Origin of the sequence: Streptomyces sp. NPDC044571 (assembly GCF_040647115.1) — a bacterium.
GTDB lineage: Bacteria > Actinomycetota > Actinomycetes > Streptomycetales > Streptomycetaceae > Streptomyces.
In genome coordinates, this window is the sequence record NZ_JBEZBN010000015.1 from 1 (window position 1) to 57,471 (window position 57,471).

47 protein-coding genes and 2 pseudogenes are annotated in these 57,471 nt (G+C 72.5%); 24 read left to right on the top strand and 25 right to left on the bottom strand.

The features are described from left to right. Positions 1–246: 246 nt before the first annotated feature. Together AB0B01_RS10425 and AB0B01_RS10430 are read left to right on the top strand one after the other, a co-directional pair. Entirely contained in the window at positions 247–1,386 is a 1,140-nt protein-coding gene (locus tag AB0B01_RS10425; protein ID WP_361715377.1) for an amidase domain-containing protein, read from the top strand. 42 nt (positions 1,387–1,428) lie between these two features. Then, a complete protein-coding gene (locus AB0B01_RS10430; protein WP_361715380.1) occupies positions 1,429–1,878 on the top strand; it encodes a hypothetical protein in 450 nt (149 codons plus the stop codon). 538 nt (positions 1,879–2,416) lie between these two features. Here AB0B01_RS10430 and AB0B01_RS10435 read toward each other — a convergent pair. From AB0B01_RS10435 to AB0B01_RS10445, 3 genes are read right to left on the bottom strand one after another with little or no spacing between them, the layout of a single operon-like run. Next, positions 2,417–3,577: an IS701 family transposase gene (locus AB0B01_RS10435; protein ID WP_361715383.1), complete on the bottom strand. Its 1,161-nt coding sequence runs from the start codon at positions 3,575–3,577 to the stop codon at positions 2,417–2,419. After that, positions 3,558–3,926 carry a hypothetical protein gene (locus tag AB0B01_RS10440; protein ID WP_361715386.1) on the bottom strand — a complete coding sequence of 123 codons (369 nt, stop codon included), beginning with the start codon at positions 3,924–3,926 and terminating at the stop codon, positions 3,558–3,560. The genes AB0B01_RS10435 and AB0B01_RS10440 overlap by 20 nt, the downstream gene beginning before the upstream one ends. Before the next feature lie 59 nt (positions 3,927–3,985). Then, on the bottom strand, positions 3,986–4,378 hold the full coding sequence (locus AB0B01_RS10445) for a nuclear transport factor 2 family protein (protein ID WP_361715389.1): 393 nt from the start codon (positions 4,376–4,378) through the stop codon (positions 3,986–3,988). 132 nt (positions 4,379–4,510) lie between these two features. On the opposite strand from AB0B01_RS10445, the gene AB0B01_RS10450 reads away from it, so the two are divergent. The 3 genes from AB0B01_RS10450 to AB0B01_RS10460 all read left to right on the top strand — a co-directional run bounded on the left by AB0B01_RS10450 (position 4,511) and on the right by AB0B01_RS10460 (position 6,451). Continuing rightward, the gene (locus AB0B01_RS10450; RefSeq protein ID WP_361715392.1) at positions 4,511–4,954 is read left to right on the top strand and encodes a MarR family transcriptional regulator; all 444 of its coding nucleotides are present in this window, start codon (positions 4,511–4,513) and stop codon (positions 4,952–4,954) included. Between the two features lie 220 nt (positions 4,955–5,174). After that, positions 5,175–5,609 carry a hypothetical protein gene (locus AB0B01_RS10455; protein ID WP_361715395.1) on the top strand — a complete coding sequence of 145 codons (435 nt, stop codon included), beginning with the start codon at positions 5,175–5,177 and terminating at the stop codon, positions 5,607–5,609. A 500-nt stretch (positions 5,610–6,109) separates the two neighbouring features. Continuing rightward, positions 6,110–6,451: a hypothetical protein gene (locus AB0B01_RS10460; RefSeq protein WP_361715398.1), complete on the top strand. Its 342-nt coding sequence runs from the start codon at positions 6,110–6,112 to the stop codon at positions 6,449–6,451. A 159-nt stretch (positions 6,452–6,610) separates the two neighbouring features. Here the strand turns inward: AB0B01_RS10460 and AB0B01_RS10465 are convergent, their stop codons facing one another. Continuing rightward, entirely contained in the window at positions 6,611–7,084 is a 474-nt protein-coding gene (locus AB0B01_RS10465) for a MarR family transcriptional regulator (RefSeq protein WP_361715401.1), read from the bottom strand. A 125-nt stretch (positions 7,085–7,209) separates the two neighbouring features. On the opposite strand from AB0B01_RS10465, the gene AB0B01_RS10470 reads away from it, so the two are divergent. From AB0B01_RS10470 to AB0B01_RS10485, 4 genes are all read left to right on the top strand, one after another. Further along, a complete protein-coding gene (locus AB0B01_RS10470; protein ID WP_361715404.1) occupies positions 7,210–7,809 on the top strand; it encodes an SgcJ/EcaC family oxidoreductase in 600 nt (199 codons plus the stop codon). A gap of 281 nt (positions 7,810–8,090) precedes the next feature. Beyond that, positions 8,091–8,864: a class II aldolase/adducin family protein gene (locus AB0B01_RS10475; protein ID WP_361715670.1), complete on the top strand. Its 774-nt coding sequence runs from the start codon at positions 8,091–8,093 to the stop codon at positions 8,862–8,864. 12 nt (positions 8,865–8,876) lie between these two features. Further along, positions 8,877–9,614, top strand: coding sequence for a TetR/AcrR family transcriptional regulator (locus tag AB0B01_RS10480; RefSeq protein WP_361715407.1), 738 nt, complete (start codon positions 8,877–8,879; stop codon positions 9,612–9,614). Continuing rightward, positions 9,611–10,486, top strand: coding sequence for an alpha/beta hydrolase (locus tag AB0B01_RS10485; RefSeq protein WP_361715410.1), 876 nt, complete (start codon positions 9,611–9,613; stop codon positions 10,484–10,486). Before AB0B01_RS10480 ends, AB0B01_RS10485 begins: the two co-directional genes overlap by 4 nt. Here AB0B01_RS10485 and AB0B01_RS10490 read toward each other — a convergent pair. Both AB0B01_RS10490 and AB0B01_RS10495 read right to left on the bottom strand, forming a co-directional pair. Next, positions 10,423–10,924, bottom strand: a pseudogene (locus AB0B01_RS10490) (AraC family transcriptional regulator). The gene AB0B01_RS10485 and the pseudogene AB0B01_RS10490 overlap by 64 nt on opposite strands. Positions 10,925–10,978: 54 nt before the next feature. Continuing rightward, positions 10,979–11,389, bottom strand: a complete 411-nt coding sequence (locus tag AB0B01_RS10495; protein WP_361715413.1) for a VOC family protein — start codon at positions 11,387–11,389, stop codon at positions 10,979–10,981. 110 nt (positions 11,390–11,499) lie between these two features. Between AB0B01_RS10495 and thpR the strand changes: the two genes are divergently transcribed. Further along, on the top strand, positions 11,500–12,084 hold the full coding sequence (gene thpR, locus AB0B01_RS10500) for an RNA 2',3'-cyclic phosphodiesterase (protein WP_361715416.1): 585 nt from the start codon (positions 11,500–11,502) through the stop codon (positions 12,082–12,084). Between the two features lie 13 nt (positions 12,085–12,097). On the opposite strand, the gene AB0B01_RS10505 is transcribed toward thpR, so the two are convergent. The 6 genes from AB0B01_RS10505 to AB0B01_RS10530 form a co-directional block, all read right to left on the bottom strand. Continuing rightward, entirely contained in the window at positions 12,098–12,553 is a 456-nt protein-coding gene (locus AB0B01_RS10505) for a YbhB/YbcL family Raf kinase inhibitor-like protein (RefSeq protein WP_361715419.1), read from the bottom strand. Between the two features lie 78 nt (positions 12,554–12,631). Continuing rightward, positions 12,632–13,570 carry a carbohydrate ABC transporter permease gene (locus AB0B01_RS10510; protein WP_361715422.1) on the bottom strand — a complete coding sequence of 313 codons (939 nt, stop codon included), beginning with the start codon at positions 13,568–13,570 and terminating at the stop codon, positions 12,632–12,634. Next, on the bottom strand, positions 13,567–14,898 hold the full coding sequence (locus tag AB0B01_RS10515; RefSeq protein WP_361715425.1) for an ABC transporter permease subunit: 1,332 nt from the start codon (positions 14,896–14,898) through the stop codon (positions 13,567–13,569). Before AB0B01_RS10515 ends, AB0B01_RS10510 begins: the two co-directional genes overlap by 4 nt. Before the next feature lie 9 nt (positions 14,899–14,907). Then, on the bottom strand, positions 14,908–16,242 hold the full coding sequence (locus AB0B01_RS10520; protein WP_361715428.1) for an ABC transporter substrate-binding protein: 1,335 nt from the start codon (positions 16,240–16,242) through the stop codon (positions 14,908–14,910). 67 nt (positions 16,243–16,309) lie between these two features. Continuing rightward, a complete protein-coding gene (locus tag AB0B01_RS10525) occupies positions 16,310–17,992 on the bottom strand; it encodes a glycoside hydrolase family 13 protein (RefSeq protein WP_361715431.1) in 1,683 nt (560 codons plus the stop codon). Between the two features lie 213 nt (positions 17,993–18,205). Then, entirely contained in the window at positions 18,206–19,480 is a 1,275-nt protein-coding gene (locus tag AB0B01_RS10530; protein WP_361715434.1) for an ABC transporter substrate-binding protein, read from the bottom strand. Positions 19,481–19,648: 168 nt separating this feature from the next. Here AB0B01_RS10530 and AB0B01_RS10535 point away from each other — a divergent pair, with 168 nt between their 5' ends. The 3 genes from AB0B01_RS10535 to AB0B01_RS10545 are packed head-to-tail and all read left to right on the top strand — an operon-like array spanning position 19,649 to position 23,246. Further along, positions 19,649–20,155, top strand: coding sequence for a PadR family transcriptional regulator (locus AB0B01_RS10535; RefSeq protein WP_356849982.1), 507 nt, complete (start codon positions 19,649–19,651; stop codon positions 20,153–20,155). Continuing rightward, positions 20,152–20,919 carry an ABC transporter ATP-binding protein gene (locus AB0B01_RS10540; RefSeq protein WP_361715437.1) on the top strand — a complete coding sequence of 256 codons (768 nt, stop codon included), beginning with the start codon at positions 20,152–20,154 and terminating at the stop codon, positions 20,917–20,919. The genes AB0B01_RS10535 and AB0B01_RS10540 overlap by 4 nt, the downstream gene beginning before the upstream one ends. A 2-nt stretch (positions 20,920–20,921) precedes the next feature. Then, a complete protein-coding gene (locus AB0B01_RS10545) occupies positions 20,922–23,246 on the top strand; it encodes an FtsX-like permease family protein (RefSeq protein WP_361715440.1) in 2,325 nt (774 codons plus the stop codon). 132 nt (positions 23,247–23,378) lie between these two features. Here AB0B01_RS10545 and AB0B01_RS10550 read toward each other — a convergent pair whose 3' ends face one another. Further along, positions 23,379–25,322 carry a S41 family peptidase gene (locus tag AB0B01_RS10550; protein WP_361715443.1) on the bottom strand — a complete coding sequence of 648 codons (1,944 nt, stop codon included), beginning with the start codon at positions 25,320–25,322 and terminating at the stop codon, positions 23,379–23,381. Positions 25,323–25,546: 224 nt separating this feature from the next. On the opposite strand from AB0B01_RS10550, the gene AB0B01_RS10555 reads away from it, so the two are divergent. After that, positions 25,547–27,862: an immune inhibitor A domain-containing protein gene (locus tag AB0B01_RS10555; RefSeq protein WP_361715446.1), complete on the top strand. Its 2,316-nt coding sequence runs from the start codon at positions 25,547–25,549 to the stop codon at positions 27,860–27,862. Between the two features lie 133 nt (positions 27,863–27,995). Here the strand turns inward: AB0B01_RS10555 and AB0B01_RS10560 are convergent, their stop codons facing one another. Next, positions 27,996–28,577, bottom strand: coding sequence for a TetR/AcrR family transcriptional regulator (locus AB0B01_RS10560; protein ID WP_361715448.1), 582 nt, complete (start codon positions 28,575–28,577; stop codon positions 27,996–27,998). Between the two features lie 284 nt (positions 28,578–28,861). On the opposite strand from AB0B01_RS10560, the gene AB0B01_RS10565 reads away from it, so the two are divergent. Genes AB0B01_RS10565 through AB0B01_RS10575 form a run of 3 tightly spaced genes read left to right on the top strand, consistent with a single transcriptional unit; the run spans position 28,862 to position 32,639 of the window. Next, positions 28,862–29,461: a 2Fe-2S iron-sulfur cluster-binding protein gene (locus AB0B01_RS10565; protein ID WP_361715451.1), complete on the top strand. Its 600-nt coding sequence runs from the start codon at positions 28,862–28,864 to the stop codon at positions 29,459–29,461. After that, positions 29,458–30,450 (top strand): xanthine dehydrogenase family protein subunit M, encoded by a 993-nt coding sequence (locus AB0B01_RS10570; RefSeq protein ID WP_361715454.1) that lies wholly within the window; start codon positions 29,458–29,460, stop codon positions 30,448–30,450. Before AB0B01_RS10565 ends, AB0B01_RS10570 begins: the two co-directional genes overlap by 4 nt. Continuing rightward, positions 30,447–32,639 carry a xanthine dehydrogenase family protein molybdopterin-binding subunit gene (locus tag AB0B01_RS10575; RefSeq protein ID WP_361715457.1) on the top strand — a complete coding sequence of 731 codons (2,193 nt, stop codon included), beginning with the start codon at positions 30,447–30,449 and terminating at the stop codon, positions 32,637–32,639. The genes AB0B01_RS10570 and AB0B01_RS10575 overlap by 4 nt, the downstream gene beginning before the upstream one ends. On the opposite strand, the gene narI is transcribed toward AB0B01_RS10575, so the two are convergent. The 8 genes and pseudogenes from narI to AB0B01_RS10615 form a co-directional block, all read right to left on the bottom strand. Beyond that, complete coding sequence (gene narI, locus AB0B01_RS10580) at positions 32,561–33,298, bottom strand: respiratory nitrate reductase subunit gamma (RefSeq protein WP_361715460.1); 738 nt, start codon at positions 33,296–33,298, stop codon at positions 32,561–32,563. The genes AB0B01_RS10575 and narI overlap by 79 nt on opposite strands. Beyond that, positions 33,295–33,924, bottom strand: coding sequence for a nitrate reductase molybdenum cofactor assembly chaperone (gene narJ / locus AB0B01_RS10585; RefSeq protein WP_361715463.1), 630 nt, complete (start codon positions 33,922–33,924; stop codon positions 33,295–33,297). Before narJ ends, narI begins: the two co-directional genes overlap by 4 nt. Further along, a complete protein-coding gene (gene narH, locus AB0B01_RS10590) occupies positions 33,921–35,564 on the bottom strand; it encodes a nitrate reductase subunit beta (RefSeq protein ID WP_361715466.1) in 1,644 nt (547 codons plus the stop codon). The genes narJ and narH overlap by 4 nt, the downstream gene beginning before the upstream one ends. After that, a complete protein-coding gene (locus AB0B01_RS10595; RefSeq protein WP_361715469.1) occupies positions 35,564–39,238 on the bottom strand; it encodes a nitrate reductase subunit alpha in 3,675 nt (1,224 codons plus the stop codon). Before AB0B01_RS10595 ends, narH begins: the two co-directional genes overlap by 1 nt. 188 nt (positions 39,239–39,426) lie before the next feature. Continuing rightward, positions 39,427–39,705: a hypothetical protein gene (locus tag AB0B01_RS10600; protein WP_361715471.1), complete on the bottom strand. Its 279-nt coding sequence runs from the start codon at positions 39,703–39,705 to the stop codon at positions 39,427–39,429. A 38-nt stretch (positions 39,706–39,743) separates the two neighbouring features. Beyond that, positions 39,744–41,048, bottom strand: coding sequence for a ferredoxin reductase family protein (locus AB0B01_RS10605; RefSeq protein WP_361715474.1), 1,305 nt, complete (start codon positions 41,046–41,048; stop codon positions 39,744–39,746). A 380-nt stretch (positions 41,049–41,428) separates the two neighbouring features. Continuing rightward, on the bottom strand, positions 41,429–41,653 hold the full coding sequence (locus AB0B01_RS10610) for a hypothetical protein (protein ID WP_361715675.1): 225 nt from the start codon (positions 41,651–41,653) through the stop codon (positions 41,429–41,431). Between the two features lie 82 nt (positions 41,654–41,735). Beyond that, positions 41,736–41,960 (bottom strand): annotated as a pseudogene (locus AB0B01_RS10615) (carotenoid oxygenase family protein); the annotation flags it as partial. 379 nt (positions 41,961–42,339) lie between these two features. Between AB0B01_RS10615 and AB0B01_RS10620 the strand changes: the two are divergent. From AB0B01_RS10620 to AB0B01_RS10640, 5 genes are all read left to right on the top strand, one after another. Beyond that, positions 42,340–42,939 (top strand): hypothetical protein, encoded by a 600-nt coding sequence (locus tag AB0B01_RS10620; protein WP_361715477.1) that lies wholly within the window; start codon positions 42,340–42,342, stop codon positions 42,937–42,939. A 67-nt stretch (positions 42,940–43,006) separates the two neighbouring features. Then, positions 43,007–43,504 (top strand): GNAT family N-acetyltransferase, encoded by a 498-nt coding sequence (locus AB0B01_RS10625; protein ID WP_361715480.1) that lies wholly within the window; start codon positions 43,007–43,009, stop codon positions 43,502–43,504. Positions 43,505–43,633: 129 nt separating this feature from the next. Then, on the top strand, positions 43,634–44,575 hold the full coding sequence (locus AB0B01_RS10630; protein WP_361715483.1) for an NAD-dependent epimerase/dehydratase family protein: 942 nt from the start codon (positions 43,634–43,636) through the stop codon (positions 44,573–44,575). Positions 44,576–44,719: 144 nt separating this feature from the next. After that, positions 44,720–49,480, top strand: a complete 4,761-nt coding sequence (locus tag AB0B01_RS10635) for a hypothetical protein (protein WP_361715486.1) — start codon at positions 44,720–44,722, stop codon at positions 49,478–49,480. 138 nt (positions 49,481–49,618) lie between these two features. Next, positions 49,619–50,068: a PRC-barrel domain-containing protein gene (locus tag AB0B01_RS10640; protein WP_361715489.1), complete on the top strand. Its 450-nt coding sequence runs from the start codon at positions 49,619–49,621 to the stop codon at positions 50,066–50,068. Between the two features lie 127 nt (positions 50,069–50,195). Here the strand turns inward: AB0B01_RS10640 and AB0B01_RS10645 are convergent, their stop codons facing one another. After that, on the bottom strand, positions 50,196–51,167 hold the full coding sequence (locus tag AB0B01_RS10645) for a zinc-binding dehydrogenase (protein WP_361715492.1): 972 nt from the start codon (positions 51,165–51,167) through the stop codon (positions 50,196–50,198). A gap of 174 nt (positions 51,168–51,341) precedes the next feature. On the opposite strand from AB0B01_RS10645, the gene AB0B01_RS10650 reads away from it, so the two are divergent. Next, entirely contained in the window at positions 51,342–51,962 is a 621-nt protein-coding gene (locus AB0B01_RS10650) for an alpha/beta fold hydrolase (protein WP_361715495.1), read from the top strand. Here AB0B01_RS10650 and AB0B01_RS10655 read toward each other — a convergent pair. Beyond that, positions 51,955–53,592, bottom strand: a complete 1,638-nt coding sequence (locus AB0B01_RS10655) for an ATP-binding cassette domain-containing protein (protein WP_361715672.1) — start codon at positions 53,590–53,592, stop codon at positions 51,955–51,957. The genes AB0B01_RS10650 and AB0B01_RS10655 overlap by 8 nt on opposite strands. A 286-nt stretch (positions 53,593–53,878) precedes the next feature. Here AB0B01_RS10655 and AB0B01_RS10660 point away from each other — a divergent pair, with 286 nt between their 5' ends. Beyond that, positions 53,879–56,431: a discoidin domain-containing protein gene (locus tag AB0B01_RS10660; RefSeq protein WP_361715498.1), complete on the top strand. Its 2,553-nt coding sequence runs from the start codon at positions 53,879–53,881 to the stop codon at positions 56,429–56,431. 59 nt (positions 56,432–56,490) lie between these two features. Here the strand turns inward: AB0B01_RS10660 and AB0B01_RS10665 are convergent, their stop codons facing one another. After that, complete coding sequence (locus AB0B01_RS10665; RefSeq protein WP_361715501.1) at positions 56,491–57,453, bottom strand: helix-turn-helix domain-containing protein; 963 nt, start codon at positions 57,451–57,453, stop codon at positions 56,491–56,493. Positions 57,454–57,471: the final 18 nt, after the last annotated feature.

Here is a 57,471-nt window from a genome sequence, read left to right on the forward strand (position 1 = left end):
CGAGATACGCGCCGACCTCCACCTCGGACTGCTCCAACTCGCCTGCAGCATCATCTGCTTGCGCCGACTCCGAACCTCATTCTGAAATGATCAGTAAGTCGCTCTCGCGCCAATCAGCGTCGACATTCGGACATCAGGGCTCGGCTACTGCCTCATGCGCCCTCTTCAAGAGCAGCCTGATACAGGCATTCAGCCATCACAACAGGGGGAAGCATGAGCAAGATCGCTCGCCGATTACCGTACGCGTTGATCACAGCGACAGTCGTGGCGCTCACCGCGGCCGTACCGGCATCCGCCGCCGGGAGCGGGGCGTCCGCGGAAACGGCGGAGCCCCGCCCGCTCGCCGGCAGCGAGGTCCGGGACCTGACCCGGGTCGCCCGCGCGTACCTGCAGCAGCGGGCCGACTCGGTCACCACGGCCGGAGCCCACCGCCTGGCCCCGGTCGTGCCCGACCGTGCCACACCAGAACTTCGGAAGGGCCTCACGACGGAGTTCGCCCAGCTCGCCGGGATGGGCCGCGTCTACGAGAAGGCCAGCGGCGGCTACTCCGGCGCCGAGGTGACGGTCACCGCGGGCAAGGCGGAGCACAAGGGCGACAAGGCCACGCTCCGGCTGACAGAGAGCACGAGCCTCTTCTATCCGAACGTCCGCTCGGCGGACGATCCCAAGGCCGAGGAGTACGTCCTCGACCACACGCTCACCTTCACGCACGACGCGGCCGGCAAGTGGGTGCTCGCCGAGGACCGCCCGGACCTCGGCGCGGGGGACGTCACCACGTACACCACCCCGCCGAAGACCGAGCAACCCGCGGAAGGCGCGAAAAACGAGGACCGACGCACGGCCTCTTCCGCCACCGGCCACGTGGCCGGACAGCGCACCGCGAACGACAAGACCGCCTTGGCCGCCGGGTACAACTACACGGCGATGGTCAACTATGCGAACCGCTACTGGAAGAACCCCAACGGAAGCTACCGCACCTACGGGAACGACTGCACCAACTTCATCTCGCAGGCCATGAAGGCCGGTGGCTGGAAGCAGAAGGGCAGCGGGTACTTCGACCGCAAGGACAAGGACAAGTGGTACTACGGCGGCCACACCTGGACCACCAGCTACACCTGGGCGGGTGCGGAGAACTGGTACTGGTTCGCCACGAAGCACTCGCAGCGCACCCGGATCCTGTCCAATGTCTGGCAGATGGGCCTGGGCGACGTGCTGCAGGCGGACTGGGACCGTGACAACACCATCGACCACACGATGATCGTGACGGGCTTCTCGGGCGCCGACGAGATCTACCTGACGTACCACACGAACAACACACACAACCGCAAGCTCACCAACCTCCTCGCCGCGCGCCCGCACACGACGTGGTACGCGCACCGCACCTGATCGTTCACCGGCGTTGACCGGCTCGCCTTCCTCTGGAGCGACATGAAGACACCACTTCGCATCGTGTGCGTTACGGCGGTCGCGGTCCTGTCCGTGGCCGCGTGCGACGGGGGCGGGGGCGGCGACCAGGGGAAGGCGAGAAACGAGCGCGACACCGCAGTCGCGTACGTGAAGGCGCTCAACGACCGGGATGCGCAGGCCCTGGCGAAACTCGGCCCGCCCGGGAACGCGGGGACGGAGGAGGAGGCGCAGAAGCTGGTCGCCGCGCAGGGCGGACGCAAGCTGCACGTGAACGACGTCCGGGTCAGTCACGAGTTCGGCCCGGACACGGCAGACGCCCAGGTCCGCGCGACGGACGACAAGGGCCGGCCCGTCAACGAGACGCTGACGCTAACCCGTAAGGGGAAGTCGTGGTACGTCGTCCTGGGCACGAACCCGGGCGGCACACCGAAGACACCGGCACAGACGTCACGGCCGTCGCCGACGGAGTAGGCGGAGCACAGATATGCGCACTCTTCGCGCTCGAATCGCCGCCCTTGCGGCGTCGGCGCCCTCGCCACCGGCGGACTGACACTGACCGCTGCGCCCGCAGCCCACGCAAGCGAAGCGTCGTGCGTGACGCATCTGAAGGCTCTCGGCTTGAAGAAGGCGGTTGCCGAGGCTGCCTATGAGGCCGCCGTCGCCGGCAGCATCGCCTGGTGTGTCGCCAAACCCAGAGCGAACTCGAAGGAGTCCCCAGGCAAGCGATACAGGTGGCCTGCCAAGAGGTACTCCTCCCCTAGCCGCGAATCGCGCAGGTTGCGGCAGCCGCAGGCGGAATCGCCTGCGGCTGCTCGACCGGCTAGTACTGCAACGGTCTTTGCTCTGATGGTTTGTCGGCGTCTGGTGGGTGTGTGGCCGCGTCGTTTGTAGTGGCTGGTGCGGGCCTGGAGCTGGCGTCTGCGGCGCCAGAGTGACCAGTGCAGGACGTGGTCGATGCTCGGGCGGGGCCGGGTGAGTCGGCTGATCAGGCGTCGGAGTTCGGGGAGGGTCAGGGGTATGAGCTGGGAGGATCCGTTTCTGCTTTCCCGGTGTCGAGCTCGCGGGCCCGCAGGACGGTCAGGCAGGCGTGTGCGGCCATGGCCAGGGTCATGTGGCGGTGCCAGCCGTCGTAGCGGCGGACCTGGTAGTCGTCCAGGCCGCACTCCTGCTTTGCGGTCTGGAAGCATTCCTCCACTGCCCACCGGCTTCCCGCGATACGGATCAGCTCGTCGAGTGTGGTCCCGTCCGGGCAGTAGGCGATGTAGTAGGAGATCTCCTCGGGCCGGCGGACACTTCGGCGGGCGATCACCCAGTGACGACGGTCCTCGCGGTGCCAGGGACGGACCTCGACCCGGGCCCAGTCATAGACCCTCGGGCCGTGGGCGCCGTCGCCGCAGGAACGGCGCTTCCACTTCTGCCGGGGCAGCCCGGGAAACAGGTCGTGGACGGGGTGGTCGATGGCCCAGCGGGTGACGACGGTGTCATGCCGGGTGGTGGCCATGACGTGGAAGACATCCGCCCGCTCCAGCTCGGAACGCCAGCCCTTGGAGAAGCCGTAGGCGGCATCCGCAGTCACCCACCGGAACGGGATCCGGTCCGCGACCGCCCGGCGGACCATGGCCTTGGCCATCACCACTTTCGTCTCGAAGGCGACCGTGTCGTCGATGCCGGCGGCCCGGCAGCGTTCCCGGTCGTCCGTCCACGACGTAGGCAGATACAGGCGGCGGTCGATCAGCGTGCGGCCCCCGCCACCGGCATAGGCGAGGAACACCCCGATCTGGGAGTTCTCAGTCCGGCCGGCGGTTCCGGAGTACTGCCGCTGGACCCCGGCCGAGCGGACACCCTTCTTCAGGAACCCGGTGTCGTCCACGATCAGCACCGCTTCCGGATCGCCGAGGTGCTCGATGACGTAGTCCCGCACGTCGTCCAGGACCTCGTCCGCGTTCCAGTCGATCCGGTTCAGCAGCCGGTGGATCCGGTCCGGACCCGCATGCCCGGCCTCCTCGGCCAACGTCCAGCCATTCTTCCGCTCCAGCGGAGCTATCAGCCCCCGCATATAGGCAAGAGCCGACTCCCGCGGCTCCGACCTGGCGAAACGGTGCACGAACCGCTCATGCAAGGACTTCAGTTCACCGGCCCACGACCGGGCATCAGCAAGTTCCCCGCCCATGAACTGACCAACGACCGACCTGCCCAACCGTCACGGCAAACACCGTTGCAGTACGAGGACTTGTCCGGGCGATCATGTGCGGAGCCAGATGGCCAGAGCTGCTGCGGTAGCCGTGCCGAGGAAAACGTAGTCGCTCATCCCGGCCGGCAGCGCCGGTATCCGTCGGACATGACGGACGCGGAATGGGCGGCGGTGCGGCCCTTGCGAACCGCCCCAGGTCCTCGGCGCCAAAAGCCCGCTCCAGGTAGTCGATGAGCGCTGCGGTGTCGTTTCCGATGATCCAGGGCGTGACGGTGGTGTAGCCGTCCGGGACGGCCTTGACCGTTTCGTGTTCGTGGTGGTCGCTCACGAGGCGAGGCTAGGCCGCCTATAGGTCTGCCGACCGCACCGTACGGCGTGCAGGGCCGGCTAGCGGGCGCTGCCGATATGGCGATCGGCGTCGGAGCCCTGGAGCAGCAGGGTGGTCTCCTCGATGCGGCTGAATCGGCCGTCGGTTCCGAGCTCGGCGAACACGTAGACCTCCATGGACACGGTCGAGCCGTCCGTCTTGGTGAGGTGGACGGTGTGCCGGTCGGCGTACTTGCTGCCGTCGTACAGCTCGTCGTGGACCTCCACACGGCCGCCGGAGACGACGCCGCGCACATGGGTGATGTGTTCGACGAACCCGGCGCGGTCGTCCCACCGCCCGTCGGTGCGCTGCCGGTACTCCGGCGCGAAGTGGCGGTCGACGGCCTCCTCGACGGAGAGCTCGCTGCTGAAGATCAGATCGGTGAGGGCGGGCTTGATCCCGGTGCGGGTCATGCGACTTCCCTTCGAGGGGCAGGGCGAGGGCAGGGCGAGGGAGAGGGCCCTCGGCACGAGAATGCGTGCGCTGCGCACGCTTTGCTGTGACCGTAACAGAGATGCGTGCGCAGCGCACGCTAGTCTTCGGGGATGGAGAACGAAGTCGGACACGAGATCGCCGACGCGCTGGGCGTCCTGCTGCGGCGCACCACTCGCGCACAGCTGCACCGGGAACTCACCGAGGGCATGGGTGAGGCGGTGGACGCGCTGACGTACCCGGTACTCAGCGCACTTGCCCGGACCGGACCGCGCAGCGCAGCCGACCTGGCCTCCGACGCCGGACTCGACCGCTCCGGCGTCACCCGCCGAGCCTCCCGACTGGAGGCCGCAGGCCTCGTCCGTCGCGAAACGGACCCCACCGACCGGCGCGCGCAGTTGCTCGTCCTCACCGAGCAGGGCGAACTCGCAGTGGCAGAACTGCGCACACGGCTTGCCGCCCACATCATGGCGAGCCTGTCCTCGTGGCCGCCGGGCGAAGCCGAGACGTTCGCCCGCCACCTGCGCCGTTTCACCAGCGAAGGCCCCTTCGCCTGACAGGGCAACGGCTCGCTCAGCCTGTCCAGCGGCCTTTATCAAGGTCGGCCCTCGGCGTCAAGCCACGTATTCGAGGGGCGTGACGCACATCCGCCCACAGGGTTTATTTGAAGTACGCCCTCACCGGAGAAAGCACCGGAGAAACGAGGACGGAAAATTGCCGCCGACCCATTCCGGGACGGCATCCACAACCTCTTCTTACACCGAATGGAGAATTCCCATGTTCCAGCGTTTCTCGACCCGTCGTATCGTCCTGGCCGGAGCTTCCGTGGCACTGCTGGGCGGCGGTATCGCACTGCCGGCGACGGCGATGGCCGCCCCGGTCGCCGCCCCGCAGCAGGCCGTTTCCCTGCTCCCCGCGGACAGCGCCGACGGCATCGGCACCGGCGGCGACTCCAACGCCGAGAACACCACGGTCGGCGGCGAGGCCACGGGCGGCAATGCCAACTCCGGTGTCACCGAATGCAAGGGCGCATGCGACATCAAGACCGGTGCCGCCACGGGCGGCAACGCCAGCGCCGACGCCATCAACCAGGGCGACGCCACCTCCGTGGGCGGCGACGGCACGGGCACCGGCGGCATCGTGAGCAAGACCGAGGCCCAGGTCATCAAGGACCAGGTCAAGCAGAACCTGAAGGCCAAGCTCGGCAAGTGACGGGCGACAGCACTCCAGCTGCAGAAAGGCGGCCCCTCGCACCCCCACCATTGACACATTTACAGCAGACGCCGGAGAGGCCCCAGCCTCTCCGGCGCCTGTGTGTGACGACACTCTGGGGCATTCTTCATGAATGTCTGAGCTGAAAAAAGCGATGTCGTGTCAAAGGCTTGCCCGATCGAGCGCGGCAACCCCGTGGTGCCGCTCGCCGGGGCTTCCGGGCAGCCCGGGTGACCGCCGCCAGTCCGGGGCGCCGACCACCGTACTGCGCTGCGCGCGCCGTACCGAGGAGCGCCGATTCGTGCCCGACGCGCCGCCCGGGCAGCCGTGAGCGGCCCCGCGCCGCTCGCTACTGCGTCGGGTGCTCCGCGTCAAGTCCCGACTTCCAGGGACATGACCAGCCCCCGGCCTCTGGGGCCCAATGGAAACACGGGCCCGGCAGGGCCTCCGGACAGGGCCGGTCCTCGGCCCCCGGCCATCTCGACTACAAGGAGTCCACCATGATCCGCACGTCCTTCGCCCAGCGTCTCGCCCTCCTCGGTGTCTCCGGGGTCCTCGCCGCAGGCGGCGCGCTGCTGCCCTCCAGCGCCTTCGCCGCACCGGCGGCGGCACCGACCGCAGCCGTACAGACGGCGCCCGGCCACCAGGCCCACACCGGCACCACGACCACGGTCAAGATCGAGACGACGACCGTCAAACGCACCCTCTCCGACGGCCGGGTCAAGGTCACCAAGACCACGACGGTCACCAAGACTACCAAGAACCGCCACGGCAAGGTGATCAAGAAGACGATCGAGAGGACGATCTCCGTGCGGTTCCTCCCGGCGCCCGACGACGACTGAGTCGGTGAGCGGACCGGTAGCCCGGCCCCCGTTCCGCGCCTCGTCCCACCACCCCGGTGACCCACCGCCCGACGCACTCGCGTCGGGCGGTGCCTGCGTGTGCCCGCCGACCGCCACCGGGGCCGGTGTGCGTCACCGGCGGAACCGGGAGTCAGGGCCTCAGCTGTCCTTGCGCTGCTGCCTCACCGCCCGGATCTCCTCCGTCGCGGCCCGGAACGCCGGAGCCGCCCGGGTGAAGTAGTCGAAGAGCACCACCTGCTGCTCCGGCGTGTAGCCGGCGAGGACCTCGGCGATCCGGCGCCGCGCGGGCGCCACCACCGCCTCGACCTGCGCCAGTGCATCGGGGACGGCTTCGACGACGACCTTTCGCCGATCGGCGGGGTCTGCCGTGCGGCGGACATGACCCGCGCGCTCCAGCCGGTCGATCAAACGTGTCGTCGCACCTGTGGTGAGTCCCGTGGCGGATGCCAGCTCCCCCGAAGTGAGCCCGCCCGCCAGGGTGATGCGGCTGAGTGCGTACCACTCGGACGCATGGAGGCCCGCCGCCTCTGCGCCCGCCATGCCGTGCAGCCCCACGGCATCGACGTAGTCCCGAAAGACCGCCCGCCGGTCATCCCGCTCCTCGGTCGCCACATCATCCCCTTGCCTCTTATCTGCATACGTGCAGATAATGCATGCGTGCAGTTACTGCACCAGTGTAGCCACGTGGGGCCTCCCTTGCCCTGCCGCCGCCCGGACCGATCGAGAGGTATTCAGCCGTGAACGTCAAGGCCTTCAAACGCACCGCCCTCATCACCGTCGCCGTCCTCGCCCTCGGCGCCGGCAGCGCATACCTCTACCTCGACGCCACCTCCGACGTCCGGCGCACCGGTGCCCAAGCCTGCACCGACGTCATCCCCGCGGGCGCCGGCCGCCCGGACGGCGAGGCCGTCTGTGGCGTCCTCGATGCCCTCACTGCCGCCTGGGGACGGGGTGATGCGGACGCGTACGGCCGCCTGTTCACCGAGAACGCCACGTACACCACGTACATGGGCAGCCACTACGAGGGCCGCGACGACATCACCGAAGGCCACCGGGCGCTGTTCAAGGACTTCCTGAAGGGCAGCAAGCTCGCGGCCACCTACCTCGACATGCGCTTCCTCGGCAAGGACGTCGTCCTGCTCACGGGCCGCGGCGACGACTACACCGGCGGCAAGCCTGCGGCCGAGGAGCTTTCGAAGGTTCAGACGTACACCCTGGTCCGCGACGGCGACGGTGCGTGGCGGATCGCCGCCTTCCACAACACCCAGCGCCGGAACGTGATGGAGCGCTTCTCCTTCCTCTACTCCCCCGGCACGGCCCCCGAAGCCGAGAAGTGACCCCTCGGTCTCCGCGGCCCCGCCCTCGGACCGTTCACGGCGGCGTGCCGATCGCCCGGCCGGACCGGCCCTTGCCGTCAGCCGCGGGTCTTGTGTGATGCGTCCGATGGACTCATGATGTGCGTCCATCGGACGCATAAGAAATGAGGCGCGGCGTGGAGCAGACGACGAGCACTCAAGGACACCAGGAGCCGGACACCAGGACCGGCCCCGCGGCAGGAGCCGGTCCGGAGGCCGTTCCAGGGAACGGCGGCGGGGACGGGCTGCGCGGCAGTGCGTTCGTGCCGCGGCAGGAGGGCCTCGAAGTGCCCCTGCCGCCCGTCTTCAGCGATCCCGCGCAGGAGCGGGAGCACCGCAAGCAGCGGCTCGCCGGCGCCTGCCGCATCTTCGGCCGGCTCGGCTTCTCCGAAGGGGTCGCGGGGCACATCACCGTGCGGGACCCCGAGCACCCCGACATGTTCTGGGTCAACCCGTTCGGCATGTCGTTCCGCCACATCCGGGTCTCCGACCTGATCCTCGTCGACCACGAGGGACAGGTCCGCCACGGCAGGCGCCCGGTCAACCGGGCCGGATTCGTGATCCATTCCGCGATCCACGCCGCCCGCCCCGACGTGGTCGCCGCCTGTCACGCCCACGCCGTCCACGGCAAGGCCTTCTCCAGTCTGGGACGCCTGCTGGCCCCGATCACCCAGGACGCCTGCGCCCTGTACGAGCAGCACACCGTCCACCGGGACGGCGCCGGCGCGGTGGTGGTCGACGAGGAGGCCGGACGGCAGCTCGCCGCGGGGCTGGGGCCGCACAAGGCCGTCATCCACCAGAACCACGGCATCTTCACCGTCGGCGAATCCGTCGACGAGGCGGCCTGGTGGTTCATCTCCATGGAGCGCAGCGCCCAGGCCCAGCTGCTGGCGGAGGCTGCGGGAACGCCGCACCTGATCGAGCCCGAGGCCGCCCGGCACACCCGGGACCAGACCGGGTTCCCGCTCGCGGGCTGGTTCTCCTTCCAGCCCCTCTGGGACGAGATCGTCCGTACCGAACCCGACCTCGTCGAGTAGGCGCAGCCGTCCATGACACTCCCCCTCGAAGCCGGGCCCGGCCCCCACGAGCCCGGATCCCCCGCCTGGTGGCAGGCCCGGTACGCCGAGCGCGGCCGGCGCAGGCCCCGCCAGGGCGGGCTGACGCTCGACCGGATCACCGCGGGTGCGCTGGAACTGACCGACCGCGAAGGCCTGGAGGCGCTCACGATGCGCCGGCTCGGCGACCACCTCCAGGTCCGCCACACCTCCCTCTACCGGCACGTTGCGAGCCGGGAGGAGCTGCTGATCGAGACGGTCGACCACATGCTCGGCGAGATCCGGCTGCCCTCGCTCGACGGGGACTGGCGGGCCGGCCTGAAGCGGGGGGCCAGGGAGTTCCGCCGGGTCCTCGCGGCACACCCGGCGGTCGTCCCGCTGCTGACGACCGGTCAGCTGCTGGGTCCCAACGCCCTGCGGGCCCGTGAGCACGCCCTCGCGCAGCTCCTCGCCCACGGGTGGGCCCCGCCGTCGGCCGTCCACGTCTACCTCACGGTCACCCACTTCGTCATCGGCGCCGCCGTACTCGACTCCGGCGGCGCGGCCCGTACCGCCGCACAGCGCGCCGCGATGGCCGAACTGTTCGCGGCCCTCTCCCCTCTCACCCACCCGGTGGTCCACCGCCACGCCGAACTGCTCAACTCGCTCGACTCCGATGCCGAGTTCGAGTTCGGTTTGCGGACGCTGCTGTACGGGCTGGGCCACCTGCACGCCGAGGAGGCTTCGGCATGACCGTCGGACGCGTCCTGCCGCCCCTGCGCCGGTGGACCGAGGGCGGCAGTACCCTGCGGATCGGCGGTCACTCGGTCTTCGTACGCCAGGACGGGCCCGCGCACGGCGCGCCCGTCACCCTCCTCCACGGCTTCCCGAGCTCCTCCCACGACTGGGCCGCCGTCGTCCCGGCGCTCGCCGCGGCCGGGCTCCGCGTCACCACCCTGGACCTGCTCGGCTTCGGCGAGAGCGACAAGCCCCGGCGCCACCGCTACTCGGTGCTCGACCAGGCCGGGCTGGTCGAGGAGGTCTGGCACCGGCACGGGACCGGCAGCACCGCCCTGGTCGCCCACGACTACGGGGTGAGCGTCGGCCAGGAGCTGCTGGCCCGCGACCCGGCCCGGATCACGCGCATGGCCTGGCTCAACGGCGGCCTGTACCCCGATCTGCACCGCCCCGTGCCGATCCAGCGCCTGCTGCACGGCCCCCTGGGCCCGCTGCTCGCGCCGCTCACCACGGAGCGGCGGTTCGCCGCGACCCTGCGCGCCGTACTGGGGCGGCCGGTCCACGACGAGGACATGCGCGACCTGTGGGCGGCCGCGTCCCGCGCCGGCGGGCACCGCCTCGCCCCGCGCCTGCTGCGGTACGTCGACGAGCGCCGCCGGCACGCCGTGCGCTGGAGCTCGGCCCTGGAGGGCTTCCCCGGGCCCGTGCTGTTCGTGTGGGGGCCGGCGGACCCGATCAGCGGGGCCCATGTGCTGCCCCGGATCCGGGCGCGCATGCCGCAGGCCCGGGTCGTCGAGCTCGCGGGACCGCCGGCTGTCGGGCACTATCCGCAGCTGGAGGACCCGGAGGAGGTCGCGGCGGCACTCACCGCGTTCCTGGCGCCGTGAGGAGGACCGGCGAAGCCCCGGGGCAGCCCGAGTGCCCGCGCACCCGGCTCAGCCCACCGGCGTTCATGACGAGCGCGCCGATACGCTCCTCGTCGGCGGCGTGCCGACCAGCTCCGTGAAGCGGGTGGCGAAGATGCCCTGCGACGGGCAGCCGACCGCGAAGCAGACCTCGGTGACGCCGAGGTCGCCGCGCCGCAGCAGCGCCGTGGCGTGCTGCATGCGGCGTGCCACCAGGTAGGCGTACGGCGACATGCCGTAGGCGAGCCGGAACCGGCGGCTGAGGTGCCCGGCGGCCATGTCCGCGTCGCGGGCCAGCGCCTCGACGTCGAGCGGCCGCGCGTACTCCCGGTCGATCCGGTCGCGCACGCGGCGCAGCCGCGCGAATTCGCTCAGGCGCTGCGCAGCGGTGAGTGCACGCGCCCACGCGGGACGGCACATGGGAGAGCTCCTTTCAGCGAGGTGCCGCTTTCATCGAGGTGCCGAACGGCCGGCTCAGCGGAGCTCTTGGATGCGGATCAGGTTGCCCGCGGGATCGCGGAAGGCGCAGTCGCGCACGCCGTACGGCTGCTCGGTGGGCTCCTGGACGACCTCGGCGTCGCCGGCCTGCACCTTCGCGAAGGTGCCGTCGAGGTCCCGGGTGGCCAGCAGGATCCAGCCGTAGGTGCCCTTGGCCATCATCTCGACGATGGTGCGGCGCTCCTCCTCCGTGATCCCGGGGTCCGCGGCCGGCGGTGCCAGGAGGATGGACGTGCCGGGCTGGTCGGCGGGGCCGACCGTGATCCAGCGCATCCTGCCCTGACCGACGTCGCTGCGGACCTCGAAGCCGAGGACGTCGCGGTAGAAGGCCAGGGAGGCGTCCGGATCGTCGTGCGGGAGCGAGGTCGTGTGAATGGTGAGGTCCATGGCACTCACGGTAGTTCCCGCGCGGTGGCCGGCGCTTCTCCGATCCTGATCCTTCTGTGCGGGGAGGGTCCGCCAACCGTCCGGGCAGCCGATGGTGTACGAAGTCTTTCGTGAACGAACAGATCCAGCCCTCGACCGTCCGGGTGTTCATAGCGCTCGCCCCGCCCGACGAGGCGAAGGAAGAGCTGGAGCGCCGGCTGCGGCCCTCCTACGAGGCGTACCCGCGGATGCGGTGGAACCGCATAGAGGACTGGCACATCACCCTGGCCTTCCTCGGCGAGCTCCCGGTGGCCACCGTTCCCCTCCTGCAGCCGCCGCTCGCGGAGCTCGCGGCACGGCGTCGGCCCCTGCGACTGGCACTGCGCGGCGGCGGGCACTTCGACGAGCGGGTGCTGTGGAGCGGGATCGGGGGAGACCTCGACGGGCTGCACGAGCTCACCGCCGAGGTCCGCCGCGTGGTCAAGGAGTGCGGTGTCCCCTTCGAGGACCGGCCCCTGCGCCCCCATCTGACGCTGGCCCGGTCCCGGCGCGACGACCCGTCCAGCGTCGTGAAGGCCGCCCGTGAACTCGCCGCGTTCAGCGGCGGCGGGTGGCATGCCGAACGCCTGCACCTGTGCGCCAGCAACATCGGCCGCGGCCCGGGACCGATCCACTACCGCGACATCGAAGCGTGGGGCTTCGGCGGCGGCCACTGAGGCCGGGACGGATTCAGAGCCGCTGGTACGTGCCGACGAGGGTGCTGCTCGCGAGTTCAGTGCCCTGTACGGCGCTGTGCACCGCCTCCACGCCGGGCCGGTCGAGCAGCCGGACCGGCTGCCCCAGCGCGTACAGCCGGAAGAAGTAGCGGTGCGGTCCGTGTCCGGGCGGCGGCATCGGGCCGCCCCATCCCACCGCCCCGAACCCGTTGGGCCAGGACCGCCCGCCGTGCGGTTCCCGGCCCTCCTCCACTCCGCCGGTCCACGGATCGATGCCCGTGACCAGCCAGTGCAGGAAGGTGCCTCTCGGCGCGTCCGGGTCCTCGCACAGGAGGAGCAGCTCCGCGGTGCCCTCGGGCGCGGCCGTCCAGGTCAGCGGCGGTGAGATGTCCTCCCCCTCGCCGGTGTACCGGCGGGGGATCTCCGCGTGGTCGGCGAAGGCGGGGCTGGTCAGCTTGAATGCAGTCACGGCCGCCGCCCTACCCGCCCCGCCGGCCCCCCTACCTCCCCGGCCCTCCGATCCACCCACCCGGCCGAGCCGGATCCGCTATTTCACCGAGCCCGCCATGACGCCTTGGACGAAGTGCCGTTGGAAGGCGAAGAACACGACCAGCGGGACCACCAGGGACAGGAAGGCACCCGGCGCGAGGACGCCTATGTTGCTTCCGAACTGCCGCATCTGGGACTGCAGCGCGACCGTGAGGGGCTGGGACTCGCTGTCCGCGAAGAGCAGGGCCACGAGCATGTCGTTCCAGACCCAGAGGAACTGGAAGATGGCCAGGCTGGCGATGGCCGGGCGGCCGAGCGGCAGCACGAGCCTGGAGAAGATCCGCCACTCGCTGCCGCCGTCCATCCGGGCGGCTTCCAGCATTTCGCGCGGTATCTCGGCGAAGTAGTTGCGCAGCAGGAAGATCGCGAACGGCAGCCCGTAGGCGACGTGGAAGAGCACGACGCCGGCGATCGTGCCGAACAGGCCCACTGCGCCGAAGAGTTTGGCCACGGGCAGCAGCCCGATCTGCACGGGGACGACCAGCAGGCCCACGACCACCAGGAAGATGGCGTCCCGCCCGGGGAAGTCCAGCCAGGCGAAGGCGTATCCGGCGAGTGCCGCGATGGCGACCACCAGGGCGGTGGTGGGCACCGAGATGAGGACGGTGTTGCCGAAGGCCGCCGCGAGGCCGGAGTCCTTCAGCAGGGCGCCGTAGTTGTCCAGGGACAACTGGGACGGGTCGGTGAGGGCGGTCCACCAACCCTCGGAGGCGTTGTCCCGCTCTGAGCGCATCGAGGACAGGAGCAGGCCCGCCAGGGGGGTGATCCATACCAGGGCGACCAGGATCAGCAGGCCCTGGACGACCGAGCTGCCCAGCAGGCCCGACAGCCGGCTCCTGCGGTGCGGTCCGGGCGCGGTACGTGCGGGGGCGGGCGCGGGCCGGGCGGCCGTCGTCTTCCGGGGCGTTCGGCGCTCGATGGTGCCGTGGCTGCTCATGCTCCGCTCCTTCGGTAACGCCGGATGTTGAAGACCATCGCCGGGACGACCAGCAGGAGGAGCACCACGCTGAGCGCGCTGCCGAGCCCCTGGTCGTTGCCGCCGCCGAAGGAGACCAGCCACATGCGGGTGGCCAGTACGTTCGCCTCTTCCTGGACCGGTCCGGGCGCGATGATGTAGACGAGGTCGAAGACCTTCATCACGTTGATCACCAGCGTGACGAAGACGACGGTGAGCACCGGTGCGAGCAGCGGGACGGTGATCTTGCGGAAGATCTGGCCTTCGGTGGCTCCGTCCATCCGCGCGGCCTCCAGCGCGTCGCGCGGAATGGCCGCCAGTCCGGCGCCGATCAGGACCATGGCGAAGCCCGTCCAGACCCAGAGGTAGGCGCCGATGATGGCCGGTGTGACCAGCGCCGGGCCGAGCCAGTTCACCCCCTGGTACGGGGTGGCGAAGTTGGCCGCGGGCAGCCGGACGGTGTACTCGCCGTCGGCCAGCCCGGTGAAGCGGAACGAGCCGTCGGCGGCGGCGGTGGCGGTCGCGGCCACCCGGCCGTCCCGTACGGCCTCGACCGTCATACCGGGCAGGCCCTTCTCGCCCGGGTCGATCCTGCCCGGCGTGCCGGCGCCGCCGGGGGCGAAGTCGAGGTAGACCACGCCCCCGATCTCGTGCGGGCCCGGTGCCGCGGCGGCCGCGGGCTGCGCGCCGGCGGGCATCGCGTCGGGTGCCACCCCGACCAGGCCGAGGCTGACCGACCGGCCCGGGCGTACCCCCTCCCCGGTGCTGTACGGGCCGCCCGCCGCCCCCGTCAGCCCCTGGCCCTCGCGGGCGCGGGCCGTCGGATAGGCGGCGGTGTCCTCGAAGGTGTCGTGGACGCCGACGACGACGGCGTTGAGTACGCCCCGGCCCGGGTCCTGTTCGTAGGCGAGCCGGAAGACGATGCCCGCGGCGAGGAAGGACACGGCCATCGGCAGGAAGAGCACCAGCTTGAACGCGGTTGCCCAGCGCACCTTCTCGGTGAGCACGGCGAGCATCAGCCCGAGGCCGGTCAGCAGCACCGGGGCGACGACGACCCATATCGTGCTGTTGCGGATGGCCTTGAGGGTGGCCGGGTCGTGGAGGATCGCCGCGTAGTTCCCGGCTCCGACGAAGCGGTCGCCGCTGGCGTCGAAGAGGCTGCGGCCGAAGGAGAAGACGACGGGGTAGACGACCAGTGCGCCGAGCAGGAGCAGGGCCGGCAGGACGAAGACGACCGCGAGGCGGCGCTTCCTGCGTTGGGCCCGGCGCCGCGGGTTCTCCGCGGCGCCGGTGGTCAGGGTGTCAGCCATGGCGGCGCCTCAGTTCCCGTAGGCCTTGGCGGCCTCGGCTTCGAGCTTCGCGGCCGTGCCCTGCGGGTCCGAGGGGTCGCGCAGGAAGTCCTGGAGGAGCTTCCACTCGCCCGCGCCCTTGGTGCCGCCGAACGCGGCCGGGGCCTGGTCCGACATGTCGAAGCGGACCGAGTCGCCCGCGGCGATCAGCGACTCGGCGGTGCTGCGGGTGGTCTCGTCGCCGTACGCGAGCGGGTCGACCTTGGAGTTCGGGGACAGGAAGCCGCCCGCGCCGGCCCAGACCTCGGCCGCCTCGGAGCCGGCCAGGAATTCGAGCAGCTTCATGCCGGCCTTGCCGTTCTTGCCGTCCTTGAGGACGACGGCCGCGTCACCGCCGCTGACGACCGGCGCCTTGCCGCCGTCGACCGCGGGGAACGGGAAGAACTTGGCGTCCACGCCGGGCTTCCTCCCGAACTGGTCCTTGGCGACGCCCCCGACGAAGTCCCCCTCGTAGACCATGCCCGCTTTGGCCTCGGGGCCGAAGACCTGCTCGACCGAGGAAGGGAAGTCGGTGCCGAGCGCCGCCTGGGCGCCGCCGGCGACGAGCTGCTTGTCCTTGAAGAGTTCACCGAGGGTGGTCAGCGCCTTGACGACGCTGTCGTCGGTCCACTTCAGCTTGTGCTGGGCGAGCTGGTCGTACTTCTCCGGCCCGGCCTGGGAGAGGTAGATGTTCTCGAACCAGTCGGTGAGGGTCCAGCCGTCCTCGCCGGCCACGGCGAAGGCGGGACGGCCGGAGTCGGCGAGGGTGCGGCCGGCCTTGAGCAGGTCGGCGTAGGTCTTGGGCTCGCTGACGCCGGCCTGGGTGAAGGCCTGGGGGGCGTACCAGACGGTGGACTTGTGGGCGGCCTTGAAGTAGAGGCCGTAGTAGGTGCCGTCGACGGTGCCGTAGTTCTTCCAGACCGGGGCGAGGGTGGAGTCGGCCGTCTTGGCGGCCTGGTCGGACAGCGGCTGGAGCCAGCCCGCCTTGGCGAACTGCTGGAGCACGCCCGCCTGGGGGATCATCACCACGTCCGGCGCGTTCCCGCCCTCGATCTTGCTCCCGACGAAGGTGGAGACGTTGTCGCCGGAGGGGACGAAGACCGTCTTGGCGCCGGTCTTCTCGGTGAAGGCGTCCAGGACCTTCTTGAAGTTCTTCTGCTCGCTGCCGGTCCATACGCCGGCCACCGTCACGGTCTGGCCGCTGAGTTCGCCGCTGCTCGCGGGGCCGGTGGTGCCGCCGCAGGCGGTGGCGCAGGCGGCGAGGGTGAGGGCGGCGGCCGATGCGGTGAGCGCGGTCCGTCGGGTGGTCTTGCCGGGTCGTCGCATGGTGGGGTCCTTTTCGAGGGGGTACGGGGACTGCGGGGCGGGGCGCGGCGTCACTCGGGCCGCTGGTTCACGAGGTCGGGCACTCTGCCGTCCACCAGGCGGCGGTGGCCGCGGGGAGCACACCGTCGGGGCAGGGTCCGCTGGCGAGCAGGGGCGTGCCGGCGACCGGGGCGGGCACCGGTTCCGTTCCGAAGTTGACCGCGCAGACCAGGCCGTCGCCGCGGACCATGGCCAGCACCTGCGGGGGCGACTCCAGCCAGCGCAGGGTGCCGTCGCCGAGCTGGGGCAGGCTGTGCCGCAGCTGGAGGCCCTCGCGGTAGAGGTGCCAGAAGGAACGGGTATCGGCCAGGGCGCGGTCGGTTGCGTGCTCGGCGAACCACTCGGGCTGCGGCAGCCAGGGCTTGGCCCCGGCCGCGCCCTGGCTGAAGCCGAACGGGGAGGCGTGTCCCGACCAGGGCAGCGGCACGCGGCAGCCGTCCCGGATGCGCTTGCGGCTGCCGGTGCGGTGGAAGATCGGGTCGGTGAGGACCTCGTCGGGCAGGTCGAGCACCTCGGGGAGGCCGAGCTCCTCGCCCTGGTAGACGTAGGCCGCGCCGGGCAGCGCCAGCATCAGCAGGGCGGCGGCCCGGGCGCGGGCGGCGCCCAGTCCGCTGCCCTCCACCCCGGGCTCGCCCGCGTAGCGGGTGACGGTGCGGACCTGGTCGTGGTTGTTGAGCACCCAGGTGACGGTCGATCCGGTGCCGGCGATGTCGCGTATCGCCTCGGTGATCGTCGCGCGGAAGGCGCCGGCGTCCCAGGGGGCGCTGAGCAGGTCGAAGAAGAAGGCCTGGTGCAGTTCGTCGGGGCGGACGTATGCGGCGTGTTCGCGTGCGGTCGGCACGGACACCTCGCCGACGAGCAGCCGCTCGTGACCGTCCCGGGCGGCGTACTCGTCGCACACCGAGCGCCAGCGGCGCCACACCCCGTGGACCTCGGGCTGGTTCCAGGCCAGCTGGTTGACGGAGTCGCGGGCGCGCTCGTCGGCTCCGGGGTCGTCCGAGTCGGGCAGCTCGGGGTGCTTGAACAGTCCGGCGGCCACGTCGATGCGGAAGCCGTCGACGCCGCGGTCCAGCCAGAAGCGCAGCACCCGCTCGAACTCGTCGCCCACGGCGGGGTTGCGCCAGTTCAGGTCGGGCTGCTCGGGCGTGAAGAGGTGCAGGTACCACTCTCCGGGCGCGCCGTCGGCCCCGGTGGTCCGGCTCCAGGCGGGCCCGCCGAACATGGCGCGCCAGTTGTTGGGCGGCTCGCTCCCGCCGGGGCCGCGGCCGGGTTCGAAGTGGAATCGGGAGCGGGGTGCGCTGCCCGGCTCCGCTGCGAGCGCCTCGCGGAACCACGGGTGCTCGCTCGAACAGTGGTTGGGGACGATGTCGAGCAGCAGCTTGAGCCCGAGGCGGTGGGCGTCGGCCACCAGGCGGTCGAACTCGGCGAGGTCGCCGTAGACGGGGTCGACGCCGCAGTAGTCGGCCACGTCGTAGCCGTGGTCGTGCTGCGGGGAGGGGTAGAAGGGGCTGAGCCAGATGCCGTCGACGCCGAGCTTCCTGAGGTAGGGAAGCCCGGCCCGGACGCCGGCCAGGTCGCCGATGCCGTCCCCCGTGCTGTCGAGGAAGCTGCGGACGTAGACCTGGTAGATCACCGCGTCCCGCCACCAGGAGTCCGGTGCGGTGGCGCTGCGGGAGGGGCGGCCGGTGTCGGCCGGAAGGGTGCTGAGCATCTCGCGTCGACCTGTTTCTGCTGAATGCGAGAGCGCCCTGGATCAGGTGCGCTGTTATGCATGCATGTTAAGTAGCAGCTACAGGAAGGTGTCAACGATGCGTCTGGAAACAGCCGAAAGCTGGGGTGGTTTGTACCGAAGTGACCCTGTGCACGCATCAGGGACCCTACTTAACATGTAAGTAGAGGCCCTGGAGGAGGCGACGGAGTGGGCTCAGCCCCTGCGGGAGATGGTCCCGAGCTCGCGCGCAAGCCGCGCCACCGCCTGCTCGGGCGTCTGGCGCAGCGCCATCACGTCCTGCGCCACGGCTTGCACGGCGAGGCTCACCTGGTCGTAGCGCGGGCTCTTGGGGCGCGGAACTGCCGACAGCACGCTCTGGCGGAGCGTGGGCAGGTACGGAAAGGCACGGATCAGCTCGGGGTCCTCGTACAGGGCGGCGCGCACGGGCGGCAGCGAGCCCTCGGTGAGCACCTGGCGCTGGACCCGTTCACTGGTGAGGTAGGAGATCAGATCGGCCGCGGACGCCGGATGGCGCGAGCGGCTGCTGACCGCGAGGTTGGAGCCGCCCAGCACGCTGGTGCCGGGCCCGTCGGATCCGGGAAGCGGTACCGCGCCGAACCTGCCGGCGACCTTCGAACCCTGCGCGCTCGCGTCCGCGTACACGTAGGGCCAGTTCCGCAGGAAGAGCAGCCGGCCGTCCTGGAACGCCTGCCGGGACTCCTCCTCCTTGTATCCGAGCGCCTCCCGGGAGATCCAGCCGTCCCGCACGCCGTCCGCGAGGAAGCGCAGCCCGGCGCGGGCCGCGTCGGAGTCCACCGCCACCTGGGAGCCGTCGTCGCGCAGGATGGAACCGCCCGCCGAGTGGACGGCCTCCGTGACGTTGACGGTGAGCCCTTCGTAGGGCAGGAACTGCCCGGCATAGCCGTCCAGGCCGTGCTTCGGGCCGATCGTGCGGGCCTGGCGGACCAGTTCGGCCCAGGTGCGCGGCGGCTTCTCGCCCTCCGCGTCCAGGATGTCCTTGCGGTAGTAGAGCAGTCCGGCGTTGGTGACGTACGGGACCGCGTACAGCCGGCCGTCGAAGGTCGCCGTGTCGACCACGGGCCGCAGGAAGGCGTCCAGGGGGAAGCGGTCGCGCTCCAGCGGGGAGATCCATCCGGCCGCGGCGAACTCGGAGGTCCAGGCGACGTCGATGTTCAGTACGTCGAAGCGGTTCCTGCCCGATCGCAGCTCGCTGATCATCTGGGCCCGGGACTCGTCGGCCGAGTCGGGCAGCTCGACGAGCGTGACGCGCTCGCCGGGATGGCCTTCGTTCCATTCGTCGAGCAGCGGGGAGAGGTAGTCGGTCAGGTCCCCCGCCGTCACGAGCGTCAGGGGACCGCGCGCCCCGGAGGCCACGCCCGCGTCGGAGCGGACGCCGAAGCCCGCGTATCCCGCCACCACCACCGCCGCGACCAGGAGAGCTCTACCCGCGGCACGCATCCACCGCATAGGTTCCTCCCAGTGCACGATCCGGCTGCGCCGCCGACCATCGCGGCCTATATATACCCGTTAGGCATGGGCGATACTAGACGCCCAGGCAGACTAGACGGATGGCGGCGCCACCCGGTCCGCTGCCGAGTGAACGGTTGACTACGGATCGGGAAGGAGGGGGAGCGAGTGCGGCTGCCGCTCCTGGCACTCCTCACCCGTGGCCCTGCCCATGGTTACGAGCTGAAACAGGACCTTGAGAAGCTCCTGGGCGCCGCGTACCCTCAGCCCAACGTCGGCCAGATCTACGTCACCCTCGGGCGGCTGGAGAAGAGCGGTCTGATCGAAGGCGAGGACGTCGAACAGTCGGGCCGGCCCAACAAGCGCACGTACAGGCTGACGGACGCCGGGCGCGAGGCCGTGCTGGCCTGGTTCGACGACACCGCCGAGGAGCCCCGGGTACGGGACGAGTTCTTCATGAAACTCGCGCTCGCGCCGCAGTCGGGTCTCGCCGACCCGGTCGCGCTGATCAACAAGCAGCGGCGGCAGTACCTCAACACCATGCGGGACCTGTCGAAGCTGGCCGCAGCCGAGGACCGCGACAACAAGATCTCCCAACTGCTGATCGAGGGCGCCATGCTGCACCTGCAGGCCGACCTCGACTGGCTGGAACGCTGTCAGGAGGAGCTGGAATGAGCGACGACGCCACCGCCGCTCCTGCCGTGCCCATCGTCCGCGCCGAGGGTCTGAACAAGACGCACCACGGCGAGGGCACGCCGGTGCACGCCGTACGCGGTGTGGACCTGACCGTCCGGCCGGGCGAGTTCGTGGCGGTCACCGGGCCCTCGGGAGCCGGCAAGTCCACCCTGCTGCATCTGATCGGCGGCCTCCAGCGGCCCGACAGCGGCAAGCTGTGGATCGGCGGAGAACGGGTCGACGCATACCGCGAGGCCCGCTGGGCCGTTCTCCGGCGCCGCAGCATCGGCGTCGTGTTCCAGTTCTTCAACCTGGTCTCCAACCTCACCGTCGCCGACAACGTCGAACTGCCCGCCCTGCTCGCCGGCGCCTCCCCCAAGGCCGCCCGCGCATCCCGGGCCGAACTGCTCTGCGAACTCGGCCTCGAAGGCCGTGAGCGCTCGATGCCCGGGGAGCTGTCGGGCGGGGAGCAGCAGCGGGTCGCGCTTGCCCGGGCCCTGGTCAACCACCCCGCGCTGCTGCTGGCCGACGAGCCGGCCGGGAGCCTCGACAGCAAGGGCACCCGGGAGGTGCTGCGGCTGCTCTCCCGGTTCCACCAGCGCGGCCAGACGATCATGATGGTCACCCATGACGCCCGGATGGCCAGCGCCGCCGACCGCGTCATCAGCTTCTTCGACGGGCGGATCGCCGACGACGCGCAGCTCGGTGACGGGCGCGGCGGGCGGGCCGGCGGCGTGTCCCGCGTACTCGAACTGAAGGAGTGACCGTGCGGGCCACGCTGCGCTGGGCGCACGCCGACTTCCGCGCACACCGCGGCGAAGCCCTCTTCGTCGTACTGGCCAGCGCCGGGATCATCGCCTCGCTCCTGCTCGCCGGCGCGCTGTTCAGCTACGCGGCGAACCCCTGGCAGCGGATCTTCAACCAGTCCCAGGGCGCGCACATCTGGCTGCACACCCGCGCCGGGGCCGACCTGGATGCCCTGTCCCGCCTGGACGGGGTCACCGCCCTCTCCGGGCCGTACCGCACGGCGGCGACGACCGTCGAGTCCCGCGGCGCGCGGGCCGGGGTGGCGCTGCGCGCGACCGCGGCGGTGCCCCCGGAGACGGGGCGGCCGCTCCTCACCGCGGGCAGCTGGCTGTCCCCGCCGGACGGCGGCGCCCGGGCCGGAAGCGTCGTACTGGAAAGCTCGGTCGCACGGGCGCTGTGGGCGGAGCCGGGTGACACGGTCCGGGTCACCGGACCGGACGGCGCCGCGCACGCACTGCGGGTGGAGGGGATCGCCGAGGCGGCCGAGCCCCGCTACCAACCGGGCGGCGCACCCGGCATCGGCTGGGTGCTCCCGGCCACCCTCGACGAGATCGCCCACGCGGACACCGGGCAGAGCGTGGGGCTGCGCCTGAAGGATCCGGACGACAGCGATTTCATGGTCCAGCGGGCCGTGACCGTCCTCGGCGCCGACCGGGTGGCCCAGGTCACCAAGTGGCAGCAGGCGCGGGCCGAGGCAGGCGGCGACGACCGTCTCCTCGGGCAGATGTTCGCCGTCTTCGGGCTCGGCGCGCTGCTCGCGGCGGCGCTCGCCGCATCCGGGGCGATCGGCGCCCGCGTCCGCGGCCAGCTGCGCGACATCGCCGTCCTCAAGGCCGTCGGCTTCACCCCCGGCCAGGTGACCCGCGGCTTCCTCGTGCAGCACCTGGCCTTCGCCCTCCTCGGCGTGGCCCTCGGCACGGCGGCGATCGCCCTGCTGGGCGCCCGGATCCCCGGGCGGATCGGCGAAGCGGCGGCGGTGTGGCAGGACCTGCCGGGCCACACCGCGCTCATGGCCGGTGTTCCCTGCGGCGCGGTGCTGCTGATCGCGGCCGCCACCGGGCTCTCGGCCTGGCGGGCCGGGCGGGTGCCGCCGGTGCCGGTGGCCCGGGCGGCGCTGCCGTCCGCTGCTCCGATGACCGCACTCGGCAGGCGGGCGCTGGGGGTCCGGGTGCCCCCCGCGCTGGTCCTGGGTTGGCGGGCCGCGTTCCCCCGGCGCGGCCGGACGCTGGTGCCCGTGGTGCGGCTCGCCCTGCCGCTGGTGCTCATCACGGTCGCGCTCGTCAGCTGGTCGACGCTGGACCAGTTCCGCAGCCGGCCCGCGCAGATGGGTCTGCCGGCGGCGCTGACCGTGCGGGCCGAGCAGCCCGCGGGGCCCTCGGACGCGGAGCTGGAGAAGACCCTCCGGGCGGTCCCGGACATCGCAGCGGTCCATCCGGGGGCGGAGATGGCGGCGCTCGTGCCAGGGCAGACCGGCACCATCACGCTCCGTGGACTGGGTACGGCCCGCAACCCGTATCCCTCCGCGGTGGTGGAAGGGCGCGGGGTCGGCGGTCCGGACGAGGCCGTGGCCGGTCAGGGGCTGCTGGATCTCCTCGGGGTCCGCGTGGGCGACTGGGTGCGGATGACCGTCGAGGGACGGCCGCAGATCCTGCATCTCGTCGGCCGCACCGTCGAACCCGACTCCGGCGGCCGCGTGATCACCACGACCATGGACGCGCTGCGGGAGCGCGATCCGCGGCTGCGGCCGGACTTCCAGGCCCTGGTGCTGCGCGAGGGCGCGGACCCGCGGGCGGTGGGCGCCGCGCTCGCGGGGGTGGCGGGTGGAACGCTGGAGATCCGGGAGACGCCCAATCCTGCCGACCGGCTGGAACCGGCTCGGGCAGTGATCGCCGCCCTGATCGCGGTACTCGCACTGATCGGGCTGACCGAACTGCTGACGCTGATCGGCACGGGCGTACGCGACCGGGGCCGGGACCTGCTCGCGCTGAAGGCGATCGGGCTGACGCCCCGGCAGATCGGCGCCATGATCGTGACGGCCGCGGGACTGACCACGCTGGCCTCAGCGGTGTTGGGGACGGCGGTGGGTGCGCTGTCCGGCAGCCGGCTGGTGGACGCCCAAGGCGCTTCGAGCGGGATCGGCGCGGGGATCGCCCACCTGCCGTCGCTGCCGGTGCTGTTGACGGTGATCGTCGCGGCGGTGCTGGGTGCGGTGGCGGCGGCGGTACTGCCGGCGACACGGGCCGCGCGGCGGCGCTTGGCGGACTCGCTGAGCGAGACCCTCTGACCTGGCACCTGTCGCAGAAGCGCCCGTCGGCCTGCGCGCGGGCGCGGTAGGACGGCCGGGAGCGCCGACCCGCCCGTCAGGGGGCTGCCCGCGGCCACCGTGCGTCGCGGTGGCCGCGGGCGGGCCGCAGTCCTAGCGGAGCTGCTCGGTCCGGCTGGCGACGAGGCGGCCGCTCGCGAAGCCTTCCACTCGCGCGGAATGCGCGTTGGCCGCGTCGGGCACGGTGACGTCGGCCTGGCCGTCGGCGAGGTCGACCGAGGCGCGGGGCCGCTGGTCGACGTAGACGTCCAGCCGGTCGATGTTGGTGGCCTTCACCTTCAGGCGCAGGGCGCCGTCGGTGGTGTCGGTGTCCGTGATGGACACGGCGTGCGGCGTCAGGCTCTGCAGGATCCGGCCTGCCCGCTCCAGCAGGTCGACGTTGTCCTCGCGCAGGTCCGCGCGCGTCATGTGGTGGAGTTCGTCGGGCGTGACGCCGAGGTCCTCGACGGGGGTGCCGGAGTTGGCGCGTACGCGCAGGGTCCGGCGGATCGCGACGCGCATGCCGGCGTTCTTCGGCAGCGGTACGTACGGCGAATCCGGATCGCCGTCCAGGAGGTCGGCGAGGAGCTCGTGGGTCCACACGTTGGCGCCACCGGCGCCCGTGCACTGGTCGGTGCCCAGGACCGGGCCGATCGCGTGGTCCTGGAAGCCGGCGGAGAAGATGTCGGTGGCGGAGTAGCAGCGGGCGTTGGTGACGAGCACGACCGGACCGAAGTACTGCTGGCCGATCGAGTTGGCTCCGTCCTCGGGACTGAGCGGGAAGGCACCGGAGTACACGGCCCCGACCTCGACGGCCTGCTCCATGGACGGCACCCACGCACCGAGGTTGATCCGCGGGTCGTCCTGGTGCTTCCTGCAGATGCGCAGGTTCAGCGGCGTGTTGATGAACTGCACCGGCTCGGGGGTGATGTGGGCCGGTGTGAAGAGCTGCAGGGCCAGCTCGGCCGCCAGGACCAGGCCGCCGCCGTTGTCCCGGACGTCGAGGATCAGGCCGCTGTCCGGCAGCTTGCGGATCAGCCGCAGGAGTTCCTCCAGATAGGCCTGGAGGTCGTCCACGCTGAAGGTGAAGATCCGCAAGTGGCCGAAGGTCCGGCCGGAGATCTCGACCGCCCGGGCGCGGAAGACCTTGGGCATCGTGGTGGCGATCTCCCCGGCGCGCAGTTCCGGGGCGGGCTCGCCGGCCTCGACCGCCCTCGTCTGGGCGACGACCCGAGGGGCGAACAGCAGCACCTTGGCGCGGCTGATCTCGTCGGCTTCGAGGTCCAGCCCCTGGGCCGCCGCCACGGTGCTCACCGAGCCGGTGTCGACGAAGGCGGGCAGGTTGTCGACGATCCTCCAGCTCTCGCGGAACTCGCGCTTGGTCCCGGCCGAGTCGAGGTAGCTCACCGTCACCCACTCCTCGAACGGGGGGAGGTGGATGCGCAGCGGTCGCAGGGTCAGCGACTGCACGCCGCGACTGCGGCGGGCCTCGGGGTTGCTGCCGGCGAACCGGGCGGCGTTCAGGTCGACGGCGTCGGCGATGGGGATGCCGCTCCAGTGGGTGATCTCGGTGCCCGGCCCGAATCCCGGGGCGGAGAAGCCCTCGGCCACGTGCGTGACCATGAAGTGGGCGCCCTGCTGGTCGGTGTACCGCTCGACGAGGAAGGGCAGGAAGGCGATCTTGCCGGCAAAGGGCAGCGGGAGCAGGTAGTTGGTGTGCAGGTCCCTGACGGAGTGGAAGACCTCCGACATCTCGGAGTGGAACATCCACTCCGGCGGCATGGTCTGGGGTGTCTGCCGCTCCAGCCGGTGGATCAGCAGCCTCAGCCGCTGGATCGGGTTGACGGCGTGCATCGCGGACTTGAGCGGCAGGTGGACGTAGTTCTGCTCCAGCAGGACCAGCGCCTGGGCGGCGATGAGCCGGCGCTCGTCCAGTGTCAGCGCGCCGGCTCCGCGCAGGAAGGTGGCCAGGTCGGTGGAGGCCGCCAGATGCTCGCGCACCGGTTCGGCCGCCTTCGGGACGAAGTCCGGGATGCTCCGGTCGGCTGGGTCGTTCATCGCGACTCCTGAGGGTGGGGCGGATCTCGGGGCTGTCGCCGTCAGTTATCGGGCGGCTCACTGGCCGCAATGAGTCGCGCACGGGTTCTTCCCCCGAACGGGCGCGCCCCGCATGCACCCGGGCCCCTCCCCTGCGAAGACCCTATCCATCACCTGTGACATGTGAAATATTACCTGCGCTCCACTCCACTCCCCCGTCCCAACTCACCGGAAGGTACGCCACGTTGCGCAGACTCGCTGTGGTGGGAGCGGCGATATCCCTCGCCCTCCTCACCACCCCCGCGCTCGCCGCCACCGCGCCCCCACCCCCTCCTCCGGGTGCACAGCAGCCGTCCGAGCAGGCCGCCGCACCGCCGCCCGCGCCCCTGGAACTCCAGCGCCAGGCCCTGCGCCGCCAGGCTCTCGAAAGCGTGGCCGGCGGCGGCCCGGCCGCCGCCCTCAAGGCGGAGGCCGACGGCACGCTCCCGCGCCGGGCCAAGGTCGGAAAGCGGTACGTCGAACTCGCCCAGGAGCGCAAGGACAAGGTCTTCGTGATCCTCGCCGAGTTCGGCGACCAGGTGGACAACACCACGGAGTTCGAGGGCAAGCCCCGCTTCGGCGGTACCCCCGGTCCCCGCCACAACACCATCGGCAAGCCGGCCGCGAGCGACAACCACACGCTGTGGCGCAAGGACTTCGACCGGTCCTTCTACGAGCGGCAGTTCTTCTCCACCGATCCCGAGTCGGCGTCCATGCGGGCCTACTACCGGCTCCAGTCCTCCGGCCGCTACGACATGGACGGCACGGTGTCCGACTGGGTCAAGCTCCCCTGGAACGAGGCCCGTTACGGCACCGACAACTGCTCCGAGCCCGGCCAGTGCCGCACCAACTGGGACCTGATCCGGGACGCCACCGCCTCCTGGTACGGGGCCGAGCGCGCGAAGGGCCGTACGCCCGAGCAGATCAAGGCCCAGCTCGCCGAGTACGACGTGTGGGACCGCTACGACGCGGACCACGACGGGAACTTCGACGAGCCGGACGGCTACCTCGACCACCTCGTCGTCGTGCACGCCGGCAAGGACCAGACCTGGGGCGGCGGCGCCCAGGGCAAGGACGCCGTCTGGGCGCACCGCTGGTTCGCGTACTGGAACCAGGCCGGCAGTGCGGGCCCCGAGGGAAACAAGGCGGGCGGCACCCCGATCGGCGACTCCGGCATCTGGGCCGGCGACTACCTGACCGGCGGCGAGAACAGCGGGGCGGGCCTGTTCGCCCACGAGTTCGGCCATGACCTGGGGCTCCCGGACCTGTACAGCTCGGACGGGGACAACAGCGTCAACTTCTGGTCGCTGATGTCCTCGGGCTCGTACCTCGGCAAGGGCCGCAACACCACCGGCGCATGGCCCGGCGACCTCGACCCCTGGAGCAAGCTCCAGCTCGGCTGGCTGGAGTACACGGAGGCCGACGCGGGCCGCAAGACCCGCGCGGTACTGGGGGTCTCGGGCTACAACACCGAGGATCCGCAGGCGCTGCTGGTGCACCTGCCGCCCTCGCAGACCCGGACCGAGCTGACCGACCCGTACGAGGGCGCCAGCCAGTGGTGGAGCGGCACCGGGGACTTCATGGACAACACCCTCGGGCGGACGGTCGACCTCACCGGATCGACGGGGCCCGCCCGACTGGACGCCAGGGTCTGGTACGACATCGAGCAGGACTTCGACTTCCTGACGGTGGAGGCCTCCACGGACGGCGGCACCACGTGGGCGGCGCTCCCCGGTACCGTCGGCGGCAGCGCCGTTCCGGCGAAGGGCGTGTCCGGGACCTCGGCCGGCTGGACGGAACTCGGCGTCCCTCTCGACACGTTCGCCGGGCGGAGCTTCCAGCTGCGGCTTCGCGTCACCTCCGACGGCAACACCCATGGCAAGGGCGTCACCTTCGACGACATCCGGATCACTGCGGACGGGCGCGAGCTGCTGCGCGACGGGGCGGAGCAGGGGGCGAACGGCTGGAGCGCGGTCAAGTGGTCGCGTACGGAGGGCCGCACGGGCAGCGAGCAACACCCCCGCGCCTACCTGGTCGAGAACCGGCGCTACACCGGCTACGGCGCCCAGCTCAAGACGGGCCCGTACAACTTCGGCTTCACCGGCGACCAGGTGGAGTTCTACCCGTACCAGCAGGGCGTGCTGATCTGGCTGTGGGACACGGCCTACAGCGACAACACCACCAAGGCCCACCCGGGCGGCGGCCTGCTGCTGCCGATCGACGCCCGGCCGGATCCGCTGCGGAATGCGGACGGCTCCCTGCTCAATGCCCGGGCGCAGACCTTCGACGCGCCGTTCTCGCTGCGGGCGAGCGACCGGATCGTGCTGCACAAGGCGGGCACGCCGACGGTGATCCCGTCGCGCCCGGGGGTCTCCGTCTTCGACGACCACCGGGGCTCGTACTGGAACGCGGATCTCCCGCAGGTCGGGGTCAAGGTGCCGGACACCGGGACCCGTGTCGCGGTGGTCAAGGAGGCGGCGGGCGGCGCACTGACCACGGTTCAGCTGAGCCCGTCCCCGTGATCCCTGCACCCCGGCACCGCTGAGCGGACCGCCCTCCCCGTTCGCGGGGAGGGCGGTCCGAGGCGGTTCCACGGGGCGTGTCGGACGTATGCGGCGGTGCGGGTCGCGCCGGTCGCGCCGCGCACCGTGACCCTCAGGGAGTCCCGGGGGCTCCCGCGGTCAGCCCCGCCATGACGAGGTCCAGCAGCCGTTCGGCGCGCGGCTGCCAGTCCGAGCGGGGGTCGATCTGCCAGAGGCCGGCGATGGCGAGGAGGAAGTCGTCCGGGCTCACCCCGGGGCGGATGGTGCCGGCCTGCTCGTTGGCGCGGAGCAGGAGGTCGGCCGCGGAGGACACCGGGGCGTGTCCCGGTTTCGAGGGCCCGCCGGGCCCTGCGGTGGCCAGGCGGATCGCATCCGCGAGCCCGGCCTTGGTCATCGCGAACCCGGCGAGGCGGTCCATCCACTCGCGCAGGGCCCGCGCCGGTTCCCGCGTCGTGAGCAGCTTGGCCGCGGTGTCGGCGACCTGCTGCATCTCGTGGCGGTAGACCTCCAGGACGAGTGCCTCGCGGTTGGGGAAATTGCGGTAGAACGTGCCCTGACCGACGCCGGCCTTCTTGGCGATCGCGCTCAGCGGGGCATCCGGACAACGCGTCAGTTCGGCCACCGCCACGGCCAGGATGCGCTCGCGGTTGCGCTGCGCGTCCGACCGCAGGGCCGCGTCCTTCTTCTGCTGCACTCGTCCTCCTGGCGGTGCGTGCCCCGATCCCGCCCTTGTTGACCGGACAGCTGTCCACTACGCTTCCCCGTGAACGGACAGCTGTCCGCTTGTGCTCACGATAGCGGCGGATGCGGCCGACCGGTGCTCCTCGGCACCGGTCTTGTGCCCTCCGCTTTGCGCGGTCCCTCCGAACCTACAGCCGCACGCACAGCGCCACCCCTTCATCCCGATACGTCTTCTCGTTCGGCTGCCTGCCGGTCCGTCCACCCGACGTCCTCCGGATATGCGAAAGAAGGCTGCTCATGCCCCCAGCTCCCTCGTCGACGTACAGCGCCATCACCTTGCACATCAACGGCGACCCGCACACGCTCTCCGTCGACCACCGCACCACCCTGCTCGACGCCCTGCGCGAGCGCCTCGATCTGACCGGCACCAAGAAGGGATGCGACCAGGGGCAGTGCGGGGCCTGCACCGTCCTGCTCGACGGCCGCCGCGCCGTGGCCTGCCTGCAGCTCGCGGTCGCCGCGGAGGGGCGTGAGATCACCACGATCGAAGGCCTCGCCGAGGGCGAGCAACTGCACCCGGTCCAAGAGGCGTTCCTCGACCTCGACGGCTACCAGTGCGGCTACTGCACGCCGGGGCAGATCTGTTCGGCGGTCGCGATGATCGAGGAGCACGCGGCGGGATGGCCGAGCGCCGTCACCGACGACTTACGGCCCGAAGCCGGGCCGCCCCCGCTGACGGCCGACGAAATCCGGGAGCGGATGAGCGGGAACCTGTGCCGCTGCGGCGCCTACGTGTCGATCGTGCAGGCGGTCGCCCGCGCGGCCGGGATCCGGGCGGACGCGGCGCGCACCGCCCAGCCCACCGAGGCGGCGGAAGCCGAGGGGGTGACTGCATGAAGGAGTTCGGCTACCAGCGCGCGACCGACGTCTCCAGCGCCCTCGCGCTGCTCCACGGGGGTCGCGAAGCCCGCTTCCTCGCGGGCGGCACCAACCTCGTCGACCTGATGAAGACCGGCGCCGAACGCCCCGCCCACCTCGTCGACGTACGCGCCCTGCCCCTGGACCGGATCGAGTCGACACCGGACGGGGGCCTGCTCATCGGCGCGACCGTCACCAACAGCGAGCTCGCCGCACACCCCGAAGTCCGCCGCCGCTACCCGGCATTGGCCCAGGCGGTGTTGGCCGGGGCCTCCGGGCAGCTGCGCAACATGGCCACGGTGGGCGGAAACCTGCTCCAGCGCACCCGCTGCGGCTACTTCGCGGACGTGAGCGCACCGTGCAACAAACGTGTCCCCGGCAGCGGTTGTCCCGCCGTCGAGGGGGAACACCGCCATCACGCGATCCTCGGCGCCACCGCCCACTGCGTGGCGGTCCATCCCTCGGACATGGCCGTGGCGCTGGCCGCCTTCGACGCGGTCGTGGCGTACGCAACGACGGACGGGCCCGGCGCGTTGCCGCTCACCGAGGTCTACCGGCCCGTGGGAAACACACCGCACCTGGAGACCGCCCTGCCGCCGGGAGCGCTGATCACCGGCGTCACCCTGCCGCCCGCCCCCGTCGCCGCGCGCTCCCGCTACCGGAAGGTGCGCGAGCGCGCCTCGTACGCCTTCGCGATCGGCTCGGTCGCCGCCGCGCTCGACGTCCGGGACGGCGCGGTGCAGGAGGTGCGCCTGGCCTTCGGGGCGGTTGCGTCCCGGCCGTGGCGGGCCCGGGCGGCCGAACGGGCTCTGCGCGGGGCGCAGGCCGACGGCAAGGCGTTCGCCGCCGCGGCGGACGCGGAGCTGGCGGCCGCCGAGCCGCTGCCGCACAACGGGTACAAGGTGCCCCTGATGCGCAACCTGGTGGTGGCGGTGCTCACCGAACTCGCCGAGGAGGCCGCCCGATGACCAGCGCCACGACCACGAAGGCGGAGAACGCCGTCGGTACTGCGCACACCAGGGTGGAAGGCCACGAGAAGGTCACCGGAGCGGCCCGCTTCGCGGGAGAGATTCCCTTCGCCGAACTCGCCCACGGCTGGCTGGCGTTGTCCACCGTCACACGTGGCCGCATCCGCTCGGTGGAGACCGCCGGGGTCCTCGCGATGCCGGGAGTGCTCACCGTTCTCCACCACGGAAACGCCCCGCGGGTCGACACGGACTACGTCGGCCTCATGGGAAGTGCACCGGACCCGACCTGCGCCGTCTTCCAGCACGACCGGGTGCCGCACCGGGGATGGCCGGTGGCGCTGGTGGTCGCCGAGACCTCGGAGCAGGCCAGGGAGGCCGCCGAGGCGCTCGTCGTGCACTACGAGGAGGAACCGCACGACGTCGCGTTCACCGGCGAGGACCCGGATGCGTATCCCGTGGACTCCCACATGCCGGCCGTGACCGCGAAGGGGGACCTGGATTCCGCACTCGCGGCGTCGGCCTTCGTCGTGGACGCGGAGTACTCCACCCCGGAAGAGCACCACCACCCGATGGAGCCGCACGCGGCCACCGCCCGCTGGGAGGGCGGCCGGCTCGAAGTCGTCGACTCCAACCAGGGCGCCACCTGGGTCGCGGCCGAGCTCGCGCAGCTCTTCTCGCTCGACCCGTCCTCGGTCCGGGTCCGGTCCGAACACGTCGGCGGCGGGTTCGGGAGCAAGGGGGTCCGCGCCCACCAGGTGGCGGCCGTGATGGCCGCGACCGTCCTCCAGCGCCCGGTGCGCGTGGTGATGACACGATGCCAGATGTTCTCCCTGGCCGGCTACCGCAGCCCCACGAGGCAGCGGCTCAGGCTGGGCGCCGACGCCGACGGGCGCCTGCGCGCGCTGGAGCACCGTTCCCTGAGCCTCACCTCCACGGTGCACGAGTTCATCGAGCCGAGCGCCGGGCCGTCACGGGTGATGTACGACGCCGACGCCCACCACACGGCCAACCGGGTCGTACGCCTCGACGTGCCGACACCGACGTGGATGCGCGCACCCGGCGAGGCACCCGGGTCGTTCGCTCTGGAGTCCGCGCTCGACGAACTCGCCGAGAAGTGCGGGCTCGACCCGATCGAGCTGCGCGTGCGCAACGAGCCCGAGCGCGGTCCCGTCTCCGGCCTGCCGTTCAGCGGCCGCAACCTGCTCGCCTGTTTCCGGGAGGGTGCCCGCAGGTTCGGCTGGGCGGACCGGGACCCGCGGCCCGGCCTGCGCCGGGAAGGCAGCCGGCTGCTCGGGACCGGCATGGCGGCGGCCTCCTTCCCGGTGGGGGCCGCGCCGTCCACCGCAGCCGTGACGGCGGAGGCGAACGGCACCTTCAGCGTGCGGATCGCCGCGTCGGACATCGGAACCGGGGCACGGACCGCGCTCGCACTGGTGGCCGCCGACGCACTGGAGGTCGGGCCGGACCGCATCCGGGTGCGGATCGGGGACAGCGACTTCGGGCCGGCGATGATCGCCGGAGGCTCGATGGGCACCCGCTCCTGGGCGTGGGCGGTCACCGCCGCGGCCCGGGAACTGCGCGAGCGGCTCGTCCCCGGCGCCGGCATCCCCGCGGAGGGGATCACGGTGCGGTCGGACACCACCGAGGCGGTCGGCGCCCTGGCCGCCAAGGAGCGGCACTCCTTCGGAGCGCAGTTCGCCGAGGTCGCCGTGGACACCGCCACCGGCGAGGTGCGCGTACGGCGCATGCTCGGCATCTTCGCGGCAGGCCGGATCGTCAACCCGCTCACCGCCCGCAACCAGTTCGTCGGCGGGATGACCTGGGGCATCTCCATGGCCCTGCACGAAGAGGCCGTCCGGGACCGGACCTCGGGCGGCCACTACGGCGCCGACCTCGCGGGCTACCACGTCGCCACGCACGCCGACGTACCGCACATCGAGGCGGACTGGATCGACGACGCGGATCCGGACGACCCGGTCGGGATCAAGGGCATCGGCGAGATCGGCATCGTGGGCGCCGCGGCGGCCGTCGCCAATGCGGTCTGGCACGCGACGGGCGTACGCCACCGGAGCCTGCCCATCCGCCCGGACCGCGTCATCCTCGCCGGCCCTCACGCACCGGAGCCGTGGGACGGGCGGCCGTCGCCCCGGTCCGCGGCGCTGCCGGAGTGGACCGAGCGGGAGCGGTAGACGATGTACGGGCGGGCGACGTAGCCGAGCGGCGCCGTGAAGGCGTGGACGAGCCGGCTGAAGGGCCACAGGGCGAACAGGGACATGGCGAGGAACGCGTGGACCTGGTACGGCAGGGGGGCCTGGGCCATCGCGGGGACGTCGGGATCCAGGGCGAGCACCGAGCGGAACCAGACGGAGACGCCGAGGCGGTAGTCGTACGGATGCGGGACGAGGGTGGTGGCGGTGGCCGTGAGGCCGGCCAACAGGACGGCGACCAGGAGGGGGTAGACGGCGCGGTCGCTCCTGCTGGTCCCGACCCGTACGGCGGGCACCCGCAGGCGCCGGTACACCAGGACCACCAGACCGGTGAGGGTGGCCAGGCCGGCCGCTCCGCCGACGAAGAGGGCGTTGAGGTGGTAGACCGGTTCGCGGATGTGCAGGCGCTCCGTCAGCGATTCGGGCACCAGGAGTCCCACGACGTGCCCTGCCGCCACGAACAGCAGTCCGTAGTGGAAGAGCGGGCCGCCGATGCTCAGCAGCCGGTGCTCGTGCAGCTGGCTGGAGCGGGAGGTGAAACCGAAGCGGTCGTAGTGGTAGCGCCAGGCGCTGCCCGCGACGAGTACGACGGCCACGAGATAGGGCAGCACGCCCCACAGGGCGATGTGTACGTGGTTCATCGTCGGGTCTCCTCGACCGTGGCTGCGTCCGGGCGCAGGGTGGGGAAGGGCAGCAGGCCCACGGTTTCCGTAGGCGGGCCGCTGCGCGCCAGATGCAGGGCGGCCGCGCGGTCGGCCGGTGAAGCGCCGGGCAGGGTGCGGCACACCGCTTCCAGGACGTCGGCGTACGGGCTCTCGTGGTCGACGAGTGCCATGCGCAGCAGTTCCAGGGCGGCGCGGTGGTCCTGGAGCGCTGGACGGCCCGCTCCGGGGCACCGGGCGGCGAACTCCAGGGCGAGCGGCAGGAAGTCGGGCAGTTCGTCCGCGGGTGGCTGCCAGCCGTGGCGCCGGTAGAGCTGCTTCCAGCGCAGCAGGGCCTCGCCGCGGCGGCGGGTGTCGCCGTCCGTCCAGTAGGTCAGGTGCAGGGTGCGGCGCCGGCTGCGGTCGAAGGTGGTCACGTAGCGCGCCGACAGCTCCAGTTGCGGCACGTCGGCGACCGCGGCACAGAAGCGCAGGAGCAGCGCGGCCTCCGCACCGCCGAGCTCGCCCAGGCCGCTGCGCACGAGGTCGAGGCGCTGCGGCCAGTCCCCGTCGGGATGCGAGAGGAGCAGTGAGGCGGCCTGGTGGAGGGCGGCGGTGTGGCTCACGGCTGCTCCCGGCGGGGGAAGAGCCCGGTGGGGCTGCCCTGGCCGTTCCAGTTGAGGAGGTTGACGCGGCCACCGGGCGATCCGGCCGGTCCGCCGGCCCCGGGCCCCGGAGCGGCTTCGAGACCGGCGAGCGCGGCGTGGAAGGTGTCGGCCGTGTACATCCCCGGGCCGCCCTCGCCGTCGAGGCTGCACCCGGCGCCGGCGTCCGCGTGCTCGGAGTCGCGGACGGTGAACCCGGTGGGGATGACGTAGCGGTCCTCGTACTTGGCCACGGCCAGCAGCCGGTACATGGCCTCGATGCCCTCGGCGTCCATGCCGACCGATCCGGCGATGGCGGGGTCCTGCTCCTCGCCGAGGTTGATCCGCCGCATGTGCGCCCGCATGGCGGCCAGGCGGCACAGCGCCGCCTCCACCGGGGCGGTGTCGCCCGCGGTGAACAGCTCGGCCAGGTAGCCGACGGGGATCCGCATCGAGTCGATGGCGGCGAACAGCGTCGCCGGGTCCTCACCGTCGTGCCCGGTGGCCGTCAGGGAGTCCACGACGGGGGACAGCGGAGGGATGTACCAGACCATCGGCAGGGTGCGGTACTCCGGGTGCAGCGGCAGCGCCACCCGGTACTCGCTGATGAGCGCACGTACGGGTGAGCGGCGGGCGGCGGTGATCCAGTCGTGCGGAATGCCGGCCTGTTCGGCGGCGCGCTGCACGCCGGCGTCGTGGGGGTCGAGGAAGCAGTCGAGCTGCGCCTCGTACAGGTCCTTCTCGTCCGGCGTGGCAGCGGCCTCACCGACCTTGTCGGCGTCGTAGAGGAGGACCCCGAGGTAGCGCAGGCGGCCGACGCAGGTCTCCGAGCACACGGTGGGCTGTCCGGCCTCGATGCGCGGGTAGCACAGGGTGCACTTCTCGGCCTTGCCCGTGCGGTGGTTGAAGTAGACCTTCTTGTACGGGCACCCGGACACGCACATGCGCCAGCCCCGGCAGCGGTCCTGGTCGACGAGGACGATGCCGTCCTCGATCCGCTTGTACAGCGCCCCGGACGGGCACACGGCCACGCAGGAGGGGTTGAGGCAGTGCTCGCAGATCCGCGGCAGGTGGAACATGAACGCCTGCTCGTACTCCAGGCGGACCCGCTCGTTCATCTTCTGCAGCACGGGGTCGCCGGCCAGGTGCTCGGGGCCGCCGCCCAGGTCGTCGTCCCAGTTGGGGCCCCACGTCACCGCGGTGGGACGCCCGTCGATCAGGGAGCGGGGAGCGGCCGTGGGCACGTCGTCGCCGAGCGGCGCGTTGACCAGGTTCTCGTAGTCGTACGTCCACGGCTCGTAGTAGTCGGCCAGGGAGGGCAGGTGGGGGTTGGCGAAGAGGGTGGCGAGGCGGCGGGCCCGGCCGCCGCTGCGCGGCACCAGGCGGCCCCGCTTGAGCTGCCAGCCGCCCTGCCACTTCTCCTGGTCCTCGTAGGAGCGGGGGTACCCCTGCCCGGGGCGGGTCTCGACGTTGTTGAACCACATGTATTCACTGCCCGACCGGTTGGTCCAGGTCTGCTTGCAGGTGACGGAGCAGGTGTGGCAGCCGATGCACTTGTCGAGGTTCATCACCATCGCCACCTGTGCCATCACCCGTCCGATGGGCGCTTCGCTTCGGGGCATCAGTACGTGACCTCCTGGGAGCGGCGCCGGATGACGGTGACGGCGTCGCGCTGGTTGCCGGTGGGGCCGTAGTAGTTGGGGGCGAAGCAGAGCTGGGCGTGGCCGCCGATCAGATGGGTCGGCTTGATCAGCAGGCGGGTCAGGGCGTTGTGCACGCCGCCGCGCCGTCCCGTGGTCTCGGAAAGGGGCACGTTCACCAGGCGTTCCTGCACGTGGTACATGAAGACCGTGCCGGGCGGCATGCGGTGGGAGACGACGGCGCGGGCGACGACCACTCCGTTGGCGTTGACCGCCTCGATCCAGTCGTTGTCGGCGGCACCGACGGCCGCGGCGTCCTCGACGCTGAGCCAGATGACCGGGCCGCCCCGGGCCAGGGTCTGCATCAGCAGGTTCTCCTGGTACTCGGAGTGGATGGACCACTTCGAGTGGGGGGTCAGGTACCTCACGGTCACCGACCGCCGGCCGTCCCCCGCGTCCTGTCGCGGCTCCTCCCCCAGGGCCGTGAGATCCAGCGGCGGCCGGTAGACAGGCAGTTGCTCGCCGTACTCGGCGATCCACTCGTGGTCGAGGTAGAAGTGCTGGCGGCCCGTCAGGGTGTGCCAGGGCTTGCGGTGCTCGGTGTTGATGGTGAAGGGCGCGTAGCGGCGGTCCGCCCCCTCCTTGCCGGACCATTCGAAGCTGGCGCCGACCTGCACCGGGCGGGCCTGGGTGTCGGAGTACACGATGCGCCGCTCGGCCACGGCGGCGGCCAGGTCCGCCAGGCCGCTCGCCGCTCCGCAGCGTACGGCCAGGTGTCGGAAGCCTTCGGCGGCGATCCGGCCGTTCGTCGTGCCCGACAGGGCCAGGATCGCCTCGCACAGCTTGACGTCGGTGTCGAGCAGCGGACGCCCCCGGGCCGTTCCCTCCCGGGCCGTGCCGCAGCGTTCGGCGAGCCAGTGGGACTCCGCGGTGGTGTGCACGGTGATGCCGCGTACCTGCATGCCTTGTTCGTCGGGCAGCGGCCCGAACGCCGCCAACTGGTCGGCGAGCGCCGTGTAGTTCCGCTTGACGAGCGTGTACCGGGGTCTGGTGGGGCCCTCGGGCGGCGCCTCGTCCGGGGTGTCGTGCTGCAGGGCGGTCGCGACCAGGTCCCAGGACTCCTCCAGGCGGCCCCGGGCGAGTTCGCCGACCTTCGCGGCGAGGCCGTGGAAGATCTCGAAGTCGGTGCGTGCCTGCCACGGCGGGTTGATCGCGGGCGAGAAGGCGTGCACGTAGGGGTGCATGTCCGTGCTGGAGAGGTCGTGCTTCTCGTACCACGTGGCCGCCGGCAGGACGAGGTCGGCGAACAGGGTGGTCGAGGTCATGCGGAAGTCGAGCGTGAGCAGCAGGTCCAGCTTCCCCCGCGGCGCCTCCTGCCGCCAGGCCACGTCCCGCGGCCGGTGCTCCGCGGGGGCCTCGGGGGCCGAGGCGTTGTCGTCCGCACCCAGCAGGTGCCGTAGGAAGTACTCGTTGCCCTTGGCCGAGGAGCCGATGAGGTTGGCCCGCCACACGGTCAGCACCCGGGGCCAGTTCGCGGGGTCGTCGGGGTCCTCGCAGGCGAACGGGAGGGCGCCGGCGTCGCGCTGCTGCTCCACCCACTGCGCCGGTTCCGCGCCCGACTCGCGTACCACGCGGCCGAGTTCCAGCGGATTGGCGGAGAAGGTGGGGTAGGACGGCATCCAGCCCTGCCGTACCGACCGCGCCACCAGGTCCGCGGTGTGCGCGCCGGCGAACGTGCCGCGTGCCGTCGGGGCGGTCAGCGTGTCGGCGGTGAACCCCTCGTAGCGCCACTGGTCGGTGTGCAGGTACCAGTACGGGGTGCCGGCCATCTGCCGGGAGGGCCGCACCCAGTCGGATGCGGTGGCCAGTTGCTGCCAGCCCGCGAACGGCCGGACCTTCTCCTGGCCGACGTAGTGGGCCCAGCCTCCCCCGTTGACCCCCTGGCAGCCGGTGAGCAGCAGCAGGGACAGGAAGGAGCGGTAGATCGTGTCCGAATGGAACCAGTGGTTCGTGCCCGCACCCATCACGATCATGCAGCGGCCGCGGGTCTGCTCGGCGGTCCGCGCGAACTCGCGTGCCGCACGGACCGCCGCGGCGGCGGGCACGGACGTGATCTGCTCCTGCCAGGCCGGGGTGCACGGGACGGAGGCGTCCTCGTACGCTGCCGGCCACTGTCCGTCGAGGCCGTTGCGGCCCACCCCGTACTGGGCGAGCATCAGGTCGAAGACGGTCGTCACCAGGCGGCCGCCGAGGCTCTGCACGGGGACGCTGCGCGCGAGCGTCGCCCCCGCCTCGTCGAAGCGGGGCAGGAGGACCGTCGCGCTGGGGCCGCCCTCCCCCTCGTACAGGCTCAGGCGCGGATCGATGTCGCCCAGGTCCAGGTTCCAGCGGCCCTCGCTGTACTTCGACCAGCGGTCCCCCAGCGTCCCGTTGGGCACCACCGGTGCACCGGTGACGGAGTCCATCAGGACCGGCATCCAGCGGCGCGTCGCCTCGTCCCGCGCGTCCAGCGGGAGGCGCAGGTCCGCGGCGGTCACGAAGCGCCCGGGGACGTACCGACCGGGCTCCCGCTCCTCCAGCTCGACGAGGAACGGCAGGTCCGTGAACCTCTGTACGTAGTCGGTGAAGTAGGGCACCTGCCGTTCGACGAAGCACTCCTTGAGGATCACGTGCCCCATGGCCATGGCCAGGGCTCCGTCGGTTCCCGGATGCGGGTGGAGCCACTCGTCCGCGAACTTGGTGGCGTCCGCGTAGTCCGGGGAGACGACCACGACCTTCTGGCCGCGGTAGCGCGCTTCGGTCATCCAGTGGGCGTCGGGGGTCCGGGTGACGGGGACGTTGGACCCCCACAGCATCAGGTGGGCGGCGTCCCACCAGTCCCCGGATTCCGGCACGTCGGTCTGGTCGCCGAAGACCTGCGGCGAGGCGACGGGCAGGTCCGCGTACCAGTCGTAGAACGAGAGCATGGGCGCGCCGATCAGCGCGTGGAAGCGGGCCCCGACGGCCTGCGAGGCCATCGACATCGCCGGGATCGGGGAGAACCCGGCGATCCGGTCGGGGCCGTGCTCGCGCAGGGTGTGCACGTGCGCGGCGGCCGCGATCTCCAGGGCCTCCTCCCAGTCGATCCGGACCAGGCCGCCCTTGCCGCGGGCCGCCTGGTACCGCCGCCGCCGGTCCGGGTCGGAGGTGATCTCCGCCCAGGCGGCGACGGGGTCCCCGCCCAGGCGCTGCTTCGCCTCGCGGAACATCTCCACCAGCACCCCTCGGGCGTGCGGGTAGCGCACGCGCGTGGGCGAGTACGTGTACCAGGAGAACGAGGCTCCGCGGGGACAGCCGCGCGGCTCGTACTCGGGGCGGTCCGGGCCGGTGGAGGGGTAGTCGGTGGCCTGCGTCTCCCAGGTGATGAGGCCGTCCTTGACGTACACCTGCCACGAGCAGGAGCCGGTGCAGTTCACCCCGTGCGTGGAGCGCACCACCTTGTCGTGGGCCCAGCGCTCGCGGTACGGCGTGTCGTTGACCTCCTGGTCGGCCCGGAACACCGTCCGGCCGTCCGCCGTCCCGGGCGCTCGGCTGAGCAGGCGCCCGGCCTGCAGCAGCCGGTCCGCGATGGCGTCCGCCGCGCGTTCTGTCGTGGCCCTGCCCCTGCCGCGCTTCACCTGGTGACCCCTTCCGGGAGACGGGCGCAGCCGTCCCGATGCGGGCGCCGGCTGACCGTGGGTGGTCGTGCCCAGGCTGCACCGGCGGGCGTTTGTGGCGTGGATCACCTTTCCGCGGGTTGAATGTATCGAGAACGGATCTTGGTGAGCTCTTGGGGTGGCTCGGGGTGGCGCAGTGCGGCCGGGCCTCAGCGCTGGGACTGCAGGTGCGGCCTTCCGCCCGGGTCCGGCGCGGCCGGGTCGACGGTCACGGTGATGGCCGTCGCGCCCAGCACGCTGACCAGGGCGAGCCCGGCGAGGAGCCCTCGGGACGGCGAGGACTTGCGGTGCCGGGCGGGGACACGGCGGGCCCGCGGGTGCGGCCCGGCGGTCGGCGCGGCCGGGGCGGGCGGGCGCTGCTGGGTCCCGGAGCGCGGGGCCGTGTCGCCCCGGGGGGCGGGCTCCCCGTGTGCGGAGTACTGGTTCATCGGAAGATCGGGGTCCTCAGTAGGTCGTCAGTAGGTCGTCAGTAGGTGAAGCACTCGGTGTGGATGCGGCCGGAGGGGACGCCCGCCCGGATCAGTGCCGCAGTCGTCGCATCGGCCATTCCGGGCGGTCCGCAGAGGTAGACGTCATGGTCGGACAGGTCGGGGACGAGCGCCCGCAGGGCCTGCGGAGCGAGCGGGTCGTACGCGGCGTCGGAGCGCCCCACCAGGTAGTGCAGGGCGGCCTGGCGGTCCGCCGCGATCGCCTCCAGCTCGTCGCGCAGGACCAGCTGGCCGGCGTCGCCCGCGCGGTAGAGCAGGGTGAGCTCTCCGGGGCCTGCGGGCAGGGACTCGAAGAGGGCGCGCATCGGAGTGATCCCGATGCCGCCGGCGATCAGCAGCACCTTCGGGCGGGTACGCCGCCGTCCGGTGAGTGCGCCGAACGGACCGGTCGCCAGGACTCTGGTGCCGGGGCGCAGTCCGCGGACCCGCCGGGAGTGCCCGCCGAGCGCCTTCACGGTGATGCGGAGGCGGTCGTCGCGGACGGGCGCGGAGAGGGAGAACGGCAGGGCCGTGTGCCACAGACCGCCCCTCAGGAACCGCCAGCGGAAGAACTGGCCCGGCTCTGCATGGAGTTCGCGCAGCCTGCCGCCTTGGATGGTGACGGAGACGACGTCGGGCCCCTCCCGCTCGACGGTGGCGACGCGCAGCCCGTGCCGCAGCGCCTGGCGGACCGGGACGATCCCGCGGTACCAGGCGAGCAGTACGCCGACGACGGTGTGCAGCAGGGCCCAGAACCAGGTGGTGAGGCCGGTGAGGGAGACGTCGGGACCGGCGAGCTGGTGGACGAAGCCCAGCCCGGCGGCGAGGTACGTGAGCAGGTGGATGCCGCGCCACGCCTCGTGCGAGACCCGGCGGCGTACGGCCCGTGCGGAGATCAGTCCCACGCCTGCCAGCAGGGCGGCTCCGGCGTAGGCGGCGGTGACGGCCGGGTAGCGGATCAGGGCCCCGGTGGCGGTCAGCAGGTCGGTCCCGGTGCGCAGGGCGTACACGAGGAGGGCGAACAGCCCGTGGGCGGCGCACAGGACCAGGACCCACCGGCCGCCGAAGGCGTGCCAGCGGGCGAGGCGGTCGGCGCCCACGCCGTGCTCGACCGCCGGTACCCGGGCCATCAGGAAGAGCATGACGAGGATCCCGTAACCGGCGAGGAGCCCGGTGAGGTGCGCGGCCGCCCCGATGAGCTCGTCGGGCCGGGCGGACGGATGCACCTGGGCGGCCCACAGCGCGATGACGGCGGCCGCCCCGGCGGCCAGACCGGCGCGCAGCCGCTCGGGCGCGGTCTTCATCGTCAGCACGCCGTGCCGGGAGTGCGCGGGAGCGTCATGCCAAGTCCCTTTCACTCATGATCGTCGTATCCCCTGCCTGCCGGTCCGGCGCGCGCCGAAGAACGCCGGCAGGGGACATAGCAGTGGCAACTATGTGCAAATTCGTGCGCGCCAGGCAATGACGAGGAACGCAGAATGACTTCTGTCACGCACACCGTTCCGCCCGATATGTCCGGCAGCGGGAAATATGGGCGACCCTTGGCGACTCGCCGACGGCACCATGCCCGCGCCGTATCGACTTTGCATTCCTGCAGGACAGACGGGCAGGACCGGGCCGCCTAGCACACCCGGGCGCTCGCTTGAAGAACTCTTTACGCTTCCGCTGCACGCTCCGGTCGCGATCATTCTTCGGTCGGCAGCCAGGTCCCGTGCAGGCCGAGGGCCGGCCACAGGACGGACCCGCCGCGGTCGGTGTCGTACCAGCGCAGGGCGTCGTACTCGCCCGGCAGCAGCTCGACCCCGCCGGTCTCCGAGGCCACGGCGAGCCGGCGGTGGCGGCGGGAGACCAGGCGGTCGTCCACGGGCGGGAACTCCACCCGGGCATCGTCGGTGGATGCGTCGCCCACCGTCAGGCGCGTCGTCCTGCGGGCCGGTGTCGAAGGCGTTCACCGTGTGCCACATCCAGAAGGCCTCGTCCGAGGCCCAGCGGACCGGGCCGCCGTCCCTCGGGATCAGCGCCACCCGGGTGGCGCGCTCGGGGCGCCAGGCCAGCAGCGACCCGCCGCTCATCGCAGCCGCCAGGTCGAAGAAGGCCGGTGCGAGGACCAGCACGACGTAGCGCCCGGTCAGTGCCATGTCGTGGATCATCATGGGCCGGTCGACGCCGGCCACCTCCGTCGGCCGCCGGCGGACCGTGCCGTCCGCGCCGATCACCGACCAGGTTACGTACGGCGGCTCCAGGCCGTATCAGAAGACCACCATCTCGCCCGTGCGCGGGTCGATCTTGGGGTGGGCGGTGTTGCCGGCGGGCAGTGCACCGTCGAAGGTCTCCCGGCCCAGCAACGGCCCGGGTCGCGCTCGGGCGGCGCGCAGCGGGCGCGGGGCTCGGGAGGCCCGGGATGGGCATCTCAACCAGTCAAACGGGCGGGCGGCACCCGGGCAACACCGGCGGAGACAGCAGCAGGGCCACGGGGTGACGGCGGTGGCGGTGGCGCCTGGGATGCGGGGGCCCACCGCTGATCGCAGCATGGAGGAGTGACCGTGCGGCCGGCGCCGCTGCCGCCGCCGAGCACCTTTCCCGGCGGAGGCGATGATGGCCGAGCCCGAAACCACCCAGCCCGCCCGCCGCGGCACCGGCGTCTTCTTCGGCTTCGTGCCGTGGATCATCTTCGACGTGGTGGCCGGCCCCAGCACCTGGAAGCTCGCCGCCTTCACCGCGCTCATCGCCGCGATCCTGCTCAGCGTGCCGGAGTTCCGGCGGGGCCACGCCCGCGTACTGGAGGTCACCGGGCTCGTCTTCTTCGCGGTGGTCAGCATCCTCTCCCTGGTCCTCGGCCGGAAGGACCTCCTCTGGCTGGAGACCTACGCACAGCCGCTGTCGAACGGCATCATCGCCGTGGTGGCGCTCGGCTCGCTGGCCTTCACGCCGTTCACGGAGAGCTATGCCCGGGAGTCCGTGGCGCCGGAATTCTGGAACTCCCGCACGTTCAAACACACCAATCGCGTGCTGACCGCGGTGTGGGGCGGCGTGTTCGTCGTCAACACGCTCCTGGGACTGCTCGCCGTCCACACCCGCCTCAACGGGGACTGGCTCAACTGGGTCCTCCCGGTGCTCCTGATCGTGTTCGCGGTGAAGTTCACGTCCTGGTACGCCAGCCGGGTCCGCGAACGGACCGCCCACGGCGTGAGATGAGGTGAGCAGACCCGACGCTGCTCGGTGAACTCGTCGGTTTCCACCGCACCCTGGCCAGGCCGACCGGATGATCGAGATTCGTCGCGCCGGCCCGGGAGACGGGGAGGCGCTGGGTGAGATCCACGCCGCGGCCTGGGAAGCGGCCTACGCTCCCTTCTTCGAGCCGGCGTTCGCCGCAGAGGCCGTCCTGAGCCGGCGCACACGGTGGCACGAGCGGATCACGGCGGGGCCGGAGACGGTCCTGCTCGCCGTACTCGACGGCCGCCCCAGGGCACTGTCCTTCTTCGGCCCGTCCGGGACCCGGCCGGGACTGGCGGAGATCCACAGCTTCTACGCCCACCCGGACAGGTGGGGCAGCGGGGTCGCCTCCGCCTTGATGGCCGAGGCGCTGCGTTCCATGGGCGACGAGGGTTTCGTCCGGGCGCACCTCTGGACGCTGCGCGACACCCCCCGTTCCCGCCGCTTCTACGCCAAGTGCGGCTTCGCCGAGTGCGGCACCACCCGCGCCTTCGACTTCGGCGACGGCAAAACCCTCGAACAGGTGGAATACGAGCGGGCGCTGTGACTCGGGCCCTGACCGACCGGCACTGGTCGTGCCCGCTCCACCGATTGGTTCGCGGTGGTCGGCCGGGGCTGCCCCGAAAGGCCTCGTGCCTGGCATGAGCGCAACACGTACACGCGCTAGTGTTCGCGCGTGAGTCTTTACGTCGTGATGGGATTCGGGCCCGCCGGAGCGGCCACCGCCCGGCTGCTGGCCGAGCAGGGGCATTCCGTACGGGTCGTCACCACGTCGGGCCGGAGCCCGGAGCCCGGCATCGAGCACGTCGCGTTGGACGCGACGGACAGCAGGCGGCTGATCGAGGCGTCGCAGGGTGCGGCCGCCATCTTCAACTGTGCCGCGCCGCCTTACCCCCGCTGGACGAGGGATTGGCCGCCGCTGGCCTCGTCGGCGTGCGCGGCGGCCGAGGCGACCGGGGCCGTCCTCGTCATGCTGGGCAACCTCTACGGCTACGGACCGGTGGACGGCCCCATGACCGAGCAGCTGCCGCTCGCCGCGACGGGCCCCAAGGGGAGGGTGCGCGCGCAGGTGTGGCAGCAGGCGCAGGATTTGCACGAGCAGGGGCGTATCAAGGCGGTCGAGGTACGGGCCTCGGACTTCTTCGGGCCCGGGGTGACCGACGGCGGTCACCTGGCCGCGCGGGTCATGCCCCGGCTGCTGCGCGGCAAGCCGGTCTCCACCCTCGGGGACCCGGACGCTCCGCACAGCTGGACGTATCTCCCCGATGTGGCCGGTGCTCTGGTCGAGGTCGCGGGTGAGGAGCGGGCCTGGGGGCATGCCTGGCACGTCCCCACGGAGCCCGCCCTGTCCACCCGGGAGATGGTCGACCGCCTCGCCGCCCGGTCGCGGACGGAGCCGGTCGCGGTGCGCAGACTCCAGCCGGCCGTGCTGGGCATCGCGTCGGTCTTCTCCCCGCTGATCCGCGAACTGAAAGAGGTCCGCTACCAGTTCGACCGCCCGTTCGTGGTCGATTCCAGCGCCTACGAGGCTGCGTTCGCCCTGCGCGCCACCCCCGTCGACGAGCAGGTCGAGGCGACGGTGGCCTGGTGGCGCGAGCGACTGGTCGCCAAGGGCTGACAGGGGACGACGGGGCGGCATCCGCGGCCGTGACGGCTTCCGCGGCGGGAGGGGAAGCCCCCTGGGCGTGGGTCCGCCGTCCTGACCGATCGGCGGCTGCGGGCAGCCGTTGGGCTGTCAGTGGGGCGTGCGACGATGCAAGACATGATCGTCTCGATGGAATCCCTGCTGCCGGCCGGCGGTGCGCACGCCTCGACCACGTACGCCGACTGGGTCGCCGCCCACGACCCGGACGCGGCCGGGACCGCGCGCGGCCTCATCGAGGACATGCGCACCGAGCTCGGCCGGTCCTGGACCAAGCCCGGCCGGTTCCTGGACACGATGGCGGCGCGGGCGCGGCGGCTGCCGCCTGCGCACCTGCCGTGGTTCTGGGACACCGTGGGCCACCGGTTGATCGGCTACGGGAGCCGGCCGGGCGGGCGGGCCTATGCGGCGGCGCGGGCGGCCGAGACCCGGCACGGGCTCCCCGTGGATCCCGGCTACCGCCGGGCCAACGCGCTGCTGTTCGCGGCGGGCGGGGCCATGCCGGCCAAGGAACTCGGGGCACATCAGCGGTTTCTCGCCGAGACGCTGGAGCCGGCCGCGGCGCATGCGGCGCTCGAAGCGTTCCTGACCGCGTGGGCGGGCTCGGCGGCGGACCTGCCGGCGGATCTGGTGCGCCGGGTGCGGGCCTCCGCCAAGTCGGCCGGGCACGGGGACGCGGAGGTCGCGCGCCTGGTCGGCGCGATCCTGTCGGTTACGCGGAAGAAGGCGGTACCGGACGCCCTGCTGGACGCCGCGGCCCCGCTCCTGACGGCCCATCCGCCGGCGGACACCGTCGCCGCCGGGCTCGTGGAGGTCTTCCCTGACGGGGTCACCGACGGCGGCCCCTGGCTGCGGATGCTGACCGGCTGCGGCGCGGCGGACGGCATGGCGACCGGGCGGTTGGTGCCGGAGGGCGGACTGCACCGCTGGGTCGGCCACTTCGTGCACATGTACCAGTACGCGGCCCAGTCCGGCGGCGGGGTCGCGCGGCAGCCGCTGCCGGCCGAATTCCTCGACCTGGTGGTCCGGTTGGGGCCGCGACTGCGGGCCGAGGGCACGCCGGTGACGGTGCACACCACCCGGTACCACTACCAGGGCTTCGACGCGGACGTGCTGGACGCCTGCCTGGCGGCCGGGGTGGCGGTCGTCGACCCCGGCCCGGAGACCCGGATGCGGTTCTGGGGCGAGCGGTCGCGGCGCGACCTGGCCGCGCTGGCTGCCGACCCGGTCTTCGGCCCCCGGTTGGAGGGCGCCGTACACGCGGGTCTGCTGCCGGGGCGGGCGCCGACGCGCCGGCGCCGGGCCGGCTCGGCGGTGACGTTGCTGCCGGGCAACGAAGGCATCGCCCGCGAGGTCGCCGGCCGCGTGGGCAAGCTCCTCGACACCGTCGCGGGCGGCGGCATGGCGGGAGCCGAGGAGGCCGTGGCCGAACTGCACACCCTGCTGGACCGGCCGACGGTGGCGGCGCTCGACGGCATCGCCGACGCCCTCGCCGAGGCGGGGGCGGCGGGCGCGCTGCGGCGCTCGCTGAGGGCAGGTCTGCCCGAGGAACTGGCCTGGCCCGCCCTGGAGTCGGTGTACGCGGAGTTCGCGGCAGGGGCTGCTCCCGAGGAGGCGGCGGACGGGGCGCTGCCGGGGGTGGCGGGGGTCACCGCCACCTGGCCGGTGCTCACGGTGTTCGGGCGGGACCGGGCGGTCGCCGTCGCCCCGGACGGGGTGCGCGGCTCCTGCCGGTTCACGGTGCCCGACGGCGCGACCATGTTCGCGGTCCACTACGTGGGCGGCTCCTTCCTGGTGAGCTGGACGCTCGCCCCGAGCCCCTACCACTGCGACACCGCCGTCTGGGCCGACCGTCCCGAGGAGCCGTTCACACCGGACGAGGTGGGTGGCCTGGTGCCGTTCGGCGGCAGTCTGGACGGGGCGTACGGCTTCCAGTTCGAGACCGCCGACGGGGGCGGGCGGCACGGCGCCCGCCGGGTGCTGCGCCCAGGTGGCAGGGAGGGCATCGACCGGGACGAGCTGCAGCTCGGCGACGGCGCGCGGATCTGGACCAACGCCGTCTTCGGGCGGCGGCCGTGGGAGGCGGTCGACCCGGTCACCGGGGAGCCGCAGGGCGAGGTCGCGCTGCCCGGCTTCCCGGGCCGTCCCGCGGGCACCGATCCGGTCGCGGAGCCGTCCGAGGCAGGTATGGCCCTGGCCGTGGAGGCGCTGCAGCTGGCGCCGCTGCCCGCCGGTCTGGACGGTTCCCCGCTGGGTTGCCGGGACGGGCTGGTCGGGACCCGGGTGCTGTTCCGCACCCGGCACCGCGACCACGCGCCCGACCACTTCCTGGTGGAGAGCGTGGACGGGCGTACGGCCCGCTTCGACATCGACCGGCCGGGACAGGAGCCGTGGGGGCTGTGGGCGCCGCCGCAGGGCGCGGTGGAGGACGTGGTCCTCGCCGAGGCACAGACCCGGACGGGCGTACGCGCGTACACCGCCGACGGCGTCCTGCTGTGGGAGCAGGACGGGCACACCTCGCCCCGGCATCCACGGGGTACGCCGGTCCGGCAGGTCACCGTGTCGGGCGGCGTGGCCTTGCCTCCCGCCTTCTGGTACCTGCTGCGGACCCGGGACGCTGCCGGGTCCCGGGCGCTGCGGACCCTGGGGCAGGAGACGGCGGACGCCCTGCTGGCGGCCGGCCTCGCCGGTACGGAGGAGCTGCGGACCTCCGTGGCCCGCGAGTTGCCGGACGTCACCGACCCGGTGCTGGTCGAGGCGGTCGTGGCGGTGGCGGCCCGGGCCGCCCGGGTGGAGGAGCGCAGGCTCGCACTGCACCGGCGGGTCACCCTGCTCGCCGAGGCGCCGCCGGTCCTGCCGGCCCGGTCCGCGCCGGACAGCGAGCTGATCCCCGCGCTGTTCGGACTGGTCACGGACAGCGGCTACCGGGACGCGTGGCAGCGGACCGCGTACCCGGCGCTGCCGGCGACGGTGAACGCGCTGGCCGCCGACGGTGCCTGCCTGGCGGGGAACATCCCCGAGGAGGTGCGGCGGCTCGCACCGCCGGCGTTGCCGCGCGACTGGTCCCAGCTGCTGGGCGCGATCGACGCGGTGGCCTGGCGGGCCGCGGTTGCGCCGACGCCGGACGCGGCGCGGAACTCCCTGGTGGCTCTGCTGGACACCTGGGCCGATCAGCCGTTCGCCCGCGCGGGCGGCCGGTGGTGGGTCGGCCGCGCCCCGGGCGAGGTGCTGGACGGGCTGCGGGAGGCCGGGATCGCGGTGGCGTCGGGCGGCGGGCGGGGCGCGGGAGCGGGGCTCTGGTTCGTGGCTTCCGCGGCCGAGGACGCGGTGGGCGACCCGGTGCCGGCGGCGGTGCCGGACGCGCGGGCCGTCCGGGTGGAGCGGGACGACGCCGCGCGCCTGCGGGCCCTGGTCGCCGGGCTCGATGCGCACGGACCGGTCCCGGTGCCGGAGTCGGCCGCCGCGCGGTTCGCCGAACTCACCGGCGTGCGCAGGGCGGTGGCGCGGCTCGTGGTGGCCGGCCTGGTCGGCTGCGCCGGTCGCGAGGAGGACCGTGCCCTGGCCCGCAAGGCCCCGTACCGGGCCACGCCCCAGACGGCCGAGTCCTACGAGCGGCTGCGCACCCGGCTCGGCGGCGCGGGGGCGCGGGCCGTGCTGGCGGCGGCGCTGCCCGAGGACCCGGCCGAACTGTGGCGGGAGGGCGGGGTCCTGGCGGCCGTTGAACGGATGGCCGCGGTCTGGCGGGAGCGCCTCGGGGCGGTGCCCGTCGTGCACGACGACGCGGCGGACGCCCTGGAGACCGAACTGGGGCTCTCCGAGGTGTGGGCCCGTCGGCTCACGGGCGGGTACGAGGCCGCCGCGGACGCGACCGTGGAGGCGGCGGGCTGGGAGCTGGCGGCGCATGCGCACGGCATCGCGGTGGACGTCCGGGCCGTGCCGCCGGCCGGGCCCGAGCTGCCGTACCGCACCCCGGTGGGCCTCGACGTCCGGCGGATGGCGTGCGCGTTGGTGTGGGCGTGGACGGACCGGCCCGTCGGCGATCCCGCGGTGGCCGGCGCGCAGGCCCTGTACGAGCGGCTGCGGGCCGAGCTGGACCGCCCGGAGCTGTTGGTGGCACTGCCCGGCGGGCGGGTGCAGGGCACGTCGGCGCGCATCGCGGAGCGGTTCGGGCCGGAGCGGCTGCCGGTGTCGACGGACCGCCGCAAGGAAGGGGGACCCGCACCGGTGACCGCGTACGACTCCGGTCCGCTGGTGGTGTGCGCGCCCGGCGGCTCCTCCTTCGTGCGGCCGGCGACGCTGGCCGACCCGGAGGTGTGGCGGCGGGTCCGGGAGGTCACCGACCTGGGCGAGGAGCTGGACCGGGTGGCGCCGCTGCTGGTGGGCGGCGGTCTGGAGCGGATGATGCTGCGGGCCCGTTCGGGGGCGGTGCCGGCCGGGGCGTACGAGGCGGATCCGCGCCAGTCCTGCCCGGAGCTGGTCGGGCACGCGGCGCAGGAGCTCGGGGTCGGCGCGGACGCGGCGGCGCTGTACCTCCAGGTGGCCACGCTGGCCGCACCCACCGACCGCAACGTGCGGCGGTGGAACGGCTGGTCGACGAAGCGGCACGCCGAGGCCCGGACGGAACTGCTGGGCACGGACGCGGTGGTGGAGGACAAGCGGGCGCGGGCGGGCCGGACCGTGTTCCTGCCCGGAGACTGGACCGACCTCAAGGCCCCGCACCTGCCCTTGGAAACCGTGAAACTGGCGACGCACCTCGTGCGGCCGATGTGGAGCAACGAGATCCACTCCCCGTTCGGGCGGATCCTGCCGACGGCACCGCTGCACGAGATGTTCGCGGCGGCCTGGGAGCGGCTGCACGGCAAGCTCGGCGGTACCGGCTGAGGCCCGACCGACGGCCGGTGCCCGTCCGGTGTGGACGGGCACCCCGATCTCGTCCCGACCCGCCGGGGCTTTTCGCAGGACTGTGGCGGGGTAGCCGACCAGGGAAAGGGAGCGCGGCGGGACAGACGAGGAGCAGCGGTGATCACTCAGGAGCAGCTTGCAGCCATGGTCGGCTGCACGGCTTATACGAGCGGGGGCCAGCGCGTGGGCGGGGTGGACTACGTCCTGGTGGACGACACCACCGGCAGGCCCGAATGGGCACGGATCACCGACCGGGCCTCGGGGCTGGGCGGTGTGTTCGTCCCCCTGCGCCACGCGGTGCTGGAGGAGGGGCGCCTGGTCCTCCCCTATCCGGTGGCGGTGATCGAAGAGGCTCCGTGCGCGGCGCTGGACTGTGGCAGCGTGCTTTCCGTGGCGGAGGAGGAGCAGCTGTTCGGGCACTACGACCTGAGGGACGCGCGCGAGGAGGTCAACGCCGAGGCCGGCGCGGGTTGGGGGCAGATGGACCGGGCGCAGGCCATTCAGGAAGGCACGGCCGGCCACGAGAGCGCCCTGTCACGTCTTCGGCCGGCCCGGACCGGGCAGTGAGCCGGACCGGGCAGTGAACCGGCCCGGGCGGTGAGCCGGCCCGGCGCAACAGTGAGTCGGGCCGGGCCGGGCGGTGTGCCGGGCCCGGCCGGTTCGCCGGCCGCACCGGGCCGGCCCGGCTGCCGCCTCAGACGGTGAGCACCGCCTTGCCCAGGAGCTCGCGGGACTCGATCGCCTCGTGCGCCGATGCTGCGCGTTCGAGGGGGAAGGTCCCGCCGATCACCGGGCGGAGGGCGCCCTCCGCTGCCGTACGGAGCGCCTGCCCCGCGAGCTCGGCATGTTCGGGGGCGGTCAGCCGGACGTCCCCGATGCCGAGCAGGCGGACACCGCGGGCTGCCGCGTCCGCCGGGTCCACCTGGGCGAAGCCACCCGTGGGGGCGCCGTGGGCCGAGAACCGCCCGCCACCGGCGACCAGCGCGAACGCGGCCAGGCCGACCTCGCCGCCCACCCCGTCCAGCACGACCTCCGCACCCGCGCCGCCCAGTGCCTCGCGGGCCCGCTCCACCCAGTCGGGGCGTGCCGCGTCGACGACGGCGTCCGCGCCCAGGTCCCGGACCAGGGCGGTCTTGCGGTCACCGCGTGCCACACCGATCACCCGTGCGCCCGCGGCCTTCGCCAGCTGGACCAGTACGGTGCCCATGCCGCCGGAGGCGCCCACGATCAGGACCTGCTCGCCCGGCCGGACAGCCGTGGTCGCGAGCAGCCTGGCCGCCGTCACGCCGTCGTGCACCAGGGCCGCGGCGTCCGTGAAGGAGACCCCGTCGGGCACGACGGCCAGCGCCTCGGCCGGGGCCACGGCCAGCTCCGCGTAGCCGCCGGTGGAGCCGATCGAGGCGACGACACGGCGGCCGGCCCACGCCGGATCCACGCCCTCGCCGGTCGCGCGGACGGTGCCGGCGATGCCCCCGCCGGGGACGTACGGAGGGACTACGGGGAAGAACTCCCTGCCCCAGCCGCTGCGCACCTGGGTCTCCACGTAGATCGTGTCCACGGCGGCGACGGCGACCAGCACCTGCCCCGGTCCCGCCACCGGTTCGGGCACCTCCACGGGAACCAGTACCTCCGGAGCACCGAACCCGACCGCCTGTGTCGCGCGCATGGCACCCACCCCTCGCCTCGGCCGCCGGACCCTCCGGCGGCCGTGCCGCGAGTCTCGAACATCAACTGCGGTTGAGGTCAAGCGCGGAGGGCCGGTCCCTTCCGGCTCCGCGCCGGCTCGCCGGGCGGCCGCCGTCGGCGCACCCGGGCGATCCGGTGGGACCGTTCGGGTGCTGTGACAGCCCTGGCCATCGCGAACGCCATGAAGGGCGAGGACGACGGCGCGTTCCACGACGCCTGGTACGCCACCGCGACCCGCTACATCACCCGCGCCAAGGAGGCCGAGCGGCGGGGGAAGAAGGACACGGCGCGCTACCACTACCTCCGGGCGACGGTGTACGCCGGGGTGAGCCACCGCCCGCTGTACGGGAAGCCGGTCGGTCCCCGCCTGGTGAAGGCGTTCAACACCCACCTCGTGGACGGCCCCGGCCAAGGCGCGCCGCTGATCGACGACGGTCTGACGCTGATCCCGGACTGGGAGCGCGTCACCCGCCCGGTGGTCGATGCCGTGGCCGCCCGGCCCGATGTGGACCCGGACAGGATCGTCCTGCAGGGGTGGAGTCTGGGCGGGTACCTCGCCCTGCGGGCGGCCTCGGGCGAGCCCCGCCTCGCCGCCGTGGTGGCCGATCCGCCCGTCTGGTCGATGCTGTCCAACCTTCCCCTCGCCCGTCTCAAGGCGCCCACCACCCTCCAGACGTTCACTGCGGCCGACGGCGCAGGCGACCACCAGGAACAGCAGAACCGGGCTCTCGCCGAAACCGTCATCCTCGACTGGATCGACGACACCCTCAGCTGATCGCGTCTCTCCCGGCGGAGACCGGCCGGCGGTCGCCGGTGAGTTCCAGCCGGCGCCCGGTGAAGCCGGACCGCAGGCGCCTGTCGTGGGTGACCACGATCAGGGTGCCGGTGTAGTGGGACAGGGCCGCCTCCAGGTCCTCCACCACGGACGGGGCCAGGTGGTTGGTCGGCTCGTCGAGCAGGAGCAGGTCGAGCGGGGCCGCCGCGACCAGCCGGGCCAGCTCCAGCTTCCGGCGCTGCCCGGCCGACAGCGCCCGTACCGGTGTGCAGAGGTCTGCGTTGGTGAGCAGACCGAGGTCGGTGATCCGCGCTGCGCCGTGCGTGCCGAACAGCTCGACGGCGGAGCGGGGTTCACGGGCCAGCGGGTCGTCCTGCCGCAGGATCCCGACGTGGGCGGGAACCCGTACCGACCCTTGCAGCGGCGGGAGTTCCCCTGCGAGCACGTGCAGCAAGGTGGACTTGCCCGCCCCGTTGGGGCCGGTCACCAGCAGCCGCTCCCCCGGCTCCAGCCGGAACGAGAGGGGCGCCGGCCGGCCCGGCACGGCGAGTCCGTCGGCTTCCACCACCGCCTCCACCACCGCTTCGGCCACTCCTTGGGCGGCGCCCGTACCGGCGGTGAAGCGGCCGGTGAAGGAGAGCGGCTGCGGCGGCCGCGGCACGGGGTTCTCGGTGAGCCGCTGCAGTCGTTCCCGGGCGTTGCGGATCCGGCTCATCGCGCCGTGCGTGCGCGAGCGGGCCCGGAAGGCGCCGGCCCCGCTGAACCCGCGCGGTCCCTTGCGCGGGATCTCGCCGAGCCGTCCGACGTGGTGGTCGGCGAGTTGGCGGGCACGGCGGGTCTCCTCCTGCCATTCCTCGTACTCCCGCTCCCAGCGCACCCGGGCGGCGGCGCGCGCGGTCAGGTGGCCGGCGTAGCCGTTGCCGTAGCGGTGGACGGTGTGCCGGTCGTGGTCGACTTCGAGGATGGCGGTCGTGACGCGGTCCAGGAAGAGCCGGTCGTGGGTGACGGCGATGACCGTGCCGCGGTGGGCGAGGAGGTGTTCCTCCAGCCATGCGACGGCCTCGTCGTCGAGGTCGTTGGTCGGTTCGTCGAGCAGCAGCAGTTCGGGCTCGGCGGCGAGGGCCGCCGCGAGGGAGAGCCGGGAGCGCTCTCCGCCGGAGAGCGTGCCGAGCCGGCGGTTCGGATCGAGCGGGCCGCGCTCACCGAGCCGGTGCAGGGTGGTGGCGACCCGCCGTTCGGCGTCCCGCCCGCCGCGCGCCTCGTACTCGGCCAGCAGATGCTCGTACCCGGCGAGTCCGGCCGGCCCGGCCAGGTGCAGCCGGACCTCGGCCGAGCGGATGCGGTGCTCCAGGTCGCGCAGGTCCGCGAGCGCGAGGTCGAGCGCGTCGCCGACCCGTGCGGTGGCGGGCAGGTCGAGGGTCTGCGGGACGTACGCGAAGCCGCCGGGCGCCCGTACGGTGATCTCCCCGTGGTCGGGAAGCTCACGGCCGGCGAGCAGCCGGAGCAGGGTGGACTTGCCGGAGCCGTTGTCGCCGACGACCCCGACCCGTTCGCCGGGCCGGACCGTACAGCTGACGCGGTCCAGGACGACGCGGGTGTCGTAGCGCTTGCCGACCTCGGACAGGACGATCTGGGTTGCGGCAAGTGGTGACGTGCGCAAGCGGGTTCCTTCCGCTGGACGACAGGACGCGTGCCTGGAATATCAACGAGACGGATCGTCTCGTCTTGCACGGAGTGGGAATCTAGCGGACCATGCACGGCAATGCAAGACGCTTCGTCTCGTCGATACTCCGCCCGCGTTCCACCGCTCCCCCCGTCGGCGCGTGCGGTTTTGAGCCAACTCACTTGCATGAGACCCGAGTTGATCTGCACTGACCTAACTTCTAGGGCATGCCGGTTCGCCCCAGGAGGTCAGATTGCAGTCCAGGCGCCACCTCGCCGTTGCCCCTGCGCTACGGCGTTCCCACCTGCTCGTCGCCTTCGCCCTCGGCTCGCTGCTGATCGGGATCACTCCCTGGCTCGGGGTCGCGAGCTCGGTGGCCGCCGGCCGTGCCCCGGCGCCCCGGCCCGCACCCACGCCCTTCGACCAGCAGGCGGCCACGCAGTCACCGCACCACGGCATCGCCCCGGCGAACGCCATGGAACCGGCAGCTCCCGTTCTCGACCGGACGGGCTGGACGGCCACGGCGAGCGACGAGGAGACCGGCAGCGAGAACGGCCGCGCGGCCAACGTGCTCGACGGCAACTCCACCACCCTCTGGCACAGCAAGTGGAGCGCCACCCCCGCCCCCCTCCCCCACAGCATCACCATCGACATGCACCGCACCGCGGTCGTCTCCGCGCTCGTCTACCGCCCTCGCGCGGACGGGGCGAACGGGCGCGTCGGCGAGTACAGCGTCAGCGCCAGTACGGACGGGCAGAACTGGGCGAGCCCGGTGGCCACCGGCACCCTCGCGGACGACGGCAGCGCCAAGACGCTCGGATTCGCCCCGCAGGGAGCCCGGTTCGTACGGCTGACGGCCCTCACCGAAGCCGGTGGCCGCGGGCCCTGGACCTCTGCCGCCGAGCTCGACCTGTTGGGCGACCCCGGCACCCCGGAAGCCACCGTCGACCTGCCCCGGACCGGTTGGACGGCCACGGCGAGCGACGAGGAGACCGGCAGCGAGAACGGCCGCGCGGCCAACGTGCTCGACGGCAACTCCACCACCCTCTGGCACAGCAAGTGGAGCGCCACCCCCGCTCCCCTCCCCCACAGCATCACCATCGACATGCACCGCACCGCGGTCGTCTCCGCGCTCACCTACCATCCCCGCCCCGACGGGGCCAACGGCCGGGCAGGTGCCTACACCATCGCCACCAGCACGGACGGCGCGGCCTTCGGCGCACCGGTCGCCGCGGGCACCTGGCGGGACGACGACACGGTCAAGACCGCCACCTTCACCCGCGCCGAGAACGCCCGCTTCATACGCCTGACCGTGACCACGGAGGCCGGCGGACGCGGACCGTGGACCTCGGCCGGGGAGATCCGCCTCAGCGGACCGGCGAACCCGGCCGTTCACGGCGCCTGGGACCGGATCACCGGCTTCCCCCTGGTGCCGGTGGCCACCGCCGCCCTGCCGGGCGACAAACTGCTGGCCTGGTCCGCCTACGCCGTCGACCGCTTCGGCGGCAGCAACGGCTACACGCAGACCGCGATCCTGGACCTGAAGACGGGCAAGGTCACCCAGCGACGCATCGACAACACCGGCCACGACATGTTCTGTCCCGGGATCGCGATGCTGGCCGACGGCCGCGTCCTGGTGACCGGGGGCAGCAACGCGGACAAGGCGAGCATCTACGACCCGGCCACCGACGCCTGGTCCGCCACCACGCACATGAACACGGCTCGCGGCTACCAGGCCATGACACTCCTGTCCACCGGTGAGGCCTTCGTCCTGGGCGGCTCCTGGAGCGGAGCCGCGGGCGACAAGGCCGGTGAGGTCTGGTCACCGGGCACGGGCACCTGGCGGCCGCTCCCGGGCGTTCCCGCCTCGCCGGCCCTGACGGCCGACCCGGCGGGACCGTACCGCGCCGACAACCACATGTGGCTCCACGCCACTTCGGGCGGCAAGGTGCTCCAGCTCGGTCCGAGCAAGCAGATGAACTGGATCTCCACCAGCGGCCAGGGCAGCATCACCGCCGCGGGTCCCCGGGCCGACAGCGGCGACGCCATGACCGGGAACGCCGTCGCGTACGACATCGACAAGCTGCTCACCCTGGGCGGCTCACCCGCCTACGAGAAGACCCCCGCCACCCGGCGCGCCTACACCGTGGGCCTCTCGGGAGGCCGGGCCCAGGCCGCCCGTACAGGAGACATGGAGTACGCGCGCGGCTTCAGCAACAGCGTCGTCCTGCCCGACGGCAAGGTGGCCGTCTTCGGCGGACAGGCCTACCCGGTGCCGTTCAGTGACGCGACCTCCGTCCTCACCCCCGAGTTGTGGGACCCGGTCACCGGCGGCTTCACCCCGCTCGCGACCATGGCCGTTCCGCGCAACTACCACAGCGTGGCGAACCTGCTGCCGGACGGGCGGATCTTCTCCGGGGGCGGGGGACTGTGCGGTGACTGCGCGACCAACCACCCGGACGGGGCCGTCTTCACACCGCCGTACCTGCTCAACGCCGACGGATCGCCGAAGCCGCGTCCCGTCATCACCGCAGGCGTTCCTCCCAGGGCAGCCCCCGGCGCATCGCTCACGGTGATCACCGGGTCTCCGGTGGCGTCCTTCGTCCTGATGCGGGCCGCGGCCGCGACCCACTCCACCGACAACGACCAACGCCGGGTCCCGCTCGTGTCCAAGCCCGCGGGCACGGGCGCGTACACGGTGTCCGTCCCCGCCGACCCCGGGGTGGTCCTGCCGGGCACCTACATGCTCTTCGCCCTCGACGCGCAGGGGGTGCCGAGCATCGCCCGGTTCCTCACCGTCTCCTGAGCCACGCGGTGGTCCCCGGCGTCCCGTACGCCCCGTATGCTCGGTACGCTCGGAACCACTCAGACGGGCCTGGCCGCGCTGCGGAACGAACGCCGGTAGCTGTCCGGGGGGACCCCGACGATCCGCTTGAACTGGCGCCGCAGCGTCGTGGCGGTACCCATGCCGGTGGCGAGGGCAACCGCCTCGATGCCCTGGTCGGTGGCCTCCAGCAGCTCCTGGGCTCGGCGTACGCGCTGGGTCAGGAGCCACTGGAGCGGCGTCTGCCCGGTCACCGACCGGAACTGGCGTCCGAGATGGCGCGGGCTCGTGTTCGCACGCCGTGCCATGTCGGTCACCGTCAACGGCTGGTCCAGCCGCTCCTGGACCCAGGCGAGCAGGTGGGTCAGCGTGTGGTCGCCCGTGACCTGCACAGGCGTGGCCACGAACTGGGCCTGGCCACCGGCCCGATGGGGCGGCATGACGAGGCGACGGGCGACCGAGTTGGCGATGGCGGCGCCGTGGTCGAGGTGGATCAGGTGGAGGCAGAGGTCCACGGCGGCGGCCTTGCCCGCGGCCGTGAGCACGCTGCCGTTGTCGGTGTACAGCACGTCCGGGTCGACCACGGCCCGCGGATGGCGTGCGCTCAGCTCCGCGGTGTGCGCCCAGTGGGTGGTGGCCCGCCGGCCGTCGAGCAGGCCTGCGGCGCCGAGCACGAACGCGCCGGTGCACAGGGAGGCCACCCGGGCCCCCGACGCGTGGGCCGCGCGCACGGCTTCGACCAGCTCCGCCGGCGGCGGGTCGTCGATGTCGGCGCAGGCCGGCACGATCACGGTGTCGGCGCCGACCGCGCGCTCCAGGCCGTGGTCGGGCTCGACGGTGAACGGGCCGACCTGTACCGGTCCGGGCCCGCAGAGCAGTACGTCGTACCAGTCCTGCGCGGCTTCGCGCGGGGGATTGCCGAAGATCTCGCAGGCCACCGCGAGCTCGAAGTGCAGCAGGTGACCGGCGGTCAGCAGCGCGACGGTGGGCGTCTTCGAGGGCATGTCCGAAAGTGTACGGGT

Bases quoted from the DNA above. Each gene is read 5' to 3' on its own strand.
- AB0B01_RS10430 (WP_361715380.1), top strand. From the start codon at position 1,429: ATGAAGACACCACTTCGCATCGTGTGCGTTACGGCGGTCGCGGTCCTG.
- AB0B01_RS10435 (WP_361715383.1), bottom strand. From the start codon at position 3,577: ATGGGCGGGGAACTTGCTGATGCCCGGTCGTGGGCCGGTGAACTGAAG.
- AB0B01_RS10445 (WP_361715389.1), bottom strand. From the start codon at position 4,378: ATGACCCGCACCGGGATCAAGCCCGCCCTCACCGATCTGATCTTCAGC.
- AB0B01_RS10450 (WP_361715392.1), top strand. From the start codon at position 4,511: ATGGAGAACGAAGTCGGACACGAGATCGCCGACGCGCTGGGCGTCCTG.
- AB0B01_RS10455 (WP_361715395.1), top strand. From the start codon at position 5,175: ATGTTCCAGCGTTTCTCGACCCGTCGTATCGTCCTGGCCGGAGCTTCC.
- AB0B01_RS10460 (WP_361715398.1), top strand. From the start codon at position 6,110: ATGATCCGCACGTCCTTCGCCCAGCGTCTCGCCCTCCTCGGTGTCTCC.
- AB0B01_RS10480 (WP_361715407.1), top strand. From the start codon at position 8,877: ATGACACTCCCCCTCGAAGCCGGGCCCGGCCCCCACGAGCCCGGATCC.
- AB0B01_RS10485 (WP_361715410.1), top strand. From the start codon at position 9,611: ATGACCGTCGGACGCGTCCTGCCGCCCCTGCGCCGGTGGACCGAGGGC.
- AB0B01_RS10495 (WP_361715413.1), bottom strand. From the start codon at position 11,389: ATGGACCTCACCATTCACACGACCTCGCTCCCGCACGACGATCCGGAC.
- AB0B01_RS10510 (WP_361715422.1), bottom strand. From the start codon at position 13,570: ATGAGCAGCCACGGCACCATCGAGCGCCGAACGCCCCGGAAGACGACG.
- AB0B01_RS10515 (WP_361715425.1), bottom strand. From the start codon at position 14,898: ATGGCTGACACCCTGACCACCGGCGCCGCGGAGAACCCGCGGCGCCGG.
- AB0B01_RS10520 (WP_361715428.1), bottom strand. From the start codon at position 16,242: ATGCGACGACCCGGCAAGACCACCCGACGGACCGCGCTCACCGCATCG.
- AB0B01_RS10525 (WP_361715431.1), bottom strand. From the start codon at position 17,992: ATGCTCAGCACCCTTCCGGCCGACACCGGCCGCCCCTCCCGCAGCGCC.
- AB0B01_RS10530 (WP_361715434.1), bottom strand. From the start codon at position 19,480: ATGCGGTGGATGCGTGCCGCGGGTAGAGCTCTCCTGGTCGCGGCGGTG.
- AB0B01_RS10540 (WP_361715437.1), top strand. From the start codon at position 20,152: ATGAGCGACGACGCCACCGCCGCTCCTGCCGTGCCCATCGTCCGCGCC.
- AB0B01_RS10550 (WP_361715443.1), bottom strand. From the start codon at position 25,322: ATGAACGACCCAGCCGACCGGAGCATCCCGGACTTCGTCCCGAAGGCG.
- AB0B01_RS10565 (WP_361715451.1), top strand. From the start codon at position 28,862: ATGCCCCCAGCTCCCTCGTCGACGTACAGCGCCATCACCTTGCACATC.
- AB0B01_RS10570 (WP_361715454.1), top strand. From the start codon at position 29,458: ATGAAGGAGTTCGGCTACCAGCGCGCGACCGACGTCTCCAGCGCCCTC.
- AB0B01_RS10575 (WP_361715457.1), top strand. From the start codon at position 30,447: ATGACCAGCGCCACGACCACGAAGGCGGAGAACGCCGTCGGTACTGCG.
- narI (WP_361715460.1), bottom strand. From the start codon at position 33,298: ATGAACCACGTACACATCGCCCTGTGGGGCGTGCTGCCCTATCTCGTG.
- narH (WP_361715466.1), bottom strand. From the start codon at position 35,564: ATGCCCCGAAGCGAAGCGCCCATCGGACGGGTGATGGCACAGGTGGCG.
- AB0B01_RS10600 (WP_361715471.1), bottom strand. From the start codon at position 39,705: ATGAACCAGTACTCCGCACACGGGGAGCCCGCCCCCCGGGGCGACACG.
- AB0B01_RS10605 (WP_361715474.1), bottom strand. From the start codon at position 41,048: ATGAAGACCGCGCCCGAGCGGCTGCGCGCCGGTCTGGCCGCCGGGGCG.
- AB0B01_RS10620 (WP_361715477.1), top strand. From the start codon at position 42,340: ATGGCCGAGCCCGAAACCACCCAGCCCGCCCGCCGCGGCACCGGCGTC.
- AB0B01_RS10625 (WP_361715480.1), top strand. From the start codon at position 43,007: ATGATCGAGATTCGTCGCGCCGGCCCGGGAGACGGGGAGGCGCTGGGT.
- AB0B01_RS10635 (WP_361715486.1), top strand. From the start codon at position 44,720: ATGATCGTCTCGATGGAATCCCTGCTGCCGGCCGGCGGTGCGCACGCC.
- AB0B01_RS10645 (WP_361715492.1), bottom strand. From the start codon at position 51,167: ATGCGCGCGACACAGGCGGTCGGGTTCGGTGCTCCGGAGGTACTGGTT.
- AB0B01_RS10665 (WP_361715501.1), bottom strand. From the start codon at position 57,453: ATGCCCTCGAAGACGCCCACCGTCGCGCTGCTGACCGCCGGTCACCTG.